A 50,230-nucleotide genomic window follows, 5' to 3' on the forward strand; every position below is an offset into this window, starting at 1 on the left:
GAAGGAGGCGGTGCGGGCGGGGATGGGTGTCGGTTTCGTGTCGGCGATGTCGATGCGGCATGAGAACGGTGCGCTGCGGCTCATGTCGCTGAGCCCGCAGCCGCTGACGCGGCGGCTGTCGATTCTGGTGCCGCATGCGAGCGCGCCGTCGCGGGTGGTCGAGCAGTTTCTGGCGATGTGCGTCGCGGACGAGGGCGGCTGATTGCCGCGCTGGCAGCGTATGGGTTCGAGAATCCGAACCCGCGCGGGGCGCTGCCGTGCCCGGCGCGCTTCGCTTTACGCTCGCCGTACGCCGGCCGCGCCTGGGGATTTCCTCTATGGTGCGCGATGGCTGTCCCGAGCACCATTCGCACATCGCAGCGCCTCGGCGCTTTTTTTCGAAGTTTAATTGGAACCGGTTCCAAAAACCGTTTCGCTTCAGGATTGCGTGAGTTGGATATGGCTGATGCAGTGGAGATCGTGGTCGTCGCCAGCGCGTTCGGTGTGAACGCCGTGCGCGCCGACGGCCATCTGAAATGGGCGCAGGCGGCAAAGCGCGCCGGCGCGGCGGGTTTCGAAGTGCGCCGGGAGCTGTTCGCGAGCGACGCGGACGCGGACCCGCAACGGCTGCGCGCGCTCGGCGCGGCGTTGGCCGATCTCGGGCTGTGGTCGGTGTTCTCGACGCCGGCATCGTTGTACGCGGCGGACGGCCAGCTCGATACCGACGCACTGCGTGTCGCGCTCGATCAGGCGGCCGCGCTCGGCGCGCGCTTCGTCAAGCTGCAACTCGGCGGCTTCGCGGGCGAGGCTCACGGCGCGGCCATCGTCGCGCACGTCGCGAGCGGCTCGGGCACCACGGGCGGTGCGCAGCCACGGCTCGTCGTCGAAAACGGGCAACTGGCGCAGGGCGGCTCGCCCGCGCAGTTCGTCGGGCTGTTCGATGCGCTCGCGCGTGAAGGCCACGCGGGCGTGCTCGGCATGACCTTCGATACCGGCAACTGGGCGTGGCTCGACGTCGCGCCGCTACCCATCGCGCCGCAGCTCGCGCCGTACGTCGAGTACATCCATTGCAAGACCACCACGGGCGAGGGCGCGCGGCGCTTTGCGAGCGCGCCGGCCGAGGATGACGCGCCATTGCGCGCGCTCCTCGACCGGCTGCCGCGCGATGTGCCGCGCGGCATCGAGTTTCCGTTCGATCCGAGCCGGATCGACGCGGATGCCGCGCGTTATGTGAGCTGGCTTGCGCGCGTGTAGACGCGCGGCGCGGCATCACGAAGCGCCTCGGTCGAAGCCGTATAGCAGACGAGGCGGCAACTCAGGCAGCAACTCAGGCAGCAACCCAGGCAGCAACCCAGGCAGCAAAGAACGCATTCCACGCAACACGAATCACCGCATCAGCAGCACCACCAGGAGCCCAGCATGACCCACCCTTACCCCGCGCTCGACGTGATCACCTACGGCGAAGCGATGGCGATGTTCGTCGCCGCCGAAGCCGGCCCGCTCGCGGGCGTCGGGCACTTCACGAAGCGCATCGCCGGCGCGGATCTGAACGTCGCGATCGGCTTGTCCCGACTCGGCTTCAGGGTGGGCTGGATGAGCCGCGTCGGCGACGATTCGTTCGGCCGGTACGTGCGCGACACGCTGACGAAAGAGGGCATCGACCAGCAATGCGTGAGCACCGACGCGCGCCATCCGACCGGCTTCCAGCTGAAGTCGAAGAGCGACGACGGCAGCGACCCGGCGGTCGAATACTTCCGCAAGGGCTCGGCGGCGAGCCATCTGTCGCTCGACGACTACCTCGCCGATTACGTGCTGCCCGCGCGTCATCTGCATCTGACCGGCGTCGCCCCGGCGATCTCGGCAAGCTCGCGCGAACTCGCATTCCACCTGGCCCGCGAAATGCGCGCTGCGGGCAGGACGATCTCGTTCGACCCGAACCTGCGTCCGATGCTATGGCCCTCGCGCGCGGCGATGGTCGAAGGCTTGAACGCGCTCGCCGCGCTCGCCGACTGGGTGCTGCCCGGCATCGGCGAGGGTGAGATGCTGACCGGCCACACGCAGCCGGAGGACATCGCGAAGTTCTATCTCGAGCGCGGCGCGCGCGGCGTGATCGTCAAGCTCGGCGCGCAGGGCGCGTATTACCGCACCGCGACCGATGCCGCGACGATCGCCGGCCGGCCGGTCGCGAACGTCGTCGATACGGTCGGCGCGGGCGATGGTTTCGCGGTCGGCGTGATCAGCGCGCTGCTCGAAGGCCGCACGCTCGCGCAGGCGGTCGCGCGTGGCAACCGGATCGGCGCGCTCGCGATCCAGGTGATCGGCGATTCGGAAGGTTTGCCGAACCGCGCCGAACTCGACGCGCTGGAGCTGGCCGAGGTACCGGGCATCGCAAGCGCGGCCTGACGCGGATCGGACCGCATCGATAGCCCTGCATCCACAACCAGCATCGACGACAACAAGAGCGCCCACAGCGCGCCCAGATTTTTTCATCATTGATTCGGGACAACGCCGTCCAAGGAGACTTCCATGACCTCATCGCTTGCGATTCGCCGTTGGTGGACGATCATGCCGATCGTGTTCATCACTTACAGCCTCGCGTATCTGGATCGCGCGAATTTCGGCTTCGCGTCAGCGGCCGGCATCAACCAGGATCTCGGCATCAGCAAGGGGCTCGCGTCGCTGATCGGCGCGCTGTTCTTCCTCGGCTATTTCTTCTTCCAGATTCCGGGTGCGATCTATGCCGAGCGCCGCAGCGTGAAGAAACTGGTGTTCTGGAGCCTCGTTCTGTGGGGCGGCTGCGCGGCGTTGACCGGCATGGTCAGCAACATTCCGTCGCTGATGGCGATCCGCTTCCTGCTCGGCGTCGTCGAAGCCGCGGTGATGCCGGCAATGCTGATCTTCATCAGCAACTGGTTCACGAAGAGCGAGCGCTCGCGCGCGAACACGTTCCTGATCCTCGGCAATCCGGTCACGGTGCTGTGGATGTCGGTCGTGTCGGGCTATCTCGTGCATTCGTTCGGCTGGCGGCAGATGTTCATCGCCGAGGGCGCGCCCGCGATCATCTGGGCGATCTGCTGGTGGTTCCTCGTCAAGGACAAGCCCGAGCAGGTGTCGTGGCTCACGCAAGAGGAAAAAGACGCGCTCGCGCAGACGCTGCGCGCCGAGCAGGCCGCGATCAAGCCGGTGCGCAACTACAGCGAGGCGTTTCGCACGCCCGCGGTCACCAAGCTGTGCGCGCAGTATTTCTGCTGGAGCATCGGCGTGTACGGCTTCGTGCTGTGGCTGCCGTCGATCCTGAAGAACGGCTCGTCGTTCGGCATGGTGGAAACCGGCTGGCTGTCGGCGCTGCCGTATCTGGCCGCGACGATCGCGATGCTTGCAGCTTCGTGGGCATCGGATAAACTCAACCGCCGCAAGGTGTTCGTGTGGCCGTTCCTGCTGATCGGTGCGATTGCGTTCGCGGCGTCGTACGGGCTCGGCTCCGCGCATTTCTGGGTCTCGTATGCGCTGCTCGTGATCGCGGGCGCGGCGATGTACGCGCCGTATGGACCGTTCTTCGCGATCGTGCCGGAGCTGCTGCCGAAGAACGTCGCGGGCGGCGCGATGGCGCTGATCAACAGCATGGGCGCGCTCGGTTCGTTCGTCGGCTCGTACGTGGTCGGCTATCTGAACGGCGCGACCGGGTCGCCCGCGGCATCGTATGCATTCATGAGCGTGGCGCTCGTCGCCGCGGTGATCCTGACGCTCGCCGTCAAGCCGGCCGCCGCCGAACAACGTGGCCCCGCTCGTCCCACCGTCGCAAGGAAAATTAGCTGATGAACAAGATCGTCGCCTGGAAGTCGCTCCCCGAGGATGTGCTCGCCTATCTGCAACAGCATGCGCAGGTCGTGCAGGTCGATCCGTCACAGCATGATGCGTTCGTCGCCGCGCTGCGCGATGCCGACGGCGGCATCGGCGCGAGCGTGCAGATCACGCCGGCGATGCTCGAAGGCGCGAGCCGGCTGAAGGCGCTGTCGACGATCTCGGTCGGCTACGACCAGTTCGACGTCGCCGACCTCACGCGCCGCGGCATCGTGCTCGCGCACACGCCGGACGTGCTGACCGAATCGACCGCCGATACCGTGTTCTCGCTGATCCTCGCGTCCGCGCGGCGCGTCGTCGAGCTGGCCGACTGGGTCAAGGCGGGGCGGTGGCGCACGAGCATCGGGCCCGCGCAGTTCGGGCTCGACGTGCAGGGCAAGACGATCGGCATCGTCGGCTTGGGGCGGATCGGCGGCGCGGTCGCGCGACGCGCGGCGCTCGGCTTCAACATGAAGGTGCTGTATACGAACCGCAGCGCGAACCACCAAGCGGAGCAGGCGTATGGCGCGCGGCGCGTCGAGCTGGCTGAATTGCTCGCGCAGTCCGATTTCGTCTGTCTGCAGGTGCCGCTCACGCGAGAGACGCGGCATCTGATCGGCGCCGCCGAACTGCGCGCGATGAAGAAGAGCGCGATCCTGATCAACGCTTCACGCGGCGCGACCGTCGACGAACCGGCGCTGATCGAGGCGCTGCGCAACGGCACGATTCACGGCGCGGGCCTCGACGTGTTCGACACCGAACCGTTGCCTGCCGACTCGCCGTTGCTCGCCATGCCGAACGTGGTCGCATTGCCGCATATCGGCTCGGCGACGCACGAGACCCGTCACGCGATGGCGCTCAACGCGGCGGAGAACCTGGTCGCCGCGCTCGACGGCACATTGACGACCAACATCGTCAACCGTGACGTCCTGGCGAAGTGATTCGCAGGGCGGCGCGCAAGCTCCCGTCCTCGGACCGGCACGAGCGATGAGCGAATGAGCACGACCCCGCCCCCGGCCAGCATGCCGCCTGGTCCCCCGAGCGCGCCGACGCGCCGCGCGACGATCACCGATGTCGCGCGTGAAGCCGGCACCGGCAAGACCAGCATCTCGCGCTATCTGAACGGCGAGTTCAGCGCGCTGTCGCCCGAGCTGCGCGCGCGCATCGAAGCCGCGATCGCGCGGCTCGACTATCAGCCGAACCAGATGGCGCGCGGCCTGAAGCGCGGCCGCAACCGGCTGATCGGCATGCTGGTCGCCGACCTGACCAATCCGTACTCCGTCGAAGTGCTGCAAGGCGTCGAGGCCGCGTGCCACGCGCTCGGCTTGATGCCGTTGATCTGCCACGCGGCGAACGAAGTCGAGATGGAGCGGCGTTATCTGCAACTGCTGACCACGTATCGCGTGGAAGGTGTGATCGTCAACGCGCTAGGCGTGCGCGAGGAGACGTTGCGGCCGGTCGGCGACGGCGGGATTCCGGCGGTGCTGGTCGATCGGCGCGTGGAGGGGCTGGTCGCCGACATGGTCGGTCTCGACAATGGCGCGGCCGCCGCGCTCGGTACGCGGCATCTGCTCGAACGGGGCTTCGAGCACATCTGGTTCGTCGTGCAGCCGTTCGAGCAGGTCAGCTCGCGGCAGTTGCGCGTCGAAGCATTCGATCGGGCGATGCGCGACGATGGCCGCGCGCGCGGTCGTACGCTGGTGCTCGATCTCGCCGATGCAACTGCGCTCGAGCGCGGTCTCGCGGAGCTGGATCGTGCGATCGACTCGCCGGGCGGGGCCGGTGCCGAGCCCGCCGGCGCCTCCCCACGCGTCGCGCTGTTCGCGGCCAACGCACCGGTCGCGTTGCGGCTCGCGCTGCATCTGAACGCGCGTTACGGCGCGCACTGGCAGAGCCGCGTCGCGCTGCTTTCCATCGACGATCCGGATTGGGCCGAGCTCGCCGGCATCACGACGATCCGCCAGCCGACCTACGACATCGGTTATCGCGCGGTCGAATTCCTGCACGAGCGCATCGAAGGCGCGCAGACGGGCGCGCGCGACTGCCTGCTGCCCGGCGAGCTGATCGTGCGTGCGTCGACCGCACGCTGATTTCCGGCCGATCTGCGATGATGCGGGCTGCGGCGCGCAGCGGTTGCGCGCCGGGGATTGCAAGGAACCCCGCAAGGATACTCATGGTCGTGCCACCGCTTACCCTCGCGAGTCTCGCGCTCGCCACGCTCGTCATCGCCGCTTTACCGTTTCTGATTTACCGACAATTGCGCCGTCCGCTCGCGCTTCGGCCGCACGACGCGATCGCCGGCGTCGCGGTGTTCGCGCTGTTCGCGATGGTCATCGAGCGTGCGCTGCACGACTATCTGTTGCGCGGCAACGAAACGACCGCGGCGTTCCTTTCGCAGCCGCTCGCGTTCGTCGTCTATGGTGCGCTGGCCGCGGGCGTTTGCGAGGAAGTGGGGCGGTTCTTCGGCATGCGGCTGCTCATGAAGCGCGCGGCGGCGCGGCCGGCGGTGCGCAAGAAGGCGAACGTCGACGCGCCCGCCGGCGTCGATGCAAGCGCGGGCGCGAGCCCCGCCGCCAGCACGACCGCCGACACGCGCACCGCCGCATTGCGCGCCGACGATGGCGCCGCGCTCAGCTACGGCCTCGGCCACGGCGGCGCAGAAGCGTGGATGGTCGGCGTGTTCGTGCAGTGCCAGTGGCTCGTGCTCGCGGTCCTCGAAAACCGTGGCCGGCTCGGCGATTACCTCGGCAATCTGCCGGCCGAAGCGGTGATGCGCGTGCATCTGATTCTCGCGAGCCTGACGCCGCAACTGGCCGGCATTTTCGCGCTCGAACGCGTCGCGGCGCTGGTGTTCCAGATCGGCCTGTCGGTGCTGATGTGGCGCGGCGTGCGGGCCGGCTCGCGCGGCATCCTGCCGCTCGCGATCGGGGTGCACGCGCTGATCGACGTGCCTGCGGCAATGACGCAGGCGCGGCTGTTGCCGCTCGCGGCGGCCGATACGATCTATGTGGTGGCGGCGGTGTTCGTCGCGGGACTGCTGATACGGATTTACCGGCGGCCGGCGGCGGCGTGAGCGGATGAGCCGCTGGACGGCAGGCGCCTCGCTATCCCTTCAGTGTTTCTCTAAAATGCGCCTACGTTTCAGGATCTTCTTTTCCCGGCAGCCTTCATGGAAGCTTACCAATACGACTGCGCGCATCCGGAGTTCGACGAGCTCGCGCGCGTCATCAGCGATCTGTTTCCCGAGCAGACGCAATTCATCGAGCGTGCCGCCGACGATGGCACGCCCACACTGACGGTTCACTGGGTAGCAATGCGCTTCGGTTCCACCGCGCGCCGTATCGTGATGACGGTCGCTATCGCGCCGGCGGCGCTCGCGCGTTATCGCGCGATGCCGGCGCGGTTGCGTGGCCGCAGCTTTGCGGTATTGCGCGCGTACGTCGAAGCGAGCCTGGGCTCGCTCGAAGAAATGTACGCGAACGGCCAGCCGGTCCCGCGCGAAGTCACGGTCGATCTCGGCGAAGAGTTCGCGTGACGCGCGAATGAAGCGCGAGTGAAGCGCGGGCGAAGCGGATTCAATCCGCGAGCCGATAGACCTTCGCGAAACGCGCGGCCTGCACGACGCCATAGTCGCCGGGCGCGTACTGCATGACCCAGTCGCCGGCCGCGCCGTGCAGCACGTCGCCGCCGCTCGCGGAGCGCGCGAGCGAGAAGGACTCGTCCATCCGGCGGGCGAGTACGACCGCCGGGCGATTGCGGTAGGCGCCGGCTTCGCCGTGCGCGAGCGCGGCATCGGCGGGCAGGTACTTCGCATCGAAGCGCTCGCGCGACACGACCCAGCGCTCGCCGGTCGAGCCGGTGATCAGCGCATCGCCGCGCACATAGCGGTTCGGGCCTTCGAGGCTCATCAACTGGCCTTCGGCGGCGGCGAATTCGACGCTTACCGTTTCGTCCTTGACGACGCGTTGGGCGTGCGGATCGTCACGTAAATCGAGATTCCTGAGTTCGGTCATGAAGCGGGTGGAAGATTAGGGGGTGAGCGTTGCGGCGAGACTTGCCGCTTTGCGGCGATCGTGCGTCGAGTCGCTGGGACGGGTAGTCGGCCCAGACAGCGCGCCCCGAATAATGCCAGATGCATGAGCCGGGCGGGGGAAGGCGAAAGGGTGAGACGTGGTGAGAAAGCCGCTGTTCGGGCGCCGTCGGAATTGCCGAAATCAACCGCGTCCGAACGGACCCGCGCCCGCAACGGGGCAACCCCCGCCGCGGGCGCTCTTTCATTACGGCTTGACAGTCGCGTCGCTCGGGGCTTCTGCCGCGGGCTTGCCGCCCTTGCCCTTGCCATGGTGGCCGCGATGATGACCCTCGGGGCCGCCCTGGTGGAACGTCGCGTCGGCGAGCTTCTTCTGCTCCGGCGACAGGCTGCTATACAGCGGATCGAACGCATCGACGAGCTTCTTCATGCCGTCCGCATGCGCCTGCGCGATCGTTGCGTACTGTTTCATGTCGTCGAGCGCGCTCACGTTGGTGGCCGCCTTGCGCTGCTCGAACAGCCGGCCCATCGTTTCGCCGTTGCTGCGCATGACGTCGGCGAACGCCTTCCATTGCGTTTCCTGCGCGGGCGTGATCTTCAGTTGCGAGTGCAGATAAGCGATGCGGTCTTCGACGTTGCGTTCGTGGCCGGCCTTGGCCGCGGAGGCCGAGGCCGTGGTGTCCGGCGCTGCGGCCGGCGCGGCGGTTTGGGCGAACGCGCCGCCCATCGAAACGGCCGTAGCCAGCATAACCAGTGCTTTTTTCATCGAAACTCCTGATGTCTGTTCGTTATTGAGACACGGCGCGCGGCGAGCGTCTTGCCCCGCGCCAGCGGCGAATGGCGCCGCACCGCAAGCGGCTGCCGCATTCGCCCGGCGCCGCTATTAGTAACACGTTAACCCTACAATACGGTGCGTGTGCGACAAACGCTTACAACCGAAACGAACGCGAAACGGCTCGCGCCTGATCGGCAATCGCGCCGACATACTGCGCCGGGCCGCCCCACAGTGTGCCGTGCATCTGTGACCGTACCGCGTGACATGGCGCCGCTGCGTGCAGACGCGCGATAATCCGCGACATTCCACACCAACTTCCTTCCCCTTCGATGAGACCTCCGCGCCTCGACCAGCTCGACGACCTCGACCGCAACCTCGTTGCACTGCTGCAAGCCAACGCGCGCGAGAGCGTCGCGAATCTTGCGCGGCAGCTCGGCGTCGCGCGCACGACCGTGATCGCGCGCATTGCGCGGCTCGAGCGCAGCAACGTGATCGCCGGCTACAGCGTGAGGCTTGGCCAGGATGTGCTCGATTCGAGCATCGTCGCGTATGTCGGCATCATCATCGCGCCGAAGCACGGACCGGCCGTGCAGAAACGCCTCGGCAAAATGCCCGAAGTGCAGATGCTGTGCGCGGTCAGCGGCGAGTTCGACTACGTGGCATGGCTGCGCGCCGATTCGCCCGAGCGGCTCAACGATCTGCTCGATCAGATCGGCGGGCTAGAGGGCGTCGAGCGGACCACGACGTCGATCATTCTCGCGCGCAAGATCGACCGCGGCACGGTGTGAGTCGGCGCGCGGCGTAACTTCTTCGCGAGTGCTGCGAGAGTCCATCGTTGACGCCTTTTTTACGCTGTTTCGACAAATCGTTTGACCGGTTCGTCAGAACGTCGAACCGGATGGTCATACCGCAGCATTTTGCGCGTATGAACTGTTTTTGCTTCTTCCTACACTGTCATTCAAGGGTTCGGCCCGCAGGCGCCGCGCGCAACACGCGGCGCACTTCCCAAGCTCAGAGACAGCACATGGATAACAAGGAGAAGCAGATGAAAGTAGCTATCGTTGGCGCAGGTCTGATCGGTCACACCATTGCCCATATGCTGCGCGAGACGGGCGACTACGAAGTCGTCGCGTTCGACCGCGATCAGCACGCGCTCGACAAGCTCGCCGCCCAGGGCATTCCCACCCGCCGCATCGATTCCGCCGACGCCGCCGTGCTGCGCGCCGCCATCGAGGGCTTCGACGTGCTGATCAACGCGCTGCCGTACTACCTCGCGGTCAACGTCGCATCGGCCGCGAAGGGCGCGGGTGTCCATTATTTCGACCTGACCGAGGACGTACGCGCGACGCACGCGATCCGCGCGATCGCCGAAGATGCCGATCACGCATTCATGCCGCAGTGCGGTCTCGCGCCGGGCTTCATCGGCATTGCCGCGCACGAGCTCGCGAATCGCTTCACGGAAATCCGCGACGTGAAGATGCGCGTCGGCGCGCTGCCCGAGTTTCCGACCAATGCGCTGAAGTACAACCTGACGTGGAGCGTCGACGGCCTGATCAACGAGTACTGCCAGCCGTGCGAGGCCATCCGCGATGGCCGCACGCAATGGGTGCAGCCGCTCGAAGGCCTCGAGCATTTCTCGCTCGACGGCACCGAGTACGAAGCGTTCAACACGTCGGGCGGGCTGGGCACGCTGTGCGAAACGCTGGCGGGCCGCGTCGAATCGCTCGACTACAAGTCGGTGCGCTATCCGGGTCATCGCAACCTGATGCAGTTCCTGCTCGAAGACCTGCGTTTGTCGAGCGACCGCGATACGCTGAAGACCATCATGCGCCGCTCGGTGCCGTCGACCGCGCAAGATGTCGTGCTGGTGTTCATCACCGTGAGCGGCATGCGCGACGGTCAGCTCGTGCAGGAGGTGTTCACGCGCAAGATCTTCGCGAAGACCGTCTGCGGCGTGCCGATGAGCGCGATTCAGATCACGACCGCCGGCGCGATGTGCGCGGTGCTCGATCTGTTCCGCGAGCGCAAGCTGCCGCAAAAGGGCTTCGTGCGCCAGGAGCAGGTGTCGCTCGGCGATTTTCTGGCGAACCGCTTCGGCAAGTTGTACGAAGGGCAGTCGCTGGAGGCGATGGCGACGGTTTAAGGCCGGCATGGCTCGCGTCGAATGAAAATCCCCGTACGTCGTCGACGTACGGGGATTTTCCGTTTTTCAGCCATCATCGGGCCGGCGCGGCACTCGCCAGACAGAAGGGAGGGCCGTCATCCAGCCACGATTTGCGCGACGAGCGCTTCATGGTCCGCCGAACTGGGCGCGGTATTGTCGAACATCAGCAGACCCTCGCGGCTCGCGCCGCTCGGCTCGAAACGCCGCCGCCGGTAGACGTCCCAGTGCGCGAGCTTGTACGCATCGTTGGGATTCGCGCGCGCGACGATCCGCTGCCGCGCCACGTCCTCCGAGGTCCGCACCCACACGACACGCAACCTCACGTCCGGCGCGACGCCGAGCCACGCATGATCGAACAGCCGCCGCTCGCGCACCTCGCGAGACAGCGGGCCGACGACCAACGCGCTGATGCCGAGTTCGAGATTGTCGCGCGCCGTATCGATGAGGCCGCGATACTCGGGGTCGCGCAGATGCTGCAGGAAAAGAGGGCTGTCGCGATCGTCCGGATTGCCGGTCAGCATCGCCATCGCGGCCGCGCTATAGCCGCCGTACAGCGTGTCCTTGTCGAGCAGGCAGAAGGGGATGCCGCTCACTTTCATCAGCGGGCCGAGCAGTTTTTTCGCCAGCGTCGTCTTGCCCGTGCCCGCATGACCGCAAAAGAAAACCAGAGAAGTCACGCAGGCTTGTCCTCACGCGGCGCGGCGGCGTCATCGGGGCGCGGGTCGCGCGCGAACGTGCCGTTGGCCTCGAGCCACATCACGTTGATGATGCCGAAGCCGAGCGCCACACCCACGCCGAGAATCCAGGTGAAATACCACATCGCAGTCTCCTTGATCGTGCGTCCGGCGTCGCGGATCGACAGGCATGCCGGCAACCGACGATGGCCAGCCGCGAGCGCGGCCGCCTGCACCGATCATGAAGAAGAACGCCGCGCCATGCAAGAGGCGCGGCGCCCGAGCTCCGTGCGCCGTGGCTGGCGGAATGTCCGCGCGTTGCTATGATGCGCAACGGTCATGCGTACGAGCGTACCGTGTCCGCCGAACCGGCGGACGCGGAGCGACGACCCACACCGCGTAGTCGGAGACTCGGGCCGCAATCGAGAGCACAGGGGAGAACCAGCATGCCGAGGCGCCTGTCTTGCCGCTGCCGAGCCGCACGGATGGCCGGGTCCGCACGCTGCGCCGCGTTGGCCGCATGCGTCGCGCTCGGCGTGCTCACGCTGGCCGGCTGCGCGTCGACGCCGGCCGAGCCGGTACCGTTCAAACCGGTGCCTGCCGAGCGCATCGTCAGACAGGGCTATACGGCGCCGGGCCCCGGCCTCGTCGCGGTGGACGTGCGGCGCGAGCGTTCGCGCGACGTGATCGTGCGGTTCCGCAATGCGCTCGTCTATATCGACGGCGAGCGCGTGACCGACCTGATGAACGGCGAGCACGTGGTGTTCTATCTGCCGCCCGGCGCGCATCGGATCGGCGTATCGACGCAGTTCGATCCGGTCATCGAGCTGAACTTCGTCGTGACGGCCGACCCGCGCTACACGAACCGCGCCTCGGTCACGTTCAACGACGATCACCGCATCGGCCTGCAGCGGGTCGCGCAGTAGCGTGCGCTCGAGCATTAACAATTGGAAACGCGCGGCTTAGGTATCGCGCCTTAACATGGCGGCTGATGCAAGCGGCCTGGAAGCGTGCTTGTCCGTTCATGCAGACCCGTCGACCCGTCTTACGCAATGCTTACGTGAGAGGGTGGCGAGGTCTGCTTTTGTATGCAAGGTAATCCGAACATGCTGATCAATTGCGCCGCCTATCAGGACGGCCGGAAACTCGCCGACATCGATATCGACAGCATCAGCGACTACGTCGCGCGGCCCGAGTGCTTCGTCTGGGTCGCGTTGAAAGACCCGAGCCCCGACGAACTCGCGATGATGAAAGACGAGTTCAATCTGCACGAGCTCGCCATCGAAGATGCGCAATACGGCCATCAACGGCCGAAGATCGAGGAGTACGGCGATTCGCTGTTCACCGTGATGCACACGGTCGAGATGGACGAGCAGGGCGAATTCGTGATCGGCGAAGTCGACGTGTTCGTCGGCGCCAACTATGTGCTGTCGGTGCGGCGCGGCACGCGCACCGGCTTCAAAAGCGTGCGCGCGCGCTGCGAGCATGAGCCGCATCTGTTGAAGGAGGGCTCGGCGTTCGTGCTGTACGCGCTGATCGACGATGTGGTCGACCGTTATTTCCCGGTCATCGAGGCGATGAGCACCGAGCTCGAAACGCTCGAGGACCGCATCTTCGAGAAGAACGACTCGACCGCCTCGCGCGCGATCGTGCAGGACCTGTACACGATGAAGCGCCGGCTCGTGATCCTCCAGCACCATATCGTGCCGCTGCAGGAAGCGGTCGGCAAACTGACGGGCGGGCGCATTCCGAGCGTCTGCGCCGGCATGCAGGCGTACTTCCGCGACGTCTACGACCACCTCGACCGGATCGTCAGAACCATCGAGGGGCGCCGCGAAATCGTCGTCACGGCGGTGCAGGTGAACCTCGGCATGATCTCGCTCGCCGAGAGCGAAGTCACCAAGCGGCTCGGCTCGTTCGCCGCGCTGTTCGCGGTGCCGACCATGATCGCCGGCATCTACGGGATGAACTTCGAGCGCATTCCCGAGCTGCATTTCAAGTTCGGCTATCCGATCGTGCTGGCGGTGATGCTGGCGATCGACTTCGTGCTGTACCGGCGTTTTCGCAAGGCCGGCTGGCTGTAGCCGGCGCACCGTTCAATTTCCTCGGGGTTTCCCTTGCGGCGCGCGCGATACCAGGCCAGCATAAGCGGCCTGTGGGTCGCGCCGCACGCGACGCACAGGCGTCATCGACTGCACGGACTGAGCGAGGGAACCTTGCCACACGCTGTTGCCACACCCGCCCGGATCGATCGAGCGCATTGCGGCGCCGCAGATGTTGCGCGCCGGTGCGTTGCAACACCGCGAATCGTTGACATGCCGAAGAGCTTCCGCTGAGAATGGCCTCGCAAACGTTTGCGCATCACAAAAAATACGGCTCGCCCGCGAGCCTGACAACCTTGGAGATACGCATGAGCCATCGAACCCGTCGTCGCATTCTTGCCGCCGCAGTTCTCGCCACCGCCTCCGCCGTCCTGCCTTTTTCCGCCGCCCACGCGCAGAACGCCCCGGCTCATAAGCCGAAGGTCGCGCTCGTGATGAAGTCGCTCGCCAACGAGTTCTTCCTGACCATGGAGACCGGGGCGAAAGACTATCAGAAGCAGAACCCCGGCAAGTTCGACCTGATCACCAACGGCATCAAGGACGAAACCGACACCGCCAACCAGATCCGCATCGTCGAGCAGATGATCGTGTCGAAGGTCGACGCGATCGTGCTCGCGCCGGCCGATTCGAAGGCGCTGGTGCCGGTCGTCAAGAAGGCGGTCGACGCGGGCATCATCGTCGTCAACATCGACAACCGGCTCGATCCGGACGTGCTGAAGTCGAAAGACCTGAACGTGCCGTTCGTCGGCCCCGACAATCGCAAGGGCGCGCGGCTCGTCGGTGACTACCTCGCGAAGCGCCTGAAGGCCGGCGACGAGGTCGGCATCCTCGAAGGCGTGTCGACCACCACCAACGCGCAGCAGCGCACCGCGGGCTTCAAGGACGCGATGCAGGCGGTCGGCGCGAAGGTCGTGTCGGTGCAGTCGGGCGAGTGGGAAATCGACAAGGGCAACGCGGTCGCATCGGCCATGCTCAACGAGTATCCGAATCTGAAGGCGCTGCTCGCCGGCAACGACAACATGGCGATCGGCGCGGTGTCGGCGGTGCGCGCGGCCGGCAAGCAGGGCAAGGTGCTGGTGGTCGGCTACGACAACATCAACGCGATCCATCCGATGCTGAAGGACGGCCGCGTGCTCGCCACCGCCGACCAGTACGCGGCGAAGCAGGCCGTGTTCGGCATCGATACCGCGTTGAAGGCGTTGAGCGAAAACAGGAAGCAGTCGCAGCTGTCGGGCGTCGTCGAAACGCCGGTCGTTCTGGTGACGAAGGACACCCTGAAGTAAGCGCGCCGCGCCCGGCGCGAAGCACGAGCCGGGCGCAGCCGGGAAAGCGTACGGGAAGTTGCAAAAATCACCACGAATTATGGATAGCGTGTTTTAGAGGCAAACCACCACCCAGCGATCCGCTTTTGTTCAACGAACGCTCAAGAATCCCGCCGCACCGCCGTTAATCCCAGAGATAAGCGTCATGACGGCGGCTCGCGTGGTGAGAGGGAGCGCGGCCATGAGCAGCTGTGCATTCCGCGTAGTGGGGCGCCACGAAGGCGCCAGAAGCGCCATGCAACCAGGAGCGCGATGGATTCGACCGACCACGACGCCTTGCCTGTCGTACTGAGCGTCAGCGGCATCGGCAAGACCTATGCCGAACCGGTGCTCGCCGACGTATCGCTGTCGCTGCGAGCGGGCGAGGTATTGGCGTTGACCGGCGAGAACGGCGCGGGCAAGAGCACGCTGTCGAAGATCATCGGCGGGCTGGTCGAAGCGAGCGCGGGCACGATGCGGCTTGCCGACGCGCCGTACGCGCCCGCGAGCCGCACCGAGGCCGAGGCGCTCGGCGTGCGCATGGTCATGCAGGAGTTGAATCTGCTGCCTACGCTGTCGGTCGCCGAGAACCTGTTCCTGAACCGGCTGCCGCGTGCGGGCGCGTTCAGCTTCGGCTGGATCGATCGCGGCAAGCTGCGCGAGAACGCGCGCGAGGCGATGACGCAGGTCGGGCTCGACGCGATCGATCCCGACACGCTGGTCGGCGAACTGGGCATCGGTCATCAGCAGATGGTCGAGATCGCCCGCAACCTGATCGACGACTGCCGCGTGCTGATCCTCGACGAGCCGACCGCGATGCTGACCGCGCGCGAGGTCGATCTGCTGTTCGAGCAGATCGGGCGGCTCAAGGCTCGCGGCGTCGCGCTCGTCTATATCTCGCACCGGCTCGAAGAGCTGGCGCGGGTCGCCGAACGGGTCGCGGTGCTGCGCGACGGCCGCCTCGTGCATGTCGACGCGATGGCGAACCTGACGAGCGAGCAGATCGTCACGTGGATGGTCGGCCGCGAGCTCGGCGAGCATATCGATCTCGGCGAGCGCAACATCGGCGCGCCGCTCCTGAAAGTGGAGCGGCTCGCGCGCGGCAAGGTCGTGCGCGACGTGTCGTTCGAGGTGCGCGCGGGCGAGATTTTCGGTGTGAGCGGACTGATCGGCGCGGGCCGCACCGAGCTGATGCGGCTCATCTACGGCGCCGACCGCAAGGACGGCGGCAGCGTGTCGCTCGCCGCAACGCCGGGCGCCCCGCCTACGCCGGTGCAAATCGACTCGCCGGCGGACGCGGTACGCGCGGGTATCGCGCTGATCACCGAAGACCGCAAGGGCGAAGGCCTGCTGCTGCCGCAACCGATCGCGGCCAACCTGTCGCTCGGCAATCTCGGCAGCGTCGCGCGGCACGGCCTCGTCGACGCGAAGCGCGAGAACGCGCTGGCGCGCAAGCAGATCGCCGCGATGCGGATTCGCAGCTCGGGGCCCGCGCAGGTTGTCGGCGAGCTGTCGGGCGGCAACCAGCAGAAGGTCGTGATCGGCCGCTGGCTCGCGCGCGACTGCCGCGTGCTGTTGTTCGACGAACCGACGCGCGGCATCGACGTCGGCGCGAAGTTCGATATTTACGGCCTGATGGGCGGGCTCGCTCGCGACGGCCGCGCGCTCGTCGTGGTGTCGAGCGATCTGCGCGAACTGATGCTGATCTGCGACCGGATCGGCGTGATGTCGGCGGGCAGCATGACAGGCGTGTTCGAGCGCGCGAGCTGGAGCCAGGATGCGCTGCTCGCGGCTGCGTTCGCCGGCTACCGCGGCCGTGACGCGCTGCTGCACACGCACGGCGTCAACGAAGCAGGGAGTCTGTGATGACCGATCAATCGTGGCGCGAGGCGGCGGGTGTCAAACAGGACGGCCAGTTGGACGGCCAGTTGGGCGGCCAGCAGGACGGCCAGCAGGACGGCCAGCAGGACGGCCAGCAAGGCGGTGCGCCGGACGCGCCCGCCGTGACGCCGCCCGCCGATCCGTCGGCGCCGCTCGCGAGCGGCAAGCCGGCCGGCACGCGGCTCGGCTTTTCGAACTACCTGGGCCTCGCCGGCGCGCTGCTCGCGATGATCGTGCTGTTCTCGCTGCTGAGTTCGCACTTTCTGACCTACGACACGTTCAGCACGATCGCGAACCAGATTCCGGATCTCGTCGTGATGTCGGTCGGCATGACCTTCGTGCTGATCATCGCGGGGATCGATCTGTCGGTGGGCTCGGTGCTCGCCCTCGGGGCGTCGGTGGTCAGCGTGGTGACGCTGAAGTGGGGCTGGGGGCCAGCTGCCGGCGCGCTGCTCGGGGTCGCGGTCGCGGCGCTGACCGGCACCGTGACCGGCGCGGTGACGGTGGGCTGGCGAATTCCGTCGTTCATCGTGTCGCTCGGCGTGCTCGAGGCGGCGCGCGGCATGGCGTATCAGATGACCAATTCGCGCACCGCGTATATCGGCGATGCGTTCGATTTTCTGTCGAACCCGATTGCGCTTGGCATCTCGCCGGCCTTTCTGATCGCGGTCGCGGTGATGGTGATCGCGCAGCTGGTGCTGACGCGCACGGTGTTCGGGCGCTATCTGGTCGGGATCGGCACTAACGAGGAAGCGGTGCGGCTCGCGGGCGTCAATCCGCGGCCGTACAAGGTGATCGTGTTCGCGCTGATGGGCGCGCTGTCCGGACTCGCGGCGCTGTTCCAGATCTCGCGGCTCGAGGCGGCCGATCCGAATGCGGGTGTCGGCCTGGAGCTGCAGGTGATCGCGGCGGTCGTCATTGGCGGCACGAGTCTGATGGGCGGGCGTGGTTCGGTTATCAGCACGTTCTTTGGCGTGCTGATCATTTCGGTGCTGGCGGCGGGCCTCGCGCAGATCGGTGCGAACGAGCCGACCAAGCGCATGATCACCGGCGCGGTGATCGTGGTGGCGGTGGTGCTCGATACGTACCGCAGCCGTCGCAAACGCGCCTGAGATGGGAGCCGCGGCGCAACGATGAATGAGTGCATGGGACCGGAGTGAGCGCTAAACCGCTAACTCCGTTCGACCGCGATGAAACTGCATGGGACCGGAGTAAGCGCTGAAGCGCTAACTCCGTTCGACCGCGATGAAACTGCATGGGACCGGAGTAAGCGCTGAAGCGCTAACTCCGTTCGACAGGAGAGCAACAGGTTATGACGACGATCAAGGATGTGGCGGCGGTGGCGGGCGTGTCGTTCACGACGGTATCGCACGTCGTGAACAACTCGCGGCCCGTGTCGGCCGATGTGCGCGCGAAAGTCGAGCACGCGATCCGTCAACTGCACTATGTGCCGTCGGCGGTCGCGCGTTCGCTGAAGGCGCGCTCGACAGCGACGATCGGACTGGTGGTGCCGAACAGCACGAACCCGTATTTCGCGGAGCTCGCGCGCGGCATCGAGGACGGCTGCGCGCGCAATGGCTACTGCGTGTTCTTCTGCAACTCCGACGATGACCCCGCGAAGCAGCGCAACTATCTGCGCGTGCTGCAGGAAAAACGCATCGACGGGTTGATCGTCGCGTCGGCCGGCGACGACGCCGTGCTCGCGCAGGCGCTCGCCGACGCGCGCGAGCCGCTCGTGGTGGTGGACCGCAACATCGAGGGAGTCAGCGCGGACCTCGTGCAGATCGATCACGAGAAGGGCGCGTATCTGGCCACCCGGCATCTGCTCGAGCTCGGGCATGTGCGGATCGGTTGCATCACGGGGCCGGTGCAGACCGCGGTCAGCGCGATGCGGGTGCACGGCTTCATTCGCGCGATGGCCGAACGTGGCATCGAGATTCCGGCCGATGCGATCGTCGAAAGCGATTTTTCGGGGACGGGCGGACATCGCGCGGCCGCGCAGCTGTTCGATACGGTCAGGCCGTCGGCGATTTTCGCGGGCAACGACATGATGGGCATCGGCGCGTTGCGCGCGGCGGCGGAGCGCAATATCAGCGTGCCGCGCGATTGCTCGATCATCGGTTTCGACGATATCGAGCTGGGCCGCTTCACGTTCCCGTCGCTGTCGACGGTCGGACAGTCGGTGCGCGCGCTTGGCGACACGGCCGCGCAGACGCTGATCGACCGGATCGCCGAGGCGTCGTCGAACAGCACCGCGCGGGCGCCTGCGCGCCGCCGCGTGGTGTCGCCGCGGCTGATCGTGCGGGAGTCCACCGCGACATGGGCGGGCGAGGAACGGCGGGATCTGGCGGCCTGATGCGCCGGATCAAGGACGCATGAGGGGCGCTCGAAGGACGCGCGCGCAATTGCGACGCGACCCGTCGCGCAACGGAGGACACTCGAGTGGCAAGCAACCCAACGCGCGCACGCGTCACCGTGGTCGGTAGTCTGAACATGGACCTCGTGGTGCGTTCGCCACGCCTGCCCCAACCGGGCGAGACGCTGGCCGGCCGCGGCTTCGCGCAGGTCGCGGGCGGCAAGGGCGGCAACCAGGCGGTCGCGGCCGCGCGGCTCGGCGCGCAGGTGTCGATGCTCGGCTGCGTCGGTGCCGATGCGAATGGCGCGCAGCTGCGCGCGGGCCTCGAAGCGGAGCGCATCGACTGCGCCGCGCTCGAAACCGGCAGGGAGCCGAGCGGTGTGGCGCTGATCGTCGTCGACGATGCGAGCCAGAACACGATCGTGATCGTCGCGGGCAGCAACGGCGAGGTCACGCCGGCCGCCATCGCGCGACACGAAGCGACGCTCGCCGCCGCCGCCGTCGTGATCTGTCAGCTCGAAACCCCGCCCGAATCGGTGCGCGCGGCGCTGGCGGCGGCGCGGCGGCTCGGTAAGACCGTGATCCTGAATCCGGCGCCCGCCACCGGCCCGTTGCCGGCCGACTGGCTGCCGCTGATCGACTACCTGATTCCGAACGAACTCGAAGCCGCCGCGCTGAGCGGTCTCCCCGTCGACTCGCCCGAGGACGCCGCACGGGCGGCCGCCGCATTGCGTGCGGCCGGCGCGCGCAACGTGCTGGTCACGCTCGGTGCGCGCGGCGTGCATGCGTCGCTCGAAGGCGCGGCCGTGACGCTGTACGACGCGCCGCGCGTCGAGGCGGTCGACACGACCGCGGCCGGCGACACCTTTATCGGCGGCTTCGCGGCGCAGCTCGCGCAGGGCGCGAGCGTCGATGCGGCGATCCGCTTCGCGCAGCGCGCCGCCGCGCTATCGGTGACGCGCGCGGGCGCACAGCCATCGATTCCGACGCGCTCCGAGGTCGACGCATCGGACTGATGCCGCAGCGGCATTGGCACCGCGCACGCTGCCTGATCGAACTGTCCTGCCACCGCTTCGGGCCACTCCGAACGGGTCACATCTCCACCCATTCCCGCCGCCAAACCGTCAAAAATCGTGCTTTGACGAATATCGCCGCGTTTCCCTGCGCGCCGCGAACACACTCATTTCCAGTCAACTTGCTTTCAACGTCTTACAACGTCTTTTTTCATACCTTTTAAATGCTTCAAGTCTATGAGTGCGCTGCCGTAAACGGAAATTAGAGCGCTCTTTCAAAAAAGCGCCGGACCCAACACACGCCGCTCCCAGGCTGCGTAGGCAGCAGCCTCTCATTGAGTACAGCACACAGGACCAAGCATGTTGAATAAAGGCATCACGATCAAGGCGCGAATTGGCCTCACGATGGCGTTCCTCGCCGCGTTGCTGGTTGCGATCGGCGTTTTCGGTCTGTTCGGCATGAGCCGTTCGAACGACGCCTATGAGGACACGTTCACCAACGCGATGCCGGGCGCGGTGAACATCGGCAACGCGGAAATCTACGCGGCTCGCGAACGACTCGCGCTCGACCGCGCCGCGTTCCTGGTCGGCACGCCGGAAGCGGCCACCACCATCGAGCGCGGGCGCATGCTCGGGGGCACGTCCGACATGTGGTGGAAAAAATATCTCGATCTGCCACGCGACGCGGACGAAGACCGGCTTGCGCAGGACGTCGCCGCGAAGCGCAACGCGCTGCATCAGCAACTCGAAACGTTCGCGGCGGTGATCACGGCGAACGATCAGGGCAAGCTGGTCGAGCACGCGAAGAATCTGCAGGTCGTCTTCAACGACCTCGTCGGCGCCGACGACGCGCTGCGCAAATACCAGTTCGATTCGGCCAGGCAGGGCTACGACTCCGCGCAGAGCAGTTTCCAGACGTTTCGCGTGGTCAGCATCGGCGCGCTGGTGATCGGCGTACTGGCGGCGGCGCTGTCGTATCTGACGCTGAGCCGCTCGATCGCGCGTCCGCTCGACGAAGCGCTCGGCCACTTCGATGCGATCGCGGCCGGCGATCTGCGTCGTCCGGTGATCGCGACATCGCGCGACGAAATGGGGCAACTGCTCGAAGGAATCGCCAGAATGCAGCGCAGCCTCACCGAAACGGTGCGCAGCGTGCGCGGCGGTAGCGAGTCGATCGCGACCGCGACGCGCCAGATCGCGGCGGGCAACATCGACCTGTCGTCGCGGACCGAGGAGCAGGCGTCGGCGCTGCAGGAAACCGCCTCGAGCATGGAGCAGCTGACCGGCACGGTGCGGCAGAATGCCGACAACGCGCGCCAGGCGAGCGCGCTCGCGGCCAACGCGTCCGAGATCGCCAACAAGGGTAGCGCGGTGGTCGGCCAGGTGGTCGGCACGATGGGCGACATCAACCAGAGCTCGGCGAAGATCGCCGACATCATCTCGATCATCGAAGGCATTGCCTTCCAGACCAACATCCTCGCGTTGAATGCAGCCGTCGAGGCGGCGCGCGCCGGCGAGGAGGGGCGCGGCTTCGCGGTCGTCGCGGGCGAAGTGCGCAGCCTCGCGCAGCGTTCGTCGGCGGCGGCCAAGGAGATCAAGGAGCTGATCGATACGTCGGTCGAGCGCGTGCAGTCGGGCTCGGCGCTCGTCGACGAGGCCGGCCGCACGATGAGCGAAATCATCGGCGCGGTGCAGCGCGTGACCGACATCATGGGCGAGATCGCGGCGGCGTCGGAGGAGCAGAGCGGCGGCATCGACCAGGTCGCGCGCGCGGTCACGCAGATGGACGAGGTCACGCAGCAGAATGCGGCGCTCGTCGAGGAAGCGGCCGCCGCCGCGTCGTCGCTCGAGGAGCAGGCGGCGCGGCTGCGCAGCGCGGTCGCGGTGTTCCAGGTCGACGACAGCGGCCGTGGCGGTCACGAAGCGGCGTCGGCGCTTGCGGCGCCGAAGCGCCCGGTGTCCACGAGCCCGGTCGCGACACGCGCACGCAAGCTCACGCCGGCTACCGCGCAGGCGGCGTTGCCGGCGAAGTCATCGATCCCGGCCGCGGCCGCTGTCGCGCCGCCGGTAGCGGCCGCCTCCACGCCCACGCGCGCGCCGGCCAGGTCCGCGGCGACGGCCGGCAGCGATCGGGATTGGGAGACCTTCTGAGCTGGCTCGGATTCAGGTGTACATGGGCGGCGGCGCTGTCGTGCCTCAGGTGAGTCGAGACGCGCCGTGCGGCGCAACAGCTGTTCCCGTTCCCGTTCGCTAGCTGTCCGGCATCCGCGTCGCACCCGCGACGATCGCTTCGCGAAAAGCCGCGCCTGGACACCCCATGCGCGGTTTTTTTTCAGCTCCGGCAAGAATTAACGTTTGCGCGCCGACGCCTTTCACCGGCGCGTGTCGCGATCCGGTACATTGACGGGCACGGCCCCGATCCGTTTGCGCGGCGCGCGGCTGCCCGCACCTCCAACAGGTGGTTCCCACATATTGCTACGTCCTGCGAACCCTGCCATGCGCCAGCCACAAAGAACCGACATGACGCGATACGATCTTGCGCAACGCCTCGTCGAGGCACGCCGGCAGCGCCGGCCGATCGACGCGCCCGCACCCGACAGCCTGCCGCCCGACGCGGCGACCGCCTACGCGATCCAGCAGGCGGTGATCGTGGGCCTCGGCGAGTCGACCGGCGCGTGGAAGATCGGCGCGAAGTCGCCGGGCGGCGCCGCGTCGGGCGCACCGATTCCGGCCTCGCTGGTGATGCCGTCGCCAGCGAGGCTCGCGCATGACGGCTTCTTTCGCGTGCTGGTGGAGCTCGAGATCGCGTTCCGCTTCGACGTGACGATCGAGCCGCGCGCTCAGGCGTATGCGCGCGACGAGGTACTGTCGAAGCTCGGCGCCGTGCTGCCGGCCATCGAGATCGTCGACAGCCGCTTCGCCGAATGGCCGAACGTCGCGCCGCTCGCGCAGTTGGCCGACGCGCAGAACAATGGCGCGCTGATCACCGGCCATCCGGCCGTCTATGCGAGCCTCGCGCGCGGCTTCGACTTCGTGTCGCCGGAACTGGAGCTGAGTTTCAACGGCCGCTCGCTGATACCGGAAGTGACCGGCAATCCGGCAGGCGATCCGCGCGAGCTGCTCGTGTGGTTCGTCAACCATTGCGCGGCGATGGGCATCACGATCGAGCGCAACTGGACCTTGACCACCGGTTCATACGTCGGCGCGCACAAGATCGACGAACCCGGCATCGTGCGTGGTCATATCGACGGATTGGGTGAAGTGGAAATTGAACTGACCTGATCGATGCTGCGGCGCTTGTAACCGCAAATTACAACGCTTGATTCCAAACGGCTGCCCGCGTGCAGCCGTTTTTATTTTGGCGAATTTGAAACGGTGGCAGTCTTTGAATCGTCAACCTGTTCGAATGCATTTGTTGCAACCTTGCCGCGTCCTTCCGTAAACACCTATGAGAGCGCCGCGCGTTCGTCACGTGCATGCTTTTTGTGACGAAGTGTGCGTGCGCAGACAGCCGCTTTTTGGTGGCGGGTCGACGGTGCGGGTACGGGATGTGCAATAGCAACGCGGTGACTTGACGCGATGCAGCGGTCCGGCGAAGTCCTGCAGGAGCACTGAATAGCGATGCGGTGCTGAAGAAAGTAGCGATACAGCGGTGCAGCGGATGATGTGATTGGTTGCTGCGTGAGTAAAAAAATTGTAGGTGGTCGAATCTCTGTTTCCAGGTGAGGATTGTAGCGTGGCGGTTACGGCGCGATTTTCGCAACGTAGTCCGTGAAAAAAAATTTAAAAGGGTTTAGGATGAATTCGAGCGATGTCGTTTCCGAATAGCGCGCCGCGCACGACATCGCCCCAGACTTCGGCGAGGAGGTAGCATGGATATCTACAGCAGTTTCGCGACCCGCTTCGAGAAAACACGGGAGGACGAACTCTCGCTCGAGGAGTATCTCGCGCTCTGCAAAGACAATCCCGCCGCGTACGCCACTGCGGGCGAACGCATGTTGACGGCAATCGGAGAACCGGAACAGATCGACACCCGCAACGATCCGCGTTTATCGCGTATCTTCGCGAACAAGGTCATCAAGGTATACCCCGCATTCCGTGAATTCTACGGAATGGAAGAGGTGATCGAACACGTGGTCGCCTACTTCCGGCATTCGGCCCAGGGGCTCGAAGAAAAGAAGCAGATCCTGTATCTGTTAGGACCGGTCGGCGGCGGCAAGTCGTCGATCGCGGAACGTCTGAAGCAATTGATGGAACGCGTGCCGTTCTATGCGATCAAGGGCTCGCCCGTCAACGAATCGCCGCTCGGTCTGTTCGACTACGAGGAAGACGGTCCGATCCTCGAAGAGCAATATGGCATTCCTCGTCGCTACCTGCGAGGCATTCTGAGTCCGTGGGCGGTCAAGCGCCTGCACGAGTACAACGGCGACATCCGCAAGTTCCGCGTGGTGCGCCGCTATCCGTCGATCCTTCGCCAGATCGCTATCTCGAAGACCGAACCGGGCGACGAGAACAATCAGGACATTTCGTCGCTGGTCGGCAAGGTCGACATCCGCAAGCTCGAACAGTACGCGCAGGACGATGCCGACGCGTACAGCTACTCGGGCGGCCTGTGCCTCGCGAATCAGGGCCTGCTCGAGTTCGTCGAAATGTTCAAGGCGCCGATCAAGGTGTTGCACCCGCTGCTCACGGCGACCCAGGAAGGCAACTTCAAGGGCACGGAAGGCTTCGGCGCGATTCCGTTCGACGGCATCATCCTCGCTCACTCGAACGAATCGGAATGGAAGGCATTCCGCAACAACCGTAACAACGAGGCACTGCTCGACCGGATCTTCGTCGTCAAGGTGCCGTACTGCCTGCGCTATAGCGAAGAGGTCAAGATCTACGAGAAGCTGCTGCGCAACTCGTCGCTGGCCAACGCGGTGTGCGCGCCGGGCACGCTGAAGATGATGGGGCAGTTGTCCGTGCTCACGCGTTTGCACGAGCCGGAGAACTCGAGCCTGTTCTCAAAGATGCAGGTCTACGACGGCGAGAATCTGAAGGACACGGACCCGAAGGCGAAGTCGTATCAGGAGTATCGCGACTTCGCGGGCGTCGACGAAGGCATGACCGGCGTGTCGACCCGCTTCGCGTTCAAGATTCTGTCGCGCGTGTTCAACTTCGACTCGACCGAGGTCGCGGCCAATCCGGTGCATCTGATGTACGTGCTCGAACAGCAGATCGAACGCGAGCAGTTCCCGCCGGAAACCGAGCAGAAGTATCTGTCCTTCATCAAGGACGTGCTCGCGTCGCGCTATGCGGAGTTCATCGGCAAGGAGATTCAGACCGCGTACCTGGAGTCGTACTCCGAGTACGGTCAGAACATCTTCGACCGCTATGTCACGTATGCGGACTTCTGGATCCAGGATCAGGAGTTCCGCGACCACGACACCGGCGAGAGCTTCGACCGTGCCGCGTTGAACGCCGAGCTGGAGAAGATCGAGAAGCCCGCGGGCATCAGCAATCCGAAGGACTTCCGCAACGAGATCGTGAATTTCGTGCTGCGTGCGCGGGCTGCGAATGCGGGCAAGAACCCCGCGTGGATCAGCTACGAGAAGCTGCGCGTCGTGATCGAAAAGAAGATGTTCTCGAACACGGAAGAGCTGTTGCCGGTGATCTCGTTCAACGCGAAAGGCTCGGCCGAAGAGCAGCGCAAGCATGAAGACTTCGTCAATCGCATGGTGGCGAAGGGCTATACGCCGAAGCAGGTGCGCTTGCTGTGCGACTGGTATCTGCGCGTGCGCAAGTCGTCATGATGCGCGCATGATACTCATGGTGTGCCGCCCGTACGGTTCGACCGTACGGGCAACCGGCGAGGCGCAAGCCGCATAGCGTTGCACTGCGCGGCGGGCGTCTCGCGCACCCGAAATATTAGTGCGGCCGCAGGGAATCGCGGTTGCATGGACGGGAGACCGGGCGTGCTTCATCAAATCATCGACCGCAGGTTGGCAGGCAAGAACAAGAGTATTGCGAACCGTGAGCGCTTTTTGCGCCGCGTCAAAAACTATATTCGTCGTGCCGTTTCGGAGGCGGTGCGCGATCGCAGCATCAAGGACATCCAGAACACCCAGAGCATCACCATTCCGCGCAAGGACATCGCGGAGCCGTCGTTCCGTCATGGACCGGGCGGCCGGCGCGAGATGGTGCATCCCGGCAACTCGGACTACATCCGCGGCGACAAGATCCAGCGCCCGCAGGGCGGCGGTGGCGGCGGAGGAGGCAGTCAGGCCAGCAACGAGGGCGAGGGTCAGGACGACTTCGTGTTCGAGCTGAGTCGCGAAGAGTTCATGCAGTATTTCTTCGACGACCTCGAACTGCCGCGTCTCGTCAAGACCCATCTGATGGCCGTGCCGACGTGGAAAAGCGTCCGCGCGGGCTGGGCCGCGGAGGGCACGCCAAACAATATCGACGTGGTGCGCTCGTTGCGCAGCGCGCTCGGCCGGCGCATCGCGCTCGGCGCGCCGCTCGTCAACCAGTTGCACGAAATGGAGCGGCAGCTGGAAGAGTTGAGGGCCGATCCCGCCGATCGCCGCGACGAGATCAAGCTGCTCGAGGACGACATCCACCATCTGAAAGGACGCATCTGGCGGATCCCGTTCATCGATCCGTTCGATCTGCGCTACGTGAATCGCGTGAAGCAGCCTACGCCGTCGAGCCAGGCGGTGATGTTCTGTCTGATGGACGTGTCCGGTTCGATGGACGAGCAGCGCAAGGATCTCGCCAAGCGCTTCTTCATCCTGCTGTACCTGTTCCTGAAGCGTAACTACGAGCGCATCGAAGTCGTGTTCATCCGCCACCACACGCGCGCCGAGGAAGTCGACGAAGACACGTTTTTCCACTCGACCGAAAGCGGCGGTACCGTGGTGTCGAGCGCGCTCGAACTGATGCGCAAGGTGATGGACGAGCGCTATTCGCCGACTGAATGGAACATTTACGGCGCCCAGGCGTCCGACGGCGACAACTGGACCGACGACTCGCCGAAGTGCCGCAAGATACTGTCGGATGACATCCTGGAGAAGGTGCGGTATTTTGCGTATATTCAGGTGACGCCCGAAGAGCAGAATCTGTGGCTCGAATACGCGCAACTGGCGCTGTCGCAACCGCACATGGCGATGAAGAAGGTCGAAACCGCGGCCGATATTTATCCGGTGTTTCGCGAGCTGTTCGAGAAGCAGGCGGCGACTTCTTGATGGGATGCTGGTGGCGCACGAAGCGCCTGAACGACGAAGCGCGCGGCGATTCGTACGACAAGGGGTGACCCGCCGTATGTCCGCGCCGCAGCGCAACAAAGGCGTGCCGCAGCGACAGTCGGGGCATGCCGAGGCAGGAGCGGCCAGCACGGGAGCCGCTCGCGCCGGAGCAGTCCGCGATGCTGCAGCACGGGACACACCGGAACGCCCAACGAGGGCAAAGGGAAGTCCGTATGAACGTAGCCGATAGACGGCCTCTGCCGTGCCCGTCCGACTGGACCTTCGAATTGATCGAAGAGTACGACTCGCATATTGCTCGTGTTGCGGAGCAATACGAGCTTGACGTGTATCCGATCCAGCTCGAACTCATCAGCGCCGAACAGATGATGGATGCCTATGCGTCCGTCGGCATGCCGGTGAACTACCGTCACTGGTCGTTCGGCAAACATTTCCTTTCCACCGAAAAAAGCTATCGCCGCGGCCAGATGGGGCTCGCGTACGAAATCGTCATCAATTCGAACCCCTGCATCGCGTATCTGATGGAAGAGAACACGATGACGATGCAGGCGCTCGTCATCGCGCATGCGGCCTACGGTCACAACTCGTTCTTCAAGGGCAACTATCTGTTCCGCTTATGGACGGACGCGCACGCGATCATCGACTACCTCGTCTACGCGAAAAACTACATCGCGGAATGCGAGGAGCGCTATGGGCTCGATCGCGTCGAGGAATTGCTCGACTCGTGCCACGCGCTGATGAATTACGGCGTGGACCGTTACAAGCGGCCGCAGAAGCTGTCGCTCCAGAAGGAGTTCGCCGCGCGTCGCGAACGTGAGGCGTATCTGCAGTCGCAGGTCAACGAGTTGTGGCGCACGTTGCCCACGCGCCATACGCCGCTGCCCGAAGAGGTCGAGGGGCGCTATCCACCCGAGCCGCAGGAAAACCTGCTGTATTTCGCGGAGAAAAACGCGCCGCTGCTCGAAGCGTGGGAGCGCGAGGTGATCCGCATCGTGCGCAAGATCGGCCAGTACTTCTATCCGCAGCGGCAGACCCAGGTGATGAACGAAGGCTGGGCGACGTTCTGGCACTACACGCTGCTCAATACGATGTACAACCAGGGCAAGCTCGAAGACGGCTTCATGATGGAGTTTCTCCATTCACACAGCAACGTCGTCTATCAGCCGCCGGTCACGAAGCCGTATTACAGCGGCATCAATCCGTATGCGCTGGGCTTTTCGATGATGAGCGATATCCGGCGCATCTGCGAAGCGCCGACCGACGAAGACCGCAAGTGGTTTCCGAATCTGGCCGGCAGTCCGTGGCTGCCCGCGATGCACTACGCGATGCGCAACTTCAAGGACGAGAGCTTCATCGCGCAGTATCTGTCGCCGCATCTGATCCGCGAAATGCGCCTGTTCTCGGTGCTCGACGACGACATGCGAGACGCGCTCGAAGTGTCGGCGATTCACGACGATAGCGGCTACCAGTACGTGCGCCAGGCGTTGTCGCGGCAGTACGACATGCATCACCGCGAGCCGAACATTCAGGTGTGGGCCGTCAATACACGCGGCGATCGCAGCCTGACGTTGCGGCATTTCATGAGCGACAACCGGCACCTGTCGTCGGATAGCGACGAGGTGCTCAAGCACATGGCGCGCTTGTGGCAGTTCGACGTGTACCTCGAGAGCGTCGACGAAAACGGTACCGTCAGAAAACGGCACGACTGCCGGTATATGCCGCCGTCCGTGAGAATATGAGCGCCGCCTGACTCCTGCCTGACTCCCGCCTGAGCGGTCCGTGTCGCCCGTCAAGCCCCTGCCAGTCCCGAACTGGCAGGGGCTTCGTTCTGTTGGTGCGCAAATCCGGCCGACCCAGGGCTTTCATCAGGCCACGCTGACAAAAAACCTTCCTGTGCTTTCATTTATGTAAAATTCGCGCACCCGCGACGGCCGCTCAGGCTGGGCGCGCGACATCAAGGCGGCGCCACGACCGTCCTCTTCGTTTAAATAAGGAAAGACACCAGCATGAACGACCAAACCGAACAATACGTCGTGGCCTCGGCGCACGACACACGGCGGCGCATTTTTGCAATCGTCGGCGCTTCATCGGGCAATCTCGTCGAGTGGTTCGACTTCTATGTGTATTCGTTCACGGCGCTTTACTTCGCGCCGTCGTTCTTCCCGAGCGGCAACACGACGACGCAGTTGCTGAACACGGCCGGCGTGTTCGCCGCGGGCTTCCTGATGCGGCCGATTGGCGGCTGGTTCTTCGGGCGGCTCGCTGACAAACGTGGTCGCCGCACCGCGATGATGGTGTCGGTATTCATGATGTGCGGCGGCTCGCTGGTGATCGCGATGCTGCCCACCTACGCGCAGATCGGCGCGCTCGCGCCGGCGTTGCTGCTGCTCGCGCGGCTGTTGCAGGGGCTGTCGGTGGGCGGCGAATACGGCACCAGCGCGACCTACATGAGCGAAGTCGCGTTGAAGGGCCGGCGCGGCTTTTTCGCGTCGTTCCAGTATGTCACGCTGATCGGCGGCCAACTGTGCGCGCTGCTCGTGCTCGTGACCCTGCAACAGACGCTGACGACCGAAGAGCTGAAGGCGTGGGGCTGGCGTGTGCCGTTCGTGATTGGCGCCATCGCCGCGTTGATCGCGCTCTATCTGCGTAAATCCCTTGATGAAACCACCACCGCGGCGATGCGCCAGCGCAAGGAAGCGGGCACGCTGCGCGGGCTGTGGGAGCACAAGACCGCGTTCATGACGGTGCTCGGCTTCACGGCCGGCGGCTCGCTGATCTTCTATACGTTCACCACCTACATGCAAAAGTACCTGGTCAACACGGCCGGCATGCACGCGAAGACCGCGAGCTCGGTGATGACCGCCGCGTTGTTCGTCTACATGCTGATGCAGCCGGCGTTCGGCGCGTTGTCGGACCGCATCGGGCGGCGCCGCTCGATGCTGTGTTTCGGCCTGTTCGCGACCCTCGGCACGGTGCCGCTGTTGCATGCGCTGAAAGACGTGACGAGCCCGTATGCGGCCTTCGCGTTGGTCGTGGTGGCGCTCGCGATCGTCAGCTTCTATACGTCGATCAGCGGCCTGATCAAGGCGGAAATGTTTCCACCGCAAGTGCGTGCGCTTGGCGTAGGGCTGTCGTATGCGCTCGCCAATGCGATCTTCGGCGGCTCGGCGGAATATGTCGCGCTGTGGCTGAAGTCCGCCGGTGTCGAGACGATGTTCTTCTGGTACGTGACGGCGCTGTGTGCACTCGCGGGTATCGTGTCGCTGCGCATGCGCGATCCGTCGTCGGAAGGATATCTGCGGCACGAGCCGTGAACCGCTAGTCGGGCACGGCGAAACGTCGTGGCGCGATGGCAGCGTTCAAGCGGCGGTCCAGGGCAACCGGGCCGCCGTTTTTCATGGCATCGACGTTTGCGCGTCAATCCGCAAGCGAGGATCAGCGCGCTTCGCTCAACTGACGACGATCCGTGTCCCCCACGCATGCAGCAGGTCGCGCAGGCTATCGGCCTGTTCCATCCTCGCGCCGCTGCGCAGATGAATCTGCACCGCGCGGCCGGCGATGCCGTCGATCGGTTGCGCGAACCATAACTCGACCGCGAGACCTGGTCCTCGCTCGCGCCGGTCGCGACGCGCCTGTCGCAACTCATACCGGCTTCGGCCCGTTGTCGACGAACTCATCGACCCTCGCGGCCTCATTCACCGTGGCCGCGCCGACGGCCGCGACCGTCGCCATCGAAGGCGTCGCCGCTACGCCGGCGACAGCATCGGCCGCCGCGCGCGGCATCGGCAGACGGCCACGCCAGGCCGCGCGCGCCAGCATCAGCAGATGGTAGTAGAGCCGCGCGCTAAAGCCGTAGTTGTAGGCGAACAGATGCGCGCGCGCGATGCGCCAGGCCGCGCGCGCCTCGCCGTTTCTCGCGTGAATCGACACCACGATCGGCACGAGCCGCCGCAGCGCCTGCCGCCGCGACGGTTCGAGCGGCGCCGGCAGACGCAGCGACTTCACGAACGCATAGGCGCTCAACGTTGCGGCCATGCTCGTGCCGCGCGTGCTGTGCGAGACCGACGTCGCGGTCTTCCGATACACCGACACATAGTCGTGCAGATAAAACACCTCGCGCGCGGCCAGGCATAGCTCGGTGCCGAACACATAGTCGCAGCACACGCCATACCGCGCGTCGTAGCCGACCCGCTTGACGAGCCGCGCGTCGGCCATCCAGCCATTGTTCGGAAACATCTGGATCAGGCCGGTGCGGCCCGCGAGCGGCTGGAGACCCTCGCGGGCCTCGGTGCGCCGGAACGCCTCGTTCAGGCGCGCGCTCGCGGCGAGATCGATCGCACCGTCGTGATCCGCTTCGTATTGCGCACCGAATGCCGCATCGAGCCGCGGATAGCGCTGCCATAACGACACGAGTTTGTCGACGGCGTCGCTCGTCAGCAGATCGTCGTCGTGGATCAGCAGGATCTTGTCGCCGCGCGCCCGCTCGAACAGGCTCGACACATTGCGCGCCTGGCCAAGCGGCGGCTCGTGCTTCTCGTAGCGCACGCGCGGCTCGTCGCGGTAACGCTGCAAGATCAGTTGCCGCGAGCGCGCGTCCGTCGAATCGTCGCCAATCACGATTTCGACATGCGGATAGCTTTGCGCGAGGCACGAGTCGACGCATTCGATCAGCAGGTCGGGACGATTGCAGGTGGGCACGCAGATGGACACATGGGCGACCGCCGCACGGGCGAGGGGAGAACTTGACGCGTTGGACATGATGACGCCTATTATCGATCGGAAGCGGCAAAAACCGGCGGAAAGCGGCAGCCGGTTCGCAGGGCGCACACCTTGCTGCAAGCAGCAAAATAGTCCAAGGCGTCAAAAAAATATTCGGTAAAAATGAGGAAGAAATGTTTGCTTACAGAAAGGTGTTGGAAGGAAAAAGTGATGCGGCCCGGGTGCACGATGCAGCCAGGGCCGCTCTGACATAGGGTTCTATTTTTCAACCGACTGACGGTTCGCCCTCGCCGGACTTTTTGCCCGGACGGTCCGCCGGAGACTGCTTGTGACCTTCGTCGTGGCGCTCGGGCATCTTGCTCTTCGCGTTGTCGCTATGCACGGCGCGGTGCGGATGCGCGAAATCCTCGGTCTGGGCGCTGGCCTCGCTTTTCGATTCGTTGTCGGCCGCGCTTTTTGCTTCGCCTTGGGATTTTTCCGTCGTTTTGCTCATCGCTGCTCTCCTGGAGGGAAGACAAGCCTCCGGCAGCAAGACCCGGACCCGGGCGGGAGCAAACAGACGTTCCGCGCTCAGGCAACCGCGTGGCGCGGCCTGCCGCCCGTCAGCGACATGATGAAGTCGAGAAACGCGCGCACCTTGGCCGGCGGATGGTGCCGCGACGGATACAGCGCATACAGCGGGTACACCTCGTCGCCCCAATCCGGAAAGAGCTCGATCAGCTTGCCGCTCGCGAGCAGCGACTCCGCGCCGAGCGCGAGAATCTGCGCGATGCCCTGGCCCGCGATGCATACGCTATGCAGCGTGCCGACGTCGTTGACGGTCAGCCGCCCCTGCGGCGTCAGCGCGAGCTGCTTGCGGCCGCGATGGAATTCCCAGCTGAACGGATAACCGGTGAGCGGATCGCGAAACTTGATGCAGATATGCCGGCCGTCTTCGAGCTCGCCCGGATTCGCCGGCTTGCCATGCTTCTTCAGATACGACGGCGCCGCGACGGTCAGGATGCGCGTATCGAGCAGCTTGCGGGCGACGAGCGTCGACACCGGCGGGTCGCCGAAGCGGATCGCTACATCGAAGCCGTCCCCGACCATGTCGCCCAACTGGTCGCGCGTGACGAGTTCGAGCTGCAGGTCCGGATGTTTGTCGATGAAGCCGCCGAGGCGCGGCCCGAGCACGAGCCGCGAAAAGAACGGGTCCATGTTGACGCGCAGACGGCCCCGCACCGCGGTCGCGCCGTGCGCGGCGGAGGCGGCCGCTTCCTCGAGTCCGCCGAGCAGCGGCACGATCTGCTCGTAGAAACGCCGGCCTTCGTCGGTCAGCGTGACCGAGCGCGTGGTGCGGTCGAACAGACGAATGCCGAGGCGTGCTTCGAGCCGGGCGACCGAACGGCTTACGCCCGATTGCGACATGTCGAGCGCTTCACCGGCGGCCGCGAAACTGCCGCAATCGACGATCGCAGTCAGGACGCCCATGCCGTTCAGCACGCGCTCATCGAATGGCATCGGGGCTCCCTGCCTGGTAGCCATGGATGCCCGACATGCTAACGCGAAGACCTTTCGAATGCATGCGCCGGCACACGATGAAACGCGTCGCGTCTCAACGCCCCGCGCTCGCCGCAGCCTGGCCGCGAATCACGCGCGTGCCCGACGGGTCGTCGAGGTGGCGGAAGATCCACGCGGACACGAGCGTGATCGCGCCGACGCACACAAATGCGAGCCGGAAGCCGAGCGCCGCCGACCATTGCGCCGCGAACAGATTGACGAGCCCGCCGCCGATCGACACGCCAAGCCCGATCGCAAGCATCTGCACCATCGAGAACAGGCTATTGCCCATGCCGGCGTCTTCGTGCGACAGGTCCTTCAGCGTGACACTGTTCATCGCTGCGAACTGCATCGAGTTGGCCGCGCCGAACACCGCGAGGATCGCGATTTCGATCACGAGCGGCGTGCCGAGCGAAATCAGCGAGAACGCGACGATCGCCGAGCCGACGATGACCGTGTTGACGAGCAGGAACGTGTCGTAGCCGTAGCGGCGCACGAGCGGCGCGATCCAGCGTTTCGCGAGCGTGCCGGCGAGTGCCGCGGGCAGCATCATCAGACCCGAGTGCAGCGGCGAGTAGCCGAGCTGCAATTGCAGCAGCAGCGGCACGAGGAACGGCACCGCGCTCGAACCGACCCGGCATACGAGGTTGCCGATCAGGCCGACGCTGAAGTTCGGCTCGCCGAACAGCGACAGCTTGAACAGCGGATCGCGGCGGTTTCTGGCGTACGGAATGTAGGCGAGCGCGCTGGCGACGGCCAACGCGAACAGCCCCGCCGACCACGCCGCGCGATGCGAAGGGACCGGCGCGTCGATCGCGAGCGAAAACGCGATCATGCACGACGACAGCAGGGCGTAGCCGATCACATCGAACGGCGGCGCCTGCGCCTCGTCATGCGACGGCAGAAAGCGGTGCACCGCGTACAGACCGAGCGCGCCGATCGGCACGTTGATCAGAAAGATCCAGTGCCACGTGATCGCCTGCACGAACCAGCCGCCGAGCGTTGGCCCGGCGATCGGGCCGAGCTGCCCCGCGATCGATATGAACGCGAGCGCCGACACGTATTGCTCGCCCGACACGCTGCGCAGCACCGCGAGGCGTCCGATCGGCAGCAGCATCGAGCCGCCGAGGCCTTGCAGTACGCGCGCCATCACGAGCTGGCCGAGCGTGTGCGCGCTCGAGCAGCAGATCGAGCCGAGCACGAACACGAGAATGGCGGCGAAATAGACGCGGCGGGTGCCGAAGCGGTCGGCAAGCCAGCCGGAGGCGGGCGTCAGCATCGCCATCGTCAGCGTGTAGGCGACGACGACCGGTTGCATCGCGAGCGGCGCGACGCGCAGGCTGTTCGCGATCGACGGCAGCGCGGTGTTGACGATCGTCGTGTCCAGCGACTGCATGAAGAAGCCGGCGGCGACGATCCATAGCAGGGCGGTTTGAGAGGAATCCTTGGTCATGTTTTCGACAGCGGGCGCGGCGGCGGCAAAGCGGCGCCAGAGCGGGGCCAGGTGGAATTCCGTCATCTTATTGACATCCTCGTCAATCGGGAACCCCACTAAGCCCGCTGACTGTTATCGACAATGCCGATAAGCGGGGCCACAATCACGCATGCTCAATCCAATCTGGCTCAAGACCTTCTCGACCGTCGCGGCTTGCCATAGCTTCACCGAAGCGGGGCGGCGGCTCGACCTGACGCAGTCGAGCGTCAGCGAACATATCCGGCGCCTCGAACAGAGCGTGGGCCGGCGCCTGTTCCTGCGCGACACCCATTCGCTCGCGATGACACCCGACGGCGAAGCGATGCTTGCGCATGCGAGCGTGATCCTGCAGGCGCTGTCGCGCGCGGAATCGCAGTTTCGCGCGCCGCGTCTGAAGGGGCGCGTGCGGCTCGGCTCGTCGGACGACATCGCGCTCGGCCCGCTCCCCACCGTGCTCGCGGCGTTTCGCAACGCGCATCCCGACGTCGAACTGGAAATCACGATCGGCATGACGGGCAGGCTCTACGAGTTGCTCGACGCGGGCGCGATCGATCTGCTGGTCGGCAAGCGCCGGCTCGGTGACCGGCGCGGCGTGCCGCTTTTCACCGGGCGCCTCGAATGGCTCGCGCGGACCGGCACGCTCGTCGATCTGAGTCAGCCGCTGCCGCTGATTCTGGTCGCCGAGCCGAGTGTGACGCGCGCGGTCGTGCTCGATGCGCTCGCCGAAGCCGGCGCGAGCTGGCAGATCGTCTGCACGAGCAGCAGTCATTCCGGCTGTATCGCGGCCGCGCGCGGCGGACTCGGCATCACCGTGCGGCCGCAGTATCTGGCGGCGCGCGGCCTCGCGCCGCCGTTGAATGCGGCCGGACTGCCGACGCTGCCGTCGGTGGAATTCATCGCGCTGGCGGCGAAGCGCTTGAGTCGCCCGGCGGGCACGCTGCTGCAGTTGCTGCATGACAGCGACTTGCGCGGGTCGTGGATCGGGGAGTGAGGCGGGCAGTGCGTCGCCTCATGCTGCCGTCATGCCGCCGCTCAGGCCGGCATCTTCCGGAACGAGATCGCGAAGCGGTTCCATGCATTGATCGCCGAGACGAGCAGCGTCAGGTCGACCAGTTCCTCGTCGCTGAAATGCGGCCGCACCGCCTGCCATACCGCGTCGGGCACATGATCGTGCGACACCAGCGTCAGCGCTTCGGTCCACTCGAGCGCCGCGCGTTCGCGGTCCGTGAAGAACGGCGTTTCGCGCCACACGACGACGGTCGCGAGACGCCGCTCGGTTTCGCCGCCCTTGCGCGCGTCCGCCGTATGCATATCGACGCAATACGCGTAGCCGTTGATCTGCGACGCGCGCAACCGCACCTGTTCTTGGCCGATTCCAGGTATTTTCAGGTAGCCACTTTCGGGCGTTGAGCGGGCACGCCTAGCACCCTTACCGTCGACGATGGCATCGTTGCCGCGTGCGGGCCGATTCGGTATGGTGGGTCATCGACGCTTCCATTGCGCCTTTCACCGTGATCCGGAGACCTGCCCCATGACCGTTGCCACCGATCCGTCCGCTGTGCCCGCCTCGCCGATCCGCACCGATGTCCTGATCGTCGGCGCCGGTCCCGTGGCTCTGTTCGCGGCATTCGAGGCCGGCGTGATCGGCCTCACCTGTCAGATCGTCGACATACTCGGACGGGTCGGCGGCCAGTGCATCGAGCTGTATCCCGACAAGCCGATCTACGATATCCCCGCGATTGCGTCGTGCACCGCGCGCGAACTGGTCGAGCGACTGGTCGCGCAGTGCAAGCCGTTCGATGTGCCGATTCATCTGGAACAGCGCGTCGACACGGTCGAGCAGCGCGACGACGGACGCTGGACCGTGCGCACGCAGCGCGGCCTCGTGTTCGACGTCGCGGCGATCCTGCTCGCCGCCGGTAACGGCGCGTTCGTCCCGCAAAAGCTCACGCTCCCCGAGGCCGTGCCGCTGGAAAAGCGCTACGTGCACTACAGCGTGCCGCGCCTCGCCGATTTCGCCGACAAAAACGTGGTCGTCGCGGGCGGTGGCGATTCGGCGCTCGACTGGGCGCTGGCACTACGCAAGGTCGCGCGGCGCGTGACCCTCGTGCATCGGCGCGCCAGCTTCAGCGCGGCCGATTCGAGCGTCGATCTGATGCGGCGCGCGGTCGACGCTGGCGAGATGGACTTCGTCGTCGGCGGGATCGCGGCGCTCGATGTGGAAGACGGCGCGCTGCGTTCGTTCACGCTGCGGCAGGTCAACGGCGAGACACAGCTCGAAGCCGACCATCTGATCGCGCTGTATGGACTCGTCGCCGATCTCGGACCGATCGCGCAATGGGGACTGACGATTCATGGCGGGCGCGTCGACGTTGATACTTCGAACTACGAAAGCTCGCGGCCGGGCATCTTCGCCGTCGGCGACATCGCAAACTATCCGAACAAGCAGAAGCTGATCCTGTCGGGCTTTCACGAGGCGTCGCTCGCGCTGCGCAAGGCGTACGCGTACGCGTATCCCGACAAGAAACGCGTGCATGTCCATTCGAGTTACGACGCGAAGCTCGCGGAAAAGATCGGCGCGGCGGCTTGACGGGCGCGCCAGCGCAGCAGCGGTTTCGACTCGCGACGCGTGCCGATTTGCAGCGATGTCGCGCCGGGCCGGCCGTTGGCATCACGCGACGGTCGGCCGCCGTTATCTGCTCGTGTTCCTCGCGGCAGGCAGTATTTTCCAGCGGGTCGACTCGCGGCGGCCGCGGCGCTCGCGGCCTTGTCTTTCTTTCTTTCTTTCTTTCTTCCTGGCCTCATGGCGGCCGATCGCGCAGCCCGCCGCGTCGTGAATACCTTTTTCAATTGACACGCCTGTTTTTGCCAACGAAGGCCAAAACGGAAAGCCGAAACCGCAGTGCGGCGACGTTTTCCGTCATGACCCGCTAGCTGTCGCGGGGCTCGTCGTTATAAGCTTGGCGCCTTATCAGCCGGCGCGCGAGCGCCCTTGGCGACGCATCCCGGCCCCTCCGTGGACCGCGCAACCGCTTGCGCGACGGCTTCGCCGCCGGCCAGGCGCGAGGTTTGCTTAAGACGAAAATTCCAATGACGTGTCCGCCATGACCCAGCTCGATGCTTCTTCTTCCCGCGACTACGGCGGGCCCGCTCCAGTGCAGGCCGAGGCCGCGCCGTCAGCGCCCGTCGGCGTCGATTATTTGTCGCTCGTGCAGGCGATTTCGGACTACGCGATCTTTCTGCTCGATGCGAAAGGCAACATCATCAGCTGGAATGTTGGCGCGCAGAAGCTGAAGGGCTATGCGGAGAGTGAGATCGTCGGCCAGCATTTCTCGCGCTTCTATACCGAGGAAGCCGTTGCGCGCGGCTGGCCGACCTACGAGCTGGAACAGGCGGCGCTGACCGGCCGTTTCGAAGATGAAGGCTGGCGCGTGCGCAAGGACGGCACGACGTTCTGGGCGAACGTCGTGATCACCGCGATACGCAACGAGAAGGGCGAGGTCACGGGCTTCGCGAAGATCACGCGCGACCTGACCGCGCAGCGCGAATACCTCGAAGCGCTGCGCCAGAGCGAGGAGCGCTTCCGTCTGCTCGTCGATAGCGTGAAGGACTACGCGATTTTCATGCTCGATCCGCAAGGCTTCGTCGTCAGCTGGAATTCAGGCGCCGCGCGCATCAAGGGCTATACGCACGACGAAATCGTCGGCCGGCACTTCTCACAGTTCTATGTGCCCGAGGAGGCCGCGGCCGGCAAGCCCGCGCGCGAGCTCGCGATCGCGCGCCAGATCGGCACCGTCGAAGACGAAGGCTGGCGCATGCGCAAGGACGGTTCGACGTTCTGGGCCAACGTGATCATCACGGCCGTCTATGACGAATCGCGACGCTTGCGCGGCTTCGCAAAGGTCACGCGCGATTTGACCGAGCGGCGCCGGCGCGAGGAACTGGAGCGCTCCGGGGAGCGCATGCGCGAATTTCTCGCGACGCTCGCGCACGAACTGCGCAATCCGCTCGCGCCGGTGCGCAACGCGATCGGCACGATGCAGATGGAAACCGATCTGAGCCCGGTGGTCGCGCGGGCGCGCGATCTGATCGATCGCCAGGTCACGCACCTGACGCGACTCGTCGACGATCTGCTCGATATCGGCCGCATCATGTCCGACAAGGTCGAACTGCGTATTGCGCGCGTCGATCTCGCCGAGCTCGTCGCGCGCGCGATCGAAGCGGCGCGGCCGTTCACCGACTCGCGCGAGCAGCGCGTGGTCGCGCATGTACCCGACGCTCCCGTGATGATTCGCGGCGACATGACGAGGCTCGTGCAGGTCCTGCAAAACCTGCTGCACAACGCGTCGAAGTTTTCGCCGAACGGCAGCGCGATCGAGCTGCAGGGACGTGTCGACTTTCGCATGGCGGTGCTCGAAGTGCGCGACCCCGGCTGCGGCATTCCGGTGCGCTCGCTCGACAAGATCTTCGAACTGTTCGCGCAGGAGAAGGAAGGGCAAAGTTTCGGCGAGGGCGGCCTTGGGATCGGCCTGACGCTGTGCAAGTCGCTCGTCGAAATGCACGGTGGCAGCATCGTCGCGAGCAGCGAAGGACTGGGACTCGGCAGCACGTTCACGCTGAGTCTGCCGCTCGCCTCCGCGCAGTCCGACACCGCGGAGAGCGGCACGATCAATGCCGCGCCCCACGTGCAGCCGCTGCGCATTCTAATCGTCGACGACAATCGCGATTCGGCCGACAGCCTCGCGATGCTGCTCGAACTGAAGGGCCACGAGGTGCGTATCACCTACGAGGGCGAGCATGCGCTGCAGATCTCGCCACGCTTCTCGCCGCATCTCGCGCTGATCGACCTCGCGATGCCGAAGATGGATGGCTATGCGACGCTCGCGGCGATGCGCGCGCTGCCCGAGATGTCGCGCACGATGTACGCGGCGATGACGGGTTTCGGCCATGCGAGCGATCTCGATCGAACTCGCCACGCGGGTTTCCATGCGCACCTCGTGAAGCCGGTCGAGATGGTGGTCCTCGACGCGTTGCTCGCGAAGGCGGATGGACGTCTGAGCGGAAGCGGCGGGACGTAGCCGCTGTTTCGCTGCGCGGCTGCCTCGCCGGCCGGGGCACGGTGTTTGCTGCCACTCTGCATACGTTCCAGTCCGCCGCCGCCCGGCGGGCCGCGGATCTAACCGGTGCAGGGAGGCACGATGTTCGACACGCGCGACCACGCGGCCAGCTTCAAGGCCCAGTCACGGCAGGTCTCAAATCAGCACGGTGGCCGCGCACTACGCGCGAGCGCCCGCGCGCCGCAGCCCGGCAAGCCTGCTGTCTCGCTCGACGATTTTTTGCGCGACGCGCGTTTCGAGGCGAACGATCCCGCTGCCCTCGGAGCACTGCTCGCTGATCTGATCGAGCGCGGCTACGATCGCGCGCCGACCTCGCCATGGCCGGGGCATGGGGAGACGCTGGTGCGCTGGCGCGCGCTGGCCGCCGTCGCCGCATGCGACCTCGGCCTCGTCAAACTGTTCGAAGGCCATACCGATGCGCTCGCGATTCTCGCCGAGCTCAATGGTCCGCTGCCGCCCGCGGCAAGCCGCTGGGGCGTGTGGGCCGCCGAAGCGCCGCACGCGCGGGTGCGCGTCATCGACGAAGAAATCCAGACCGTTGCCGGCGAGGGCGCGCAGGTGCGCCTGTCCGGCACCAAAGCCTGGTGCTCCGGCGCGCAGGCGCTCACCCATGCGCTCGTGACCGCATGGCGCGACGACGAGCCCGTGCTCGCGGCGCTCGCGCTGGACCAGAGTTCGATCTCGATCGATACATCGAAGTGGCAGGCCGTCGGCATGCAGGCGACCGCGAGCGCGGATGTCACGTTCAAAGACACCGTGGCGACGCTCGTCGGTGCGCCGCATGCGTATCTGCGCCGCGCGGGCTTCTGGCATGGCGGCGCCGGTATCGCCGCATGCTGGTACGGCGCGGCCGCGCAAATCGCGCGCACGCTGCGCGACGCGTGCGCCCGGCACGCGGACGCGCATCGGCTCGCTCATCTCGGTGCGACCGATGTCGCCTTGCAGTCGGCCGCCGCGCTGCTGCGCGAAACCGCCGCGTGGATCGACGCGCAGCCGTCGGCCGATGCAGCGACGCGCGTGTTGCGCGCGCGTCTGGCCGTCGAGCAGGCCGCGAGCGCCGTGATCGAGCACGCTACACGCGCGCTCGGCGCGGGCCCGTTGTGCCGCGACGCGCGCTTCGCGCGGGCGCTCGCCGACCTGCCGGTGTTTCTGCGGCAGAGCCACGCGGAACGCGACCTCGCAGCGCTCGGCGAACGGCTCGTCGAGGCCGCTGACACGACTGCCGCGCCGGCATCGCATCAGGCGTCTTCGCAAACACTCGCGCCGTGGACGCTATGACTTTTTCCCCCTGCCTTGAGAGGATCGCTGAGATGAGCTCGACGGTGCCGTACTTCGATGAACTCTACCGACGCAGCGACGATCCGTGGCGTTTGCGCGAAGGCTGGTACGAACGCCGCAAGCGTTCGCTGACGCTCGCGCTGCTGCCGCGGGCGCGCTATCGCAACGCGTTCGAGCCGGGCTGCGCGAACGGCGAGTTGACGGCCGGGCTCGCGACGCGCTGCGACGCGCTGCTCGCCGCCGATCTGCACGCGCGCGCCGTCGAGCTTGCGTGTGAACGCGTGGCGGGCGCATCGAACGTGCGGATCGAGCAGCGCAGGGTGCCGCGCGACTGGCCGACGGAGCACGGGCCGTTCGATCTGATCGTGATCAGCGAGTTCGCGTACTACCTCGACGCGGCCGAGCTCGAAACGCTGGCCGCGCGCATCGCCGGGTCGCTGACGCCGGACGGCACGCTGCTCGCCTGTCATTGGCGCCGGCCGTTCGCCGAAGCGCGCGAATCCGCCGACCATGCGCACGCGCTATTCGATGCGCGCTGCGGTCTCGCGCGTCTCGCGCATCACGACGAAGCCGACTTGCTGATCGACGTGTGGTCGCGCGACGCACGTTCGGTCGCGCAGCGCGAGGGGCTTCTATGATCGGCGTGATCGTTCCGGCGCATAACGAAGAGACGTTGCTCGCACGGTGCCTCGCGGCCTTGCTCGAAGCGTCGCGACACGAAGCGCTCGCCGGCGAGGCGGTGCGGATCGTCGTCGCGCTCGACGCGTGCAGCGATTTCAGCGGGGCGATCGCGCGCGCTTACGGCGTGCAGACGCTGACGCTGAAGGCGCGCAACGTCGGGATCGCGCGGGCGCTCGGCGCGTCGCTGCTGCTCGCGCACGGCGCGCGCTGGCTGGCGTTTACCGATGCCGACAGCCGCGTGTCGCCCGGTTGGCTGGCCGCGCAACTGGCGCTCGGCGCCGATGCGGTGTGCGGCTCGATCGCCGTCGACGACTGGAGCGCGCATCCGCACAGCGTGCGCGAATATTTTCGCAAGACGTATGTCGACGCCGACGGACATCGTCATGTGCACGGCGCGAATCTCGGCGTTTCCGCGGACGCCTATCGGCGCGCGGGCGGCTTTCCGCCGCTCAAGTGCAGCGAGGACGCCGCGCTCGTCGATCGCCTGATCGCGACTGGCGCGCGCATCGCGTGGAGCGCCGCGCCGCGCGTGACCACGAGCGCGCGCACCGTGGCCCGCGTGCGCGGCGGTTTCGGCGATACGCTCATCTCATGGGCGACCGATGGCGCGCTGGCCTGAGCGACGGCGACGCGTCGCGGGCTCGTCTCGCTCGCAACTATCCGGACACCAGAACATTCGCACGGCAATGCGCCGCGGGGAGGACGAACATGATGGACGCGTTTTTCGTTCTATTCGGCCAAGGCAGGGAGCTCGATCCGTTGCAGATGGGTATGCGCTCGATCGCCGTGTTCGTGATCGCGCTCGCGCTGATCCGTGTATCGGGGCGCCGTTCATTCGGGCAGCGCTCGCCGTTCGATTCGGTCGTCGTGATTCTGCTCGGCGCGACGCTGAGCCGCGCGATCGTCGGTGCGTCGCCGTTTATCGCGACCGTGGTCGCGTCGTTCGCGATCGTCGTGTGTCACCGGGCGCTCGCGTGGTCGTTCATACGCTCGCGCCGCTTCGAGCTGCTGGTGGGCGGCGCCGAGCGCGAGGTGTTCAGCGACGGCAAGTTCCACGCGAACGAAATGCACGCGGCGCTCGTCACGCGCACCGACATCGAGGAAAGCGTGCGGCAGAAAACCGGCTCGCGCACGATGGACGACGTGGCCGCCGCGATTCTCGAACGCAATGGCGACGTGAGCGTGATTCGCAAGCGCGCGTGAGCGCCCGAACCCGTGAAGAGCGGGGCGCTTGCGCGGGGACACGGCAGCCGGCTCAGCCGCGCCCGCCTCGCGAAATCTCCGCGCCCGCGCCGCGCGGCAGGCGCAGCGTGACCGGAATCGACGCGAACGAGCATAGTCCGACCACGAGAAACGCGGGCCAGAAATCCGACCAGGTGATGCTCGGATGCCCATGCAGCGCGCGCGAAATCTGCAGCACGATGCCGCCGACCGTCACGCCGAGGCCGAGCGACATCTGCTGCACGACGCTGCCGAGGCTCGTCGCGCGGCCGACGTCGCGGCTCGCGATCTCCGCGTAGGTCAGCGAGTTGAGGCTCGTGAACTGCAACGCGGGGAAGAAGCCGCCGAGCAACACGACGACCCAGATGATCCACGTCGGCGTGTGCGGGAAAAACAGCCCGCACGCGGCGATCGAAATGCCCGATAGCGCGGCGTTGAACACGAGCACCTGGCGAAAGCCGAAGCGGCGCAGCACCGTGGAGGCGATCGTGCGCATGAACATGCCGCCGAACGCGGACGCGCAGGTGATCAGCCCCGATTGGAACGCGCTCATGCCGTGGCCTTCCTGCAGCAGCAGCGGCAGCAGGAACGGCAACGCGCCGAGACCGATGCGAAATAGCGAGCCGCCGAGCACGCTCGCCTGGAAAGTCGGCACCTTGAAAAAACGCAAATCCAGAAGCGGCAGTGCGACGCGTTGCGCATACGCGACGTAGATCACGAGCAGCGCCGCGCCGAGCGCGCACATGCCGAACGCGTCCGTATTCGAAATCAGTTCGCCGCCGACCAGCGACAAGCCGAGCAACAGCAGCACCGCGCCCGCCGCCGACAGCAGGAAGCCGATCCAGTCGAGCGGGCCGGGGTCGGGCTCGCGCGTATTGGCGATATAGCGATTGGTCAGATAGATGCCGAGAATGCCGATCGGCACGTTGATGAAGAAGATCAGTCGCCAGTGCAGATACGTGGTGATGAAGCCGCCGAGCAGCGGACCGGCGGCGGGGCCGAGCATGGCGGGCACGCTCAGGTAATTCATCGCGCGGATGAAGTCGGCTTTCTCCACCACGCGAAAGATGATGATCCGCCCGACGGGCACCATCATCGCGCCGCCGACGCCCTGGATGAAACGCGCAACCGTGAAAGTGGCAAGCGAGTTCGACGCGGCGCACAACAGCGAACCCGTCACGAAGACGCCGATCGCGGTGCGAAATACCGTGCGCGCGCCGAACTTGTCGGCGAGCCAGCCGCATACCGGGATGAACACGCCGAGCCCGAGCACGTAGCTTGTCACCGCGATCTTCAGCGTGACCGGATCGCGCCCGAAATCGCGCGCCATGGCCGGCAGCGCGGTGACGATCACGTTGGCGTCGACGCTTTCCATGAACATCGCGCACGCGACGATAAGAGGCGCAATCAGAGCTTTTTGGGTCTGGGCGACGGTCATATCGGCGAGCCTGCGGCGAAGCGTCGCAGGCAAAGGGAGCATTATTGCACCTGTACGGTGCGGATTGTTAATACCTGCACGACCGATGCGGCCCCTTTACGAATTTTCCGTATCCGGTACGCGACATTGGCATTCGCGACGTCGCCAAAAAATATTGTTTTGTTGCGCTGCGGCACGAGATCGCTATAATCGGGTTATTCCGTAGGTATAAACCCTGATAAGGAGCCGCCATGAACACCACATCGAATGTCGTCCGTTCCACCCCCGCTGCCAACACGTTCTTCGGCAAGCTGCGCGCGCTGGCGCTGCATGCGCTGAACCTGCATCTGCAGAACTGCGCAGTGATCGCCGAAGCGTACCGTCGCCCGAACTAAGCGCGAGTTTCCCGCGCGGGCCCCGCAAGCCCCAGCTGTCGTGTCAATGCCCGCTCGAGTAGCGGGCATTGTGCTTTCTGGCCCCGTCAAGCGGAGCACGTTCAGCGAGTCGGCTCCCAGTCCCACCAGATAGACGCCCGCCGTCAGCCAATTCCGGGCTGCCATCGCCGTTTCCCTTCCTGATATCGTGCTTCCGCTCCTGATTACGGCACGCCCAGCCGTGATCTTGATGCCGCGGTTGCGCCGGCCCGATGCCTCGCATCACGCGAGGAAGCATTACAATCGCGCGCTTTTGACGCGCGACGCGCAAGTGAACTGACGGCAAAATTGCTAATGCTGTCAACCTTTTGCACGTTTTGCCGTTATCACTTTGTAATCGCCGCCACAGGCGATACCGCGCGTGACGACCCGTCGCCGCGACCGCTCCTCGCAAGGCCCGCATTGACCATGTTCCACCGACTTCAACACAGCTTCGAGCGCCTCCCCGCGCTGCTCGGCCGTGCATCGAAAGCGCTTGGCAGCCGGGGACTTCTGTCGCCCGTGCTCGCGCTCGTCATTTGCGGGCTGCTGCTGGTCGTGCTGCAGCATCTGTCCGAGGCAGTGAATTACCGTTCGGTGATCCGCGAACTGCGCCAGTTGTCGGCGCGCGAGTGGATCGGTGCGCTCGGCGCGACCGCGCTCAGCTACGTCGCGTTGGTCGGGCGCGACGCGGTCGGCCTGCGCTATCTCGGCGCGAGCGTGCCGCGCGCGGCGCTGTGGGTCGGCGCGACGGCCGGTTCGGCGCTCGGCAATGCGACCGGTTTCGGCGCGCTGACGGGCGGAGCGGTGCGCGCGCGCGTGTACGGCGTCGCGAACATCACGCCCGCGCAGATCGGCCGCATGACGGTGTTTACGAGCGTGTCGCTCGCGCTCGCCCTCGTCTTGATGACCGCGCTGGGCATGGTCTGCATGGCGGGCCAGCTCGCGCCGATGCTGCATCTGTCGCCAGTCGCGCTGCGCTGGAGCGGCGCTGCGCTGCTGCTCGCGCTGGCGCTCGCCGCGGCCGCGTGCCGTCGGCAAACCCGGCCGATCCGCACGCGCTGGCAGTGGCTCTCGTTCGATATTCCCGCGCGCCGCGATCTGCTCGCGCAGGTTGCGCTGGCGGTGCTCGACGTGGTCGCCGCGGGCCTCGCGTTGTGGGCATTGCTGCCGCATGCGAACGTGAGCTTCGTCGGCTTCATCACCGTCTACGCCGCCGCGATGCTGCTCGGCCTGATTGGCCATACGCCAGGCGGCGTCGGCGTGTTCGAAGCGGCGATGGTGTTCACGCTGAGCGGCAGCGTGCCGATGCATCAGATGGTCGCCGCGCTGCTCGCGTATCGCGCGATCTATTTCGGCGTGCCGCTGATCGCCTCCGCGGCGCTGCTCGCGGGCTTCGAGGGGCGCGCGCTGAAGAATCGTCTGTCGATGTTGCAGGCGGAGCGCGTGTCGGAACTCGCGCCGCTGTTTCTGAGCCTCGTCACGTTCGTGGTCGGCGGCATGCTGGTCATTTCGAGCGCGACGCCGGCGTTCTGGCAGCGCATTCATATGCTGCGCGACCTGGTGCCGCTGTGGGTGCTCGAAAGCTCGCAGATGCTATGCAGCGTGCTCGGCGTGCTGCTGCTGTTCGTCGCGCGCGGCCTGCTGCGGCGGCTCGATGCGGCATGGTGGATGACGCTCGCGCTCGCGTTGCTGAGCCTCGCGCTGTCGCTGACCAAGGGTCTCGCGTTCGTCGAAGCCGGTGTGCTCGGCATGCTGATCGTGCTGTTGCTCGCGACGCGCAAGCGCTTCAACCGTCATTCGTCGCTGTTCGCGGAGCGTTTCACGGCCGGCTGGCTCGTGTCGGTCGCGATGGTGCTGATGCTCGCGACGTGGGTCATGCTGTTCGCTTTCCGTGACGTGCCGTACACGGGCGATCTGTGGTGGCAATTCGCGTTCGACGAGCGCGCGCCGCGCGCGCTGCGCGCGACGCTCGCCGCGAGCGTGTTCGCCGCGACCTTCTCGTTCTGGCAATTGCTGCGTCCGGCGCCGGGCCGCTTCGTGAAGCCGGCGCCCGAAGATCTGCACGACGCCGCGCGCATCGTGCGCGCGCAGGAACGCAGCGATGCCGGTCTCGCGTTGATGGGCGACAAGAGCTTCCTGTTTTCGGAGTCGCGCGAGGCGTTCCTGATGTACGCGAAATACGGCCGCACGTGGGCCGCGTTGCACGATCCGGTGGGGCCGCGCGAAGAGTGGGCGGGTCTCATCAGCAAGTTCGTCGCGCTCGCGCATGCACATGGCGGCCGCGCCGCGTTCTACCAGGTGCGCGCGAATGCGCTGCCGCTGTATCTCGACGCTGGCCTCACGCTGCTGAAGCTCGGCGAGGAAGCGCACGTCGTGCTCGACGACTTCGATCTGAAGGGCTCGCATCGCGCGCATCTGCGCTATGCGCTCAAGCGCGGCGAACGCGACGGCTTTAGCGTCGAAGTGATCGATCAGGCCCATGTGCCGGCCTCGCTCGAAACGCTACGCGGCATTTCCGACGGTTGGCTCGACAGCCGCGACGCGCGCGAGAAGAGCTTCTCGGTCGCGGCTTTCCATGACGAATACCTGGCCGCGCAGTCGGTGATGCTGGTGCGCCAGAACGGCGAGCCGGTCGCATTCGTGACCTTCATGACGACCGATATGAATACCGAGGCGACCGTCGGCGTGATGCGTCACGTCGAAAGCGCGTCGCCGTATGCGATGGAATATCTGTTCACGCAGCTCGCGCTGCACCTGAAACAGGCGGGCTTCCGCTCGCTCAGTCTCGGCATTGCGCCGCTCTCCGGCGTGCAGCCGACACCGCTCGCGTCACGCTGGCATCGGCTGGCCGGCATCGTGTGGCGCTTCGGCGGCCGCTTCTACAACTTCCGCGGACTGCGTGCTTTCAAGAGCAAGTTCCAGCCGCGCTGGGAGCCGCGTTATCTCGCGACATCCGGTTCGGGCGTGTTCTTCACGCTCGCGGACCTGTCGCTGCTGGCAGGAGGCCGGCGTTCATGACATTGCATCCGTTGTTCCGGCTCGCCGTCGCGGCAAGCGTTCTGAGTTGCGGCGCACTCGCGCACGCGGCCACCACCACCGTGCCCGGCGGCCGCTATGGCGACGTGCGCGTGACGCAGCCCGAGGGGCCGCTGCGCGGCTTCGTCGTGCTGTATTCGCAGGCAAGCGGTTGGAGCGCAGCCGATCAGCAGAGCGCCGATGCGCTCGCGAAAGCGGGCGCGATGACGGTCGGCGTCGATACCGCGCACTACGCGGCCAACCTTGCCGCGAAAAAGGAAACCTGTCATCAGTTGGTGGGCGATGCCGAGGCGCTCAGCCATCAGCTCGAACGGCAGTCGCAGTCGAGCCGCTACTTCGCGCCGATCGTCGCGGGTACGGGGCAGGGCGCGACGCTCGCGATGCACGTGCTCGAGCAGGCGCCGTCCAATACGATCGCGGGCGCGGTGTCGGTCGACGCCGATCACACGCTCGACGCGCGCTTCGAACCGTGTCCGCCCGACCCGACCGTGATTCGCGACAAGGTGCCGGGCTTCGTCGAAAAGGCGAGCACGGGCAATGCCGATCGCGCGCGTCTCGTTGCATTGCTGACGCCGCATCTGCAGCCGGTCTCGATCAGCGCCGACGACGTGTCCGACCTGCCGCTGATCGAATTGCCGGCCACGCATCCGAACGGCTTGATGGCGATCGTGATTTCCGGCGATGGCGGCTGGCGCGATCTCGACAAGACGATCGGGCAGGCACTGCAGAAAGATGGCGTGTCGGTGGTCGGCTGGGACAGCCTGCGTTATTTCTGGAGCGAGAAGCCGCCCGCGCAAACGAGCCGCGATCTCGCGCGGGTGATGCAAACCTATGGCGAGCGCTGGCACGCGCAGCATATCGCGCTGATCGGCTATTCGTTCGGCGCGGACGTGCTGCCGTTCGCGTATAACCGTCTGCCGCAGGCGCAGCGCGATAAGGTGTCGCTGATTTCGCTGCTCGGCTTCGCGCCCGACGCCGATTTCCAGATCCGCGTCGGCGGCTGGCTCGGCATGCCCGCGAGCGACAAGGCGCTGAACGTGCGCCCCGAGTTGACGCATGTGCCGCCGTCGATCGTTCAATGCTTCTATGGCGAGAGCGAGACCGACACGCTGTGTCCGGCGCTCGACAAGACCGGCGTCGAAGTCATCCGCACGACCGGCGATCATCACTTTGGCCGCGATTACAACGCGCTCGAGCAACGCATTCTCGCGGCATTCAAAAAGCAGAGCGGCGTGCGCGATTGATGTCGGTGTTGGTCGTCTCAGCGGGGCGCGCTTGCCGGTGCGCCCCGTTTTTCTTGTGTGGCACTGCCGCACTGCGCGGAGATTGACAAAGCTTGCCGAGTCGACGAAGATCGCCGACATGAACTGCCTCGACATCCGTATTGCGCTGATTATTAGCATCATTCATCGAATGGTGGGTTAGCGCGCGTCGACTTGCAGTCACACATAACCCGCCAAACGAGGCGGGTTTTTTTATGTCCGCTTTCAGGTTCATTCTCTGCCTGCCTCCTGGCGAACATGCCGCGATTGCTATCGTTCGATGTCGATCGCCGTTGATGCGTTGTTGCATCGAATGTTGCCACCCAGGAGCTTGCCGTGCTGTTAAACGAACTCGAACAGGCCGCCGCAGCGGCCGGGCGCGTCGCGCCGTCTCACGACTACCTGAAAAAAACCCTGACCGCGCGCGTCTACGACGTGGCGCGCGAGACCGAACTCGAACGCGCCCCGAACCTGTCGGCGCGGCTGCGCAACCCGGTCTATCTGAAGCGCGAGGACAACCAGCCGGTGTTCTCGTTCAAGCTGCGCGGCGCATACAACAAGATGGCGCATATTCCGGCCGGGGCGCTCAGTCGCGGCGTGATCACCGCGTCGGCGGGCAATCATGCGCAGGGCGTGGCGTTATCGGCGGCACGCATGGGCGTGAAGGCGATCATCGTCGTGCCGGTGACGACGCCGCAGCTCAAGGTC

46 protein-coding genes are annotated in these 50,230 nt (G+C 65.8%); 34 read left to right on the top strand and 12 right to left on the bottom strand.

Going from position 1 to position 50,230, the window contains the following annotated elements:
• From F6X40_RS33775 to F6X40_RS33810, 8 genes are all read left to right on the top strand, one after another.
• Window positions 1–202, top strand: a 202-nt coding sequence (locus F6X40_RS33775; protein ID WP_262421653.1) for a LysR substrate-binding domain-containing protein, incomplete at its 5' end; no start/stop codon positions are given.
• A gap of 236 nt (window positions 203–438) precedes the next feature.
• Window positions 439–1,233, top strand: coding sequence for a sugar phosphate isomerase/epimerase family protein (locus F6X40_RS33780; RefSeq protein ID WP_187630814.1), 795 nt, complete (start codon window positions 439–441; stop codon window positions 1,231–1,233).
• 165 nt (window positions 1,234–1,398) lie between these two features.
• Entirely contained in the window at window positions 1,399–2,382 is a 984-nt protein-coding gene (locus tag F6X40_RS33785; protein WP_187630815.1) for a sugar kinase, read from the top strand.
• Window positions 2,383–2,505: 123 nt separating this feature from the next.
• Window positions 2,506–3,795 carry an MFS transporter gene (locus F6X40_RS33790; protein ID WP_187630816.1) on the top strand — a complete coding sequence of 430 codons (1,290 nt, stop codon included), beginning with the start codon at window positions 2,506–2,508 and terminating at the stop codon, window positions 3,793–3,795.
• Entirely contained in the window at window positions 3,795–4,760 is a 966-nt protein-coding gene (locus F6X40_RS33795) for a 2-hydroxyacid dehydrogenase (protein WP_187630817.1), read from the top strand. Before F6X40_RS33790 ends, F6X40_RS33795 begins: the two co-directional genes overlap by 1 nt.
• Window positions 4,761–4,814: 54 nt before the next feature.
• Complete coding sequence (locus tag F6X40_RS33800) at window positions 4,815–5,909, top strand: LacI family DNA-binding transcriptional regulator (RefSeq protein ID WP_184066012.1); 1,095 nt, start codon at window positions 4,815–4,817, stop codon at window positions 5,907–5,909.
• An 83-nt stretch (window positions 5,910–5,992) separates the two neighbouring features.
• Entirely contained in the window at window positions 5,993–6,892 is a 900-nt protein-coding gene (locus tag F6X40_RS33805) for a YhfC family intramembrane metalloprotease (protein WP_187630818.1), read from the top strand.
• 96 nt (window positions 6,893–6,988) lie between these two features.
• Window positions 6,989–7,354: a DUF3022 domain-containing protein gene (locus F6X40_RS33810; RefSeq protein ID WP_187630819.1), complete on the top strand. Its 366-nt coding sequence runs from the start codon at window positions 6,989–6,991 to the stop codon at window positions 7,352–7,354.
• A gap of 40 nt (window positions 7,355–7,394) precedes the next feature.
• Here F6X40_RS33810 and F6X40_RS33815 read toward each other — a convergent pair whose 3' ends face one another.
• Together F6X40_RS33815 and F6X40_RS33820 are read right to left on the bottom strand one after the other, a co-directional pair.
• Window positions 7,395–7,832: a PGDYG domain-containing protein gene (locus tag F6X40_RS33815; protein ID WP_184022710.1), complete on the bottom strand. Its 438-nt coding sequence runs from the start codon at window positions 7,830–7,832 to the stop codon at window positions 7,395–7,397.
• 264 nt (window positions 7,833–8,096) lie between these two features.
• Window positions 8,097–8,615 carry a Spy/CpxP family protein refolding chaperone gene (locus tag F6X40_RS33820; protein ID WP_184066002.1) on the bottom strand — a complete coding sequence of 173 codons (519 nt, stop codon included), beginning with the start codon at window positions 8,613–8,615 and terminating at the stop codon, window positions 8,097–8,099.
• 338 nt (window positions 8,616–8,953) lie between these two features.
• Here F6X40_RS33820 and F6X40_RS33825 point away from each other — a divergent pair, with 338 nt between their 5' ends.
• Together F6X40_RS33825 and F6X40_RS33830 are read left to right on the top strand one after the other, a co-directional pair.
• Complete coding sequence (locus F6X40_RS33825; RefSeq protein WP_090805298.1) at window positions 8,954–9,412, top strand: Lrp/AsnC family transcriptional regulator; 459 nt, start codon at window positions 8,954–8,956, stop codon at window positions 9,410–9,412.
• Window positions 9,413–9,669: 257 nt separating this feature from the next.
• On the top strand, window positions 9,670–10,767 hold the full coding sequence (locus F6X40_RS33830; RefSeq protein ID WP_184022712.1) for a saccharopine dehydrogenase family protein: 1,098 nt from the start codon (window positions 9,670–9,672) through the stop codon (window positions 10,765–10,767).
• Window positions 10,768–10,883: 116 nt separating this feature from the next.
• On the opposite strand, the gene F6X40_RS33835 is transcribed toward F6X40_RS33830, so the two are convergent.
• Together F6X40_RS33835 and cydX are read right to left on the bottom strand one after the other, a co-directional pair.
• Window positions 10,884–11,465, bottom strand: a complete 582-nt coding sequence (locus F6X40_RS33835) for an AAA family ATPase (RefSeq protein WP_187630820.1) — start codon at window positions 11,463–11,465, stop codon at window positions 10,884–10,886.
• Window positions 11,462–11,608, bottom strand: a complete 147-nt coding sequence (cydX, locus tag F6X40_RS33840) for a cytochrome bd-I oxidase subunit CydX (RefSeq protein ID WP_184056699.1) — start codon at window positions 11,606–11,608, stop codon at window positions 11,462–11,464. The genes F6X40_RS33835 and cydX overlap by 4 nt, the downstream gene beginning before the upstream one ends.
• Before the next feature lie 339 nt (window positions 11,609–11,947).
• Here cydX and F6X40_RS33845 point away from each other — a divergent pair, with 339 nt between their 5' ends.
• The 13 genes from F6X40_RS33845 to F6X40_RS33905 all read left to right on the top strand — a co-directional run bounded on the left by F6X40_RS33845 (window position 11,948) and on the right by F6X40_RS33905 (window position 30,676).
• Complete coding sequence (locus F6X40_RS33845; RefSeq protein ID WP_262421654.1) at window positions 11,948–12,388, top strand: DUF2846 domain-containing protein; 441 nt, start codon at window positions 11,948–11,950, stop codon at window positions 12,386–12,388.
• Between the two features lie 180 nt (window positions 12,389–12,568).
• Window positions 12,569–13,546 carry a magnesium/cobalt transporter CorA gene (gene corA, locus F6X40_RS33850; RefSeq protein WP_187630822.1) on the top strand — a complete coding sequence of 326 codons (978 nt, stop codon included), beginning with the start codon at window positions 12,569–12,571 and terminating at the stop codon, window positions 13,544–13,546.
• Between the two features lie 326 nt (window positions 13,547–13,872).
• Window positions 13,873–14,847, top strand: coding sequence for a sugar ABC transporter substrate-binding protein (locus tag F6X40_RS33855; protein ID WP_187630823.1), 975 nt, complete (start codon window positions 13,873–13,875; stop codon window positions 14,845–14,847).
• A gap of 291 nt (window positions 14,848–15,138) precedes the next feature.
• Entirely contained in the window at window positions 15,139–16,731 is a 1,593-nt protein-coding gene (locus tag F6X40_RS33860; protein ID WP_187630824.1) for a sugar ABC transporter ATP-binding protein, read from the top strand.
• Window positions 16,731–17,858: an ABC transporter permease gene (locus tag F6X40_RS33865; protein WP_187630825.1), complete on the top strand. Its 1,128-nt coding sequence runs from the start codon at window positions 16,731–16,733 to the stop codon at window positions 17,856–17,858. The genes F6X40_RS33860 and F6X40_RS33865 overlap by 1 nt, the downstream gene beginning before the upstream one ends.
• A 200-nt stretch (window positions 17,859–18,058) precedes the next feature.
• The gene (locus F6X40_RS33870; protein ID WP_187630826.1) at window positions 18,059–19,102 is read left to right on the top strand and encodes a LacI family DNA-binding transcriptional regulator; all 1,044 of its coding nucleotides are present in this window, start codon (window positions 18,059–18,061) and stop codon (window positions 19,100–19,102) included.
• An 86-nt stretch (window positions 19,103–19,188) separates the two neighbouring features.
• Window positions 19,189–20,118: a ribokinase gene (gene rbsK / locus F6X40_RS33875; protein ID WP_187630827.1), complete on the top strand. Its 930-nt coding sequence runs from the start codon at window positions 19,189–19,191 to the stop codon at window positions 20,116–20,118.
• A gap of 357 nt (window positions 20,119–20,475) precedes the next feature.
• Complete coding sequence (locus F6X40_RS33880) at window positions 20,476–22,266, top strand: methyl-accepting chemotaxis protein (protein ID WP_187630828.1); 1,791 nt, start codon at window positions 20,476–20,478, stop codon at window positions 22,264–22,266.
• A 369-nt stretch (window positions 22,267–22,635) separates the two neighbouring features.
• Window positions 22,636–23,397 carry a 2-keto-4-pentenoate hydratase gene (locus tag F6X40_RS33885; RefSeq protein ID WP_187619491.1) on the top strand — a complete coding sequence of 254 codons (762 nt, stop codon included), beginning with the start codon at window positions 22,636–22,638 and terminating at the stop codon, window positions 23,395–23,397.
• A gap of 590 nt (window positions 23,398–23,987) precedes the next feature.
• On the top strand, window positions 23,988–25,910 hold the full coding sequence (locus F6X40_RS33890; RefSeq protein ID WP_187630829.1) for a PrkA family serine protein kinase: 1,923 nt from the start codon (window positions 23,988–23,990) through the stop codon (window positions 25,908–25,910).
• A 162-nt stretch (window positions 25,911–26,072) separates the two neighbouring features.
• Window positions 26,073–27,344, top strand: coding sequence for a YeaH/YhbH family protein (locus tag F6X40_RS33895; RefSeq protein ID WP_187630830.1), 1,272 nt, complete (start codon window positions 26,073–26,075; stop codon window positions 27,342–27,344).
• A gap of 233 nt (window positions 27,345–27,577) precedes the next feature.
• A complete protein-coding gene (locus F6X40_RS33900) occupies window positions 27,578–29,101 on the top strand; it encodes a SpoVR family protein (protein WP_184065973.1) in 1,524 nt (507 codons plus the stop codon).
• A gap of 267 nt (window positions 29,102–29,368) precedes the next feature.
• Entirely contained in the window at window positions 29,369–30,676 is a 1,308-nt protein-coding gene (locus tag F6X40_RS33905) for an MFS family transporter (RefSeq protein WP_184065970.1), read from the top strand.
• A 135-nt stretch (window positions 30,677–30,811) separates the two neighbouring features.
• Here the strand turns inward: F6X40_RS33905 and F6X40_RS33910 are convergent, their stop codons facing one another.
• From F6X40_RS33910 to F6X40_RS33930, 5 genes are all read right to left on the bottom strand, one after another.
• Entirely contained in the window at window positions 30,812–31,039 is a 228-nt protein-coding gene (locus F6X40_RS33910; protein WP_187630831.1) for a hypothetical protein, read from the bottom strand.
• Window positions 31,005–32,120, bottom strand: coding sequence for a glycosyltransferase family 2 protein (locus tag F6X40_RS33915; RefSeq protein WP_187630832.1), 1,116 nt, complete (start codon window positions 32,118–32,120; stop codon window positions 31,005–31,007). Before F6X40_RS33915 ends, F6X40_RS33910 begins: the two co-directional genes overlap by 35 nt.
• A 226-nt stretch (window positions 32,121–32,346) precedes the next feature.
• The gene (locus F6X40_RS33920; protein WP_184065963.1) at window positions 32,347–32,574 is read right to left on the bottom strand and encodes a hypothetical protein; all 228 of its coding nucleotides are present in this window, start codon (window positions 32,572–32,574) and stop codon (window positions 32,347–32,349) included.
• A gap of 77 nt (window positions 32,575–32,651) precedes the next feature.
• On the bottom strand, window positions 32,652–33,581 hold the full coding sequence (locus F6X40_RS33925) for a LysR family transcriptional regulator (RefSeq protein WP_187630833.1): 930 nt from the start codon (window positions 33,579–33,581) through the stop codon (window positions 32,652–32,654).
• A gap of 94 nt (window positions 33,582–33,675) precedes the next feature.
• Window positions 33,676–35,073 carry a DHA2 family efflux MFS transporter permease subunit gene (locus F6X40_RS33930; protein WP_222946242.1) on the bottom strand — a complete coding sequence of 466 codons (1,398 nt, stop codon included), beginning with the start codon at window positions 35,071–35,073 and terminating at the stop codon, window positions 33,676–33,678.
• 151 nt (window positions 35,074–35,224) lie between these two features.
• Between F6X40_RS33930 and F6X40_RS33935 the strand changes: the two genes are divergently transcribed.
• Window positions 35,225–36,085, top strand: a complete 861-nt coding sequence (locus F6X40_RS33935; protein ID WP_184065957.1) for a LysR family transcriptional regulator — start codon at window positions 35,225–35,227, stop codon at window positions 36,083–36,085.
• A gap of 41 nt (window positions 36,086–36,126) precedes the next feature.
• On the opposite strand, the gene F6X40_RS33940 is transcribed toward F6X40_RS33935, so the two are convergent.
• Window positions 36,127–36,483 (bottom strand): carboxymuconolactone decarboxylase family protein, encoded by a 357-nt coding sequence (locus F6X40_RS33940; RefSeq protein WP_410452557.1) that lies wholly within the window; start codon window positions 36,481–36,483, stop codon window positions 36,127–36,129.
• A 142-nt stretch (window positions 36,484–36,625) separates the two neighbouring features.
• On the opposite strand from F6X40_RS33940, the gene F6X40_RS33945 reads away from it, so the two are divergent.
• The 6 genes from F6X40_RS33945 to F6X40_RS33970 all read left to right on the top strand — a co-directional run bounded on the left by F6X40_RS33945 (window position 36,626) and on the right by F6X40_RS33970 (window position 43,373).
• Window positions 36,626–37,684 (top strand): NAD(P)/FAD-dependent oxidoreductase, encoded by a 1,059-nt coding sequence (locus F6X40_RS33945; RefSeq protein WP_187630834.1) that lies wholly within the window; start codon window positions 36,626–36,628, stop codon window positions 37,682–37,684.
• Between the two features lie 514 nt (window positions 37,685–38,198).
• Window positions 38,199–40,172, top strand: coding sequence for a PAS domain S-box protein (locus F6X40_RS33950; protein ID WP_187630835.1), 1,974 nt, complete (start codon window positions 38,199–38,201; stop codon window positions 40,170–40,172).
• A 120-nt stretch (window positions 40,173–40,292) separates the two neighbouring features.
• On the top strand, window positions 40,293–41,489 hold the full coding sequence (locus tag F6X40_RS33955) for an acyl-CoA dehydrogenase family protein (RefSeq protein WP_187630836.1): 1,197 nt from the start codon (window positions 40,293–40,295) through the stop codon (window positions 41,487–41,489).
• A gap of 32 nt (window positions 41,490–41,521) precedes the next feature.
• A complete protein-coding gene (locus F6X40_RS33960; protein ID WP_187630837.1) occupies window positions 41,522–42,127 on the top strand; it encodes an SAM-dependent methyltransferase in 606 nt (201 codons plus the stop codon).
• Window positions 42,124–42,789 (top strand): glycosyltransferase, encoded by a 666-nt coding sequence (locus F6X40_RS33965; protein WP_187630838.1) that lies wholly within the window; start codon window positions 42,124–42,126, stop codon window positions 42,787–42,789. The genes F6X40_RS33960 and F6X40_RS33965 overlap by 4 nt, the downstream gene beginning before the upstream one ends.
• A gap of 89 nt (window positions 42,790–42,878) precedes the next feature.
• Window positions 42,879–43,373 (top strand): DUF421 domain-containing protein, encoded by a 495-nt coding sequence (locus F6X40_RS33970; protein WP_187630839.1) that lies wholly within the window; start codon window positions 42,879–42,881, stop codon window positions 43,371–43,373.
• A 52-nt stretch (window positions 43,374–43,425) separates the two neighbouring features.
• Here the strand turns inward: F6X40_RS33970 and F6X40_RS33975 are convergent, their stop codons facing one another.
• Entirely contained in the window at window positions 43,426–44,829 is a 1,404-nt protein-coding gene (locus tag F6X40_RS33975) for an MFS transporter (RefSeq protein ID WP_187630840.1), read from the bottom strand.
• Window positions 44,830–45,059: 230 nt separating this feature from the next.
• Here F6X40_RS33975 and F6X40_RS33980 point away from each other — a divergent pair, with 230 nt between their 5' ends.
• The 3 genes from F6X40_RS33980 (at window position 45,060) to F6X40_RS33990 (ending at window position 49,504) form a co-directional block, all read left to right on the top strand.
• Window positions 45,060–45,203 carry a hypothetical protein gene (locus F6X40_RS33980; RefSeq protein ID WP_184065933.1) on the top strand — a complete coding sequence of 48 codons (144 nt, stop codon included), beginning with the start codon at window positions 45,060–45,062 and terminating at the stop codon, window positions 45,201–45,203.
• Between the two features lie 447 nt (window positions 45,204–45,650).
• Entirely contained in the window at window positions 45,651–48,242 is a 2,592-nt protein-coding gene (gene mprF / locus F6X40_RS33985; RefSeq protein WP_187630841.1) for a bifunctional lysylphosphatidylglycerol flippase/synthetase MprF, read from the top strand.
• Window positions 48,239–49,504 carry a virulence factor family protein gene (locus tag F6X40_RS33990; protein WP_187630842.1) on the top strand — a complete coding sequence of 422 codons (1,266 nt, stop codon included), beginning with the start codon at window positions 48,239–48,241 and terminating at the stop codon, window positions 49,502–49,504. Before mprF ends, F6X40_RS33990 begins: the two co-directional genes overlap by 4 nt.
• On the opposite strand, the gene F6X40_RS33995 is transcribed toward F6X40_RS33990, so the two are convergent.
• Complete coding sequence (locus F6X40_RS33995) at window positions 49,476–49,757, bottom strand: hypothetical protein (protein ID WP_184022741.1); 282 nt, start codon at window positions 49,755–49,757, stop codon at window positions 49,476–49,478. The genes F6X40_RS33990 and F6X40_RS33995 overlap by 29 nt on opposite strands.
• Before the next feature lie 101 nt (window positions 49,758–49,858).
• On the opposite strand from F6X40_RS33995, the gene F6X40_RS34000 reads away from it, so the two are divergent.
• On the top strand, window positions 49,859–50,230 hold a 372-nt coding region (locus F6X40_RS34000), incomplete at its 3' end, for a pyridoxal-phosphate dependent enzyme (protein WP_187630843.1).

The organism is Paraburkholderia sp. UCT31 (assembly GCF_014397655.1).
GTDB lineage: Bacteria > Pseudomonadota > Gammaproteobacteria > Burkholderiales > Burkholderiaceae > Paraburkholderia > Paraburkholderia tuberum.

Bases quoted from the DNA above. Each gene is read 5' to 3' on its own strand.
- F6X40_RS33935 (WP_184065957.1), top strand. From the start codon at position 35,225: ATGCTCAATCCAATCTGGCTCAAGACCTTCTCGACCGTCGCGGCTTGC.
- F6X40_RS33890 (WP_187630829.1), top strand. From the start codon at position 23,988: ATGGATATCTACAGCAGTTTCGCGACCCGCTTCGAGAAAACACGGGAG.
- F6X40_RS33905 (WP_184065970.1), top strand. From the start codon at position 29,369: ATGAACGACCAAACCGAACAATACGTCGTGGCCTCGGCGCACGACACA.
- F6X40_RS33955 (WP_187630836.1), top strand. From the start codon at position 40,293: ATGTTCGACACGCGCGACCACGCGGCCAGCTTCAAGGCCCAGTCACGG.
- F6X40_RS33970 (WP_187630839.1), top strand. From the start codon at position 42,879: ATGATGGACGCGTTTTTCGTTCTATTCGGCCAAGGCAGGGAGCTCGAT.
- F6X40_RS33810 (WP_187630819.1), top strand. From the start codon at position 6,989: ATGGAAGCTTACCAATACGACTGCGCGCATCCGGAGTTCGACGAGCTC.
- F6X40_RS33945 (WP_187630834.1), top strand. From the start codon at position 36,626: ATGACCGTTGCCACCGATCCGTCCGCTGTGCCCGCCTCGCCGATCCGC.
- F6X40_RS33960 (WP_187630837.1), top strand. From the start codon at position 41,522: ATGAGCTCGACGGTGCCGTACTTCGATGAACTCTACCGACGCAGCGAC.
- cydX (WP_184056699.1), bottom strand. From the start codon at position 11,608: ATGTGGTATTTCACCTGGATTCTCGGCGTGGGTGTGGCGCTCGGCTTC.
- F6X40_RS33855 (WP_187630823.1), top strand. From the start codon at position 13,873: ATGAGCCATCGAACCCGTCGTCGCATTCTTGCCGCCGCAGTTCTCGCC.
- F6X40_RS33800 (WP_184066012.1), top strand. From the start codon at position 4,815: ATGAGCACGACCCCGCCCCCGGCCAGCATGCCGCCTGGTCCCCCGAGC.
- F6X40_RS33885 (WP_187619491.1), top strand. From the start codon at position 22,636: ATGACGCGATACGATCTTGCGCAACGCCTCGTCGAGGCACGCCGGCAG.
- F6X40_RS33845 (WP_262421654.1), top strand. From the start codon at position 11,948: ATGGCCGGGTCCGCACGCTGCGCCGCGTTGGCCGCATGCGTCGCGCTC.
- F6X40_RS33990 (WP_187630842.1), top strand. From the start codon at position 48,239: ATGACATTGCATCCGTTGTTCCGGCTCGCCGTCGCGGCAAGCGTTCTG.
- mprF (WP_187630841.1), top strand. From the start codon at position 45,651: ATGTTCCACCGACTTCAACACAGCTTCGAGCGCCTCCCCGCGCTGCTC.
- F6X40_RS33910 (WP_187630831.1), bottom strand. From the start codon at position 31,039: ATGAGTTCGTCGACAACGGGCCGAAGCCGGTATGAGTTGCGACAGGCG.
- F6X40_RS33920 (WP_184065963.1), bottom strand. From the start codon at position 32,574: ATGAGCAAAACGACGGAAAAATCCCAAGGCGAAGCAAAAAGCGCGGCC.
- F6X40_RS33870 (WP_187630826.1), top strand. From the start codon at position 18,059: ATGACGACGATCAAGGATGTGGCGGCGGTGGCGGGCGTGTCGTTCACG.
- corA (WP_187630822.1), top strand. From the start codon at position 12,569: ATGCTGATCAATTGCGCCGCCTATCAGGACGGCCGGAAACTCGCCGAC.
- F6X40_RS33860 (WP_187630824.1), top strand. From the start codon at position 15,139: ATGGATTCGACCGACCACGACGCCTTGCCTGTCGTACTGAGCGTCAGC.
- F6X40_RS33790 (WP_187630816.1), top strand. From the start codon at position 2,506: ATGACCTCATCGCTTGCGATTCGCCGTTGGTGGACGATCATGCCGATC.
- F6X40_RS33785 (WP_187630815.1), top strand. From the start codon at position 1,399: ATGACCCACCCTTACCCCGCGCTCGACGTGATCACCTACGGCGAAGCG.
- F6X40_RS33865 (WP_187630825.1), top strand. From the start codon at position 16,731: ATGACCGATCAATCGTGGCGCGAGGCGGCGGGTGTCAAACAGGACGGC.
- F6X40_RS33900 (WP_184065973.1), top strand. From the start codon at position 27,578: ATGAACGTAGCCGATAGACGGCCTCTGCCGTGCCCGTCCGACTGGACC.
- F6X40_RS33980 (WP_184065933.1), top strand. From the start codon at position 45,060: ATGAACACCACATCGAATGTCGTCCGTTCCACCCCCGCTGCCAACACG.
- F6X40_RS33780 (WP_187630814.1), top strand. From the start codon at position 439: ATGGCTGATGCAGTGGAGATCGTGGTCGTCGCCAGCGCGTTCGGTGTG.
- F6X40_RS33995 (WP_184022741.1), bottom strand. From the start codon at position 49,757: ATGAACCTGAAAGCGGACATAAAAAAACCCGCCTCGTTTGGCGGGTTA.
- F6X40_RS33925 (WP_187630833.1), bottom strand. From the start codon at position 33,581: ATGCCATTCGATGAGCGCGTGCTGAACGGCATGGGCGTCCTGACTGCG.
- F6X40_RS33975 (WP_187630840.1), bottom strand. From the start codon at position 44,829: ATGACCGTCGCCCAGACCCAAAAAGCTCTGATTGCGCCTCTTATCGTC.
- F6X40_RS33830 (WP_184022712.1), top strand. From the start codon at position 9,670: ATGAAAGTAGCTATCGTTGGCGCAGGTCTGATCGGTCACACCATTGCC.
- F6X40_RS33805 (WP_187630818.1), top strand. From the start codon at position 5,993: ATGGTCGTGCCACCGCTTACCCTCGCGAGTCTCGCGCTCGCCACGCTC.
- F6X40_RS33965 (WP_187630838.1), top strand. From the start codon at position 42,124: ATGATCGGCGTGATCGTTCCGGCGCATAACGAAGAGACGTTGCTCGCA.
- F6X40_RS33915 (WP_187630832.1), bottom strand. From the start codon at position 32,120: ATGTCCAACGCGTCAAGTTCTCCCCTCGCCCGTGCGGCGGTCGCCCAT.
- F6X40_RS33795 (WP_187630817.1), top strand. From the start codon at position 3,795: ATGAACAAGATCGTCGCCTGGAAGTCGCTCCCCGAGGATGTGCTCGCC.
- F6X40_RS33820 (WP_184066002.1), bottom strand. From the start codon at position 8,615: ATGAAAAAAGCACTGGTTATGCTGGCTACGGCCGTTTCGATGGGCGGC.
- F6X40_RS33930 (WP_222946242.1), bottom strand. From the start codon at position 35,073: ATGACCAAGGATTCCTCTCAAACCGCCCTGCTATGGATCGTCGCCGCC.
- F6X40_RS33825 (WP_090805298.1), top strand. From the start codon at position 8,954: ATGAGACCTCCGCGCCTCGACCAGCTCGACGACCTCGACCGCAACCTC.
- F6X40_RS33880 (WP_187630828.1), top strand. From the start codon at position 20,476: ATGTTGAATAAAGGCATCACGATCAAGGCGCGAATTGGCCTCACGATG.
- F6X40_RS33950 (WP_187630835.1), top strand. From the start codon at position 38,199: ATGACCCAGCTCGATGCTTCTTCTTCCCGCGACTACGGCGGGCCCGCT.
- F6X40_RS33815 (WP_184022710.1), bottom strand. From the start codon at position 7,832: ATGACCGAACTCAGGAATCTCGATTTACGTGACGATCCGCACGCCCAA.